Origin of the sequence: Paenibacillus sp. MZ03-122A (genome assembly GCF_024213325.1) — a bacterium.
Classification (GTDB): domain Bacteria; phylum Bacillota; class Bacilli; order Paenibacillales; family Paenibacillaceae; genus Paenibacillus; species Paenibacillus polymyxa_B.
Genome location: NZ_JANAVI010000002.1, coordinates 230686 through 288356, shown reverse-complemented (window position 1 = coordinate 288356; position 57671 = coordinate 230686). Strand labels below are relative to the sequence as shown.

Annotated in this window: 44 protein-coding genes (2 of these 44 only partly in view); 20 read left to right on the top strand and 24 right to left on the bottom strand. The window is 47.2% G+C overall.

Features of this window, described 5'->3' with window-relative positions:
* The 4 genes from NLX74_RS05265 to NLX74_RS05250 form a co-directional block, all read right to left on the bottom strand.
* Nucleotides 1-764, bottom strand: the start of a protein-coding gene (locus NLX74_RS05265; protein WP_254328131.1) for a sensor histidine kinase. The gene continues 1000 nt to the left of window position 1, outside the view; the window shows 764 of its 1764 coding nt (coding positions 1-764); the start codon lies at nucleotides 762-764; its stop codon lies beyond the left edge, outside the window.
* Nucleotides 761-2392: a response regulator transcription factor gene (locus NLX74_RS05260; protein ID WP_254328130.1), complete on the bottom strand. Its 1632-nt coding sequence runs from the start codon at nucleotides 2390-2392 to the stop codon at nucleotides 761-763. Before NLX74_RS05260 ends, NLX74_RS05265 begins: the two co-directional genes overlap by 4 nt.
* Before the next feature lie 269 nt (nucleotides 2393-2661).
* The gene (locus tag NLX74_RS05255; protein ID WP_254328129.1) at nucleotides 2662-3435 is read right to left on the bottom strand and encodes a class I SAM-dependent methyltransferase; all 774 of its coding nucleotides are present in this window, start codon (nucleotides 3433-3435) and stop codon (nucleotides 2662-2664) included.
* 190 nt (nucleotides 3436-3625) lie between these two features.
* Entirely contained in the window at nucleotides 3626-3967 is a 342-nt protein-coding gene (locus tag NLX74_RS05250) for a cupin domain-containing protein (protein WP_103047231.1), read from the bottom strand.
* A 228-nt stretch (nucleotides 3968-4195) separates the two neighbouring features.
* Here NLX74_RS05250 and NLX74_RS05245 point away from each other — a divergent pair, with 228 nt between their 5' ends.
* From NLX74_RS05245 to NLX74_RS05230, 4 genes are all read left to right on the top strand, one after another.
* Complete coding sequence (locus tag NLX74_RS05245; protein WP_061829493.1) at nucleotides 4196-5431, top strand: FprA family A-type flavoprotein; 1236 nt, start codon at nucleotides 4196-4198, stop codon at nucleotides 5429-5431.
* Nucleotides 5432-5467: 36 nt separating this feature from the next.
* Nucleotides 5468-6661 (top strand): NAD(P)/FAD-dependent oxidoreductase, encoded by a 1194-nt coding sequence (locus NLX74_RS05240; protein WP_254328128.1) that lies wholly within the window; start codon nucleotides 5468-5470, stop codon nucleotides 6659-6661.
* A 2-nt stretch (nucleotides 6662-6663) separates the two neighbouring features.
* Nucleotides 6664-6834 carry a rubredoxin gene (rd, locus tag NLX74_RS05235; RefSeq protein ID WP_007432984.1) on the top strand — a complete coding sequence of 57 codons (171 nt, stop codon included), beginning with the start codon at nucleotides 6664-6666 and terminating at the stop codon, nucleotides 6832-6834.
* A gap of 61 nt (nucleotides 6835-6895) precedes the next feature.
* Nucleotides 6896-7600 carry a Crp/Fnr family transcriptional regulator gene (locus NLX74_RS05230; protein ID WP_254328336.1) on the top strand — a complete coding sequence of 235 codons (705 nt, stop codon included), beginning with the start codon at nucleotides 6896-6898 and terminating at the stop codon, nucleotides 7598-7600.
* A gap of 131 nt (nucleotides 7601-7731) precedes the next feature.
* On the opposite strand, the gene NLX74_RS05225 is transcribed toward NLX74_RS05230, so the two are convergent.
* The 4 genes from NLX74_RS05225 to NLX74_RS05210 form a co-directional block, all read right to left on the bottom strand.
* Nucleotides 7732-9537: a glycosyltransferase 87 family protein gene (locus NLX74_RS05225; protein WP_254328127.1), complete on the bottom strand. Its 1806-nt coding sequence runs from the start codon at nucleotides 9535-9537 to the stop codon at nucleotides 7732-7734.
* 99 nt (nucleotides 9538-9636) lie between these two features.
* The gene (locus NLX74_RS05220; protein ID WP_254328126.1) at nucleotides 9637-10347 is read right to left on the bottom strand and encodes an MBL fold metallo-hydrolase; all 711 of its coding nucleotides are present in this window, start codon (nucleotides 10345-10347) and stop codon (nucleotides 9637-9639) included.
* A 552-nt stretch (nucleotides 10348-10899) separates the two neighbouring features.
* Nucleotides 10900-11541, bottom strand: a complete 642-nt coding sequence (locus NLX74_RS05215) for an SDR family oxidoreductase (RefSeq protein WP_254328125.1) — start codon at nucleotides 11539-11541, stop codon at nucleotides 10900-10902.
* Between the two features lie 100 nt (nucleotides 11542-11641).
* Nucleotides 11642-12241 carry a TetR/AcrR family transcriptional regulator gene (locus tag NLX74_RS05210; protein ID WP_254328124.1) on the bottom strand — a complete coding sequence of 200 codons (600 nt, stop codon included), beginning with the start codon at nucleotides 12239-12241 and terminating at the stop codon, nucleotides 11642-11644.
* A 247-nt stretch (nucleotides 12242-12488) separates the two neighbouring features.
* On the opposite strand from NLX74_RS05210, the gene NLX74_RS05205 reads away from it, so the two are divergent.
* The 3 genes from NLX74_RS05205 to NLX74_RS05195 all read left to right on the top strand — a co-directional run bounded on the left by NLX74_RS05205 (nucleotide 12489) and on the right by NLX74_RS05195 (nucleotide 14458).
* Nucleotides 12489-13229 carry an ABC transporter ATP-binding protein gene (locus tag NLX74_RS05205; protein WP_250260124.1) on the top strand — a complete coding sequence of 247 codons (741 nt, stop codon included), beginning with the start codon at nucleotides 12489-12491 and terminating at the stop codon, nucleotides 13227-13229.
* Nucleotides 13226-13987, top strand: coding sequence for an ABC transporter permease (locus tag NLX74_RS05200; protein ID WP_254328123.1), 762 nt, complete (start codon nucleotides 13226-13228; stop codon nucleotides 13985-13987). Before NLX74_RS05205 ends, NLX74_RS05200 begins: the two co-directional genes overlap by 4 nt.
* 123 nt (nucleotides 13988-14110) lie before the next feature.
* A complete protein-coding gene (locus NLX74_RS05195) occupies nucleotides 14111-14458 on the top strand; it encodes a KGG domain-containing protein (RefSeq protein ID WP_061829502.1) in 348 nt (115 codons plus the stop codon).
* Between the two features lie 273 nt (nucleotides 14459-14731).
* Here the strand turns inward: NLX74_RS05195 and NLX74_RS05190 are convergent, their stop codons facing one another.
* Both NLX74_RS05190 and NLX74_RS05185 read right to left on the bottom strand, forming a co-directional pair.
* On the bottom strand, nucleotides 14732-14905 hold the full coding sequence (locus NLX74_RS05190; protein ID WP_172828283.1) for a hypothetical protein: 174 nt from the start codon (nucleotides 14903-14905) through the stop codon (nucleotides 14732-14734).
* A 475-nt stretch (nucleotides 14906-15380) separates the two neighbouring features.
* On the bottom strand, nucleotides 15381-15884 hold the full coding sequence (locus NLX74_RS05185; protein WP_254328122.1) for a hypothetical protein: 504 nt from the start codon (nucleotides 15882-15884) through the stop codon (nucleotides 15381-15383).
* Nucleotides 15885-16141: 257 nt separating this feature from the next.
* Here NLX74_RS05185 and NLX74_RS05180 point away from each other — a divergent pair, with 257 nt between their 5' ends.
* Nucleotides 16142-17323, top strand: coding sequence for a serine hydrolase domain-containing protein (locus NLX74_RS05180; RefSeq protein ID WP_254328121.1), 1182 nt, complete (start codon nucleotides 16142-16144; stop codon nucleotides 17321-17323).
* On the opposite strand, the gene NLX74_RS05175 is transcribed toward NLX74_RS05180, so the two are convergent.
* A complete protein-coding gene (locus tag NLX74_RS05175) occupies nucleotides 17309-17752 on the bottom strand; it encodes an Lrp/AsnC family transcriptional regulator (RefSeq protein WP_023990936.1) in 444 nt (147 codons plus the stop codon). The genes NLX74_RS05180 and NLX74_RS05175 overlap by 15 nt on opposite strands.
* Nucleotides 17753-17908: 156 nt before the next feature.
* On the opposite strand from NLX74_RS05175, the gene NLX74_RS05170 reads away from it, so the two are divergent.
* Complete coding sequence (locus NLX74_RS05170; protein ID WP_069292038.1) at nucleotides 17909-19087, top strand: MFS transporter; 1179 nt, start codon at nucleotides 17909-17911, stop codon at nucleotides 19085-19087.
* 136 nt (nucleotides 19088-19223) lie between these two features.
* On the opposite strand, the gene NLX74_RS05165 is transcribed toward NLX74_RS05170, so the two are convergent.
* Entirely contained in the window at nucleotides 19224-19307 is an 84-nt protein-coding gene (locus NLX74_RS05165) for a hypothetical protein (RefSeq protein ID WP_254328335.1), read from the bottom strand.
* Between the two features lie 60 nt (nucleotides 19308-19367).
* Nucleotides 19368-20312, bottom strand: a complete 945-nt coding sequence (locus NLX74_RS05160) for a helix-turn-helix domain-containing protein (protein WP_254328120.1) — start codon at nucleotides 20310-20312, stop codon at nucleotides 19368-19370.
* Between the two features lie 166 nt (nucleotides 20313-20478).
* Here NLX74_RS05160 and NLX74_RS05155 point away from each other — a divergent pair, with 166 nt between their 5' ends.
* The 3 genes from NLX74_RS05155 to NLX74_RS05145 all read left to right on the top strand — a co-directional run bounded on the left by NLX74_RS05155 (nucleotide 20479) and on the right by NLX74_RS05145 (nucleotide 28779).
* Entirely contained in the window at nucleotides 20479-22677 is a 2199-nt protein-coding gene (locus tag NLX74_RS05155) for a glycoside hydrolase family 52 protein (protein ID WP_254328119.1), read from the top strand.
* A gap of 35 nt (nucleotides 22678-22712) precedes the next feature.
* On the top strand, nucleotides 22713-24881 hold the full coding sequence (locus NLX74_RS05150) for an alpha-glucuronidase family glycosyl hydrolase (protein WP_254328118.1): 2169 nt from the start codon (nucleotides 22713-22715) through the stop codon (nucleotides 24879-24881).
* 307 nt (nucleotides 24882-25188) lie between these two features.
* Entirely contained in the window at nucleotides 25189-28779 is a 3591-nt protein-coding gene (locus tag NLX74_RS05145; RefSeq protein ID WP_254328117.1) for a family 14 glycosylhydrolase, read from the top strand.
* A 120-nt stretch (nucleotides 28780-28899) separates the two neighbouring features.
* Here NLX74_RS05145 and NLX74_RS05140 read toward each other — a convergent pair whose 3' ends face one another.
* The 4 genes from NLX74_RS05140 to NLX74_RS05125 form a co-directional block, all read right to left on the bottom strand.
* Nucleotides 28900-29928 (bottom strand): NADH:flavin oxidoreductase/NADH oxidase, encoded by a 1029-nt coding sequence (locus NLX74_RS05140; RefSeq protein ID WP_254328116.1) that lies wholly within the window; start codon nucleotides 29926-29928, stop codon nucleotides 28900-28902.
* Nucleotides 29929-30247: 319 nt separating this feature from the next.
* Nucleotides 30248-31552, bottom strand: coding sequence for an ABC transporter substrate-binding protein (locus tag NLX74_RS05135; protein ID WP_254328115.1), 1305 nt, complete (start codon nucleotides 31550-31552; stop codon nucleotides 30248-30250).
* A gap of 106 nt (nucleotides 31553-31658) precedes the next feature.
* On the bottom strand, nucleotides 31659-33305 hold the full coding sequence (locus NLX74_RS05130) for a response regulator transcription factor (protein ID WP_254328114.1): 1647 nt from the start codon (nucleotides 33303-33305) through the stop codon (nucleotides 31659-31661).
* Entirely contained in the window at nucleotides 33298-35157 is a 1860-nt protein-coding gene (locus tag NLX74_RS05125) for a cache domain-containing sensor histidine kinase (RefSeq protein WP_254328334.1), read from the bottom strand. Before NLX74_RS05125 ends, NLX74_RS05130 begins: the two co-directional genes overlap by 8 nt.
* 122 nt (nucleotides 35158-35279) lie before the next feature.
* Between NLX74_RS05125 and NLX74_RS05120 the strand changes: the two genes are divergently transcribed.
* Both NLX74_RS05120 and NLX74_RS05115 read left to right on the top strand, forming a co-directional pair.
* Nucleotides 35280-36176: a carbohydrate ABC transporter permease gene (locus NLX74_RS05120; RefSeq protein WP_254328113.1), complete on the top strand. Its 897-nt coding sequence runs from the start codon at nucleotides 35280-35282 to the stop codon at nucleotides 36174-36176.
* A complete protein-coding gene (locus NLX74_RS05115) occupies nucleotides 36176-37006 on the top strand; it encodes a carbohydrate ABC transporter permease (protein WP_039271872.1) in 831 nt (276 codons plus the stop codon). The genes NLX74_RS05120 and NLX74_RS05115 overlap by 1 nt, the downstream gene beginning before the upstream one ends.
* 99 nt (nucleotides 37007-37105) lie before the next feature.
* On the opposite strand, the gene NLX74_RS05110 is transcribed toward NLX74_RS05115, so the two are convergent.
* A complete protein-coding gene (locus NLX74_RS05110) occupies nucleotides 37106-38797 on the bottom strand; it encodes a methyl-accepting chemotaxis protein (protein WP_254328112.1) in 1692 nt (563 codons plus the stop codon).
* A 331-nt stretch (nucleotides 38798-39128) separates the two neighbouring features.
* On the opposite strand from NLX74_RS05110, the gene NLX74_RS05105 reads away from it, so the two are divergent.
* Entirely contained in the window at nucleotides 39129-40331 is a 1203-nt protein-coding gene (locus tag NLX74_RS05105) for a GTP-binding protein (protein ID WP_302058500.1), read from the top strand.
* Between the two features lie 61 nt (nucleotides 40332-40392).
* On the opposite strand, the gene lepB is transcribed toward NLX74_RS05105, so the two are convergent.
* Nucleotides 40393-41013 carry a signal peptidase I gene (lepB, locus tag NLX74_RS05100; RefSeq protein ID WP_254328111.1) on the bottom strand — a complete coding sequence of 207 codons (621 nt, stop codon included), beginning with the start codon at nucleotides 41011-41013 and terminating at the stop codon, nucleotides 40393-40395.
* A gap of 331 nt (nucleotides 41014-41344) precedes the next feature.
* Here lepB and NLX74_RS05095 point away from each other — a divergent pair, with 331 nt between their 5' ends.
* From NLX74_RS05095 to NLX74_RS05085, 3 genes are all read left to right on the top strand, one after another.
* Nucleotides 41345-42697: a right-handed parallel beta-helix repeat-containing protein gene (locus NLX74_RS05095; RefSeq protein ID WP_235306690.1), complete on the top strand. Its 1353-nt coding sequence runs from the start codon at nucleotides 41345-41347 to the stop codon at nucleotides 42695-42697.
* Between the two features lie 112 nt (nucleotides 42698-42809).
* The gene (locus NLX74_RS05090) at nucleotides 42810-44342 is read left to right on the top strand and encodes an MFS transporter (RefSeq protein ID WP_013312587.1); all 1533 of its coding nucleotides are present in this window, start codon (nucleotides 42810-42812) and stop codon (nucleotides 44340-44342) included.
* Nucleotides 44343-44391: 49 nt separating this feature from the next.
* Nucleotides 44392-45519 carry a glycoside hydrolase family 88/105 protein gene (locus NLX74_RS05085; protein ID WP_235306691.1) on the top strand — a complete coding sequence of 376 codons (1128 nt, stop codon included), beginning with the start codon at nucleotides 44392-44394 and terminating at the stop codon, nucleotides 45517-45519.
* 80 nt (nucleotides 45520-45599) lie between these two features.
* On the opposite strand, the gene NLX74_RS05080 is transcribed toward NLX74_RS05085, so the two are convergent.
* The 4 genes from NLX74_RS05080 to NLX74_RS05065 all read right to left on the bottom strand — a co-directional run bounded on the left by NLX74_RS05080 (nucleotide 45600) and on the right by NLX74_RS05065 (nucleotide 53039).
* On the bottom strand, nucleotides 45600-46547 hold the full coding sequence (locus NLX74_RS05080; protein WP_254328110.1) for a polysaccharide deacetylase family protein: 948 nt from the start codon (nucleotides 46545-46547) through the stop codon (nucleotides 45600-45602).
* Nucleotides 46548-46742: 195 nt separating this feature from the next.
* Complete coding sequence (locus tag NLX74_RS05075) at nucleotides 46743-48701, bottom strand: acyltransferase family protein (RefSeq protein WP_254328109.1); 1959 nt, start codon at nucleotides 48699-48701, stop codon at nucleotides 46743-46745.
* A gap of 274 nt (nucleotides 48702-48975) precedes the next feature.
* Nucleotides 48976-50325 carry a sodium-dependent transporter gene (locus NLX74_RS05070; RefSeq protein WP_235306694.1) on the bottom strand — a complete coding sequence of 450 codons (1350 nt, stop codon included), beginning with the start codon at nucleotides 50323-50325 and terminating at the stop codon, nucleotides 48976-48978.
* Between the two features lie 161 nt (nucleotides 50326-50486).
* The gene (locus tag NLX74_RS05065; RefSeq protein WP_254328108.1) at nucleotides 50487-53039 is read right to left on the bottom strand and encodes a DUF2339 domain-containing protein; all 2553 of its coding nucleotides are present in this window, start codon (nucleotides 53037-53039) and stop codon (nucleotides 50487-50489) included.
* A gap of 590 nt (nucleotides 53040-53629) precedes the next feature.
* Here NLX74_RS05065 and serS point away from each other — a divergent pair.
* Nucleotides 53630-54919 (top strand): serine--tRNA ligase, encoded by a 1290-nt coding sequence (gene serS / locus NLX74_RS05060; protein ID WP_254328107.1) that lies wholly within the window; start codon nucleotides 53630-53632, stop codon nucleotides 54917-54919.
* 303 nt (nucleotides 54920-55222) lie between these two features.
* Here serS and hmpA read toward each other — a convergent pair whose 3' ends face one another.
* On the bottom strand, nucleotides 55223-56452 hold the full coding sequence (gene hmpA / locus NLX74_RS05055; RefSeq protein ID WP_254328106.1) for an NO-inducible flavohemoprotein: 1230 nt from the start codon (nucleotides 56450-56452) through the stop codon (nucleotides 55223-55225).
* A gap of 405 nt (nucleotides 56453-56857) precedes the next feature.
* Between hmpA and NLX74_RS05050 the strand changes: the two genes are divergently transcribed.
* Nucleotides 56858-57671 carry the 5' portion of a discoidin domain-containing protein gene (locus NLX74_RS05050; protein WP_254328105.1) on the top strand. Its footprint extends 728 nt past the window's final position, so 814 of the gene's 1542 nt are visible here — the first part of the coding sequence; the start codon lies at nucleotides 56858-56860; the stop codon falls past the right edge of the window.

Below are 57671 nucleotides of genomic sequence, written 5' to 3'. Positions count from 1 at the left end.
ATCGTGTCCTCGGGCAGCTTGAGAGTGTTATAGGCCACATTTTTGTGGTTTATATCCACTTTGGGGTCCGTTGTATATTCGATTCCCCCTCGTTCGTTCAGCAGAAAGAGACTTCCCTGCAAATTCAGGTTATTAAAAATCTCCCGAATGGACGACATTCGCAGTTCTATTTTCAGTATTTTTTCACGACCATTTTGGGAATAAAAGTAGTTCATCCGCCGAATCAGGCTAAAAGGGTACGTCTGTTCACCTGTGCTGTCATCGGTACGTACAAATATAGGCTTGGACTGGCGTCCAGGCGAGATTTTGGTATACCAGGGCAAACTTCTGACTCCCTCATCTATAAAGCTGATTCCCCCGGAATTCAGCAGCGTTGAATTATTGGTGTAGATCGTAATTCCACCTACGGAATGGTATGCAGGACTGTAAGTGTTGTTCAAGATATGACGTAAATAAGAGTCATAAGCGGCGATATAGTCAGCAGGGTGGGGATATGTTTCTTCCAATACCTCATTGAGCCGATGATCCGTATAAAAGATAGACGAGATTTCCATCGCATCTTCAAATTCACGGTAAAATTCAATTTTAATCTGTTCCAGTGCGCGCGAAATATCCTGCATACGCTGTTCCTTCACGTTTTGCGAGGTGACATGGTAAAAAATCAGATTGGTCAGCACTACAGGCGTAAAAACACAGAGAAAATAAAGCAGCAGCATTTTATCTCGCAGTCGTACATGATCAAGAGTCATTCTCAGCATCTTCATTCGCCGGCCCTCTCTGACTCGTTGCCAACAATCAGGCTGTTGCGGTATTCGCTTGGTGTGGCATGCGCCATCTTTTCAAACTGGGTAACAAAATAGTCTGAACTGCCGAAGCCTACGCGCTCAGCAATTTCATAAATTCGCAGATCCGTCTGCCGCAACAAGCGTTTCGCCTCCTGAACGCGCAATTTCAGCAGAAATTCGTTAAAGTACACACCATACGTTTTTCTGAACAATTGACCGAGGTATACCGGGTTCATGTAAAAGCGAGCCGCAATACTTTTCAGGCTTATATTCTCGGCGGCATGCTGCTCAATGTAAGCACGGATGTGCTGGATGCCTCCTTGCTGACAATCCTTGCGCAGAACCCCGATATACCTTCCACTTTCCTCGGCAAAAGCTGTAAACAATCGCTGTAGTTCACCCAGGGACAGGTTCATGTCCTGCCAGTTCATCATCGGTTCTAGTGACTGAAGTGAGCGCTCATCTCCCTGCATGTTTTGAATGACCCGAACGATACTAAGTACGCACTGATGCAGACTCATTTTCATAGCCTCAGGAGCATAACACTCCTCCCGAAAGCTGCTAAATACATAATCCACGGCCACACGCAGCTCATCCAACCGCAGTTCCTCAACTTGTTCCGTCAAGCGATCCAGTACGTCCTGAGGGAGGGTCTTATAGTGAAGTGGTGGCATTTCCTCCTGTAGATATACAACAATACCGCCATGGTCATAAATGTATTTATGGAGCACTGCCTCCTTCGCACAGGCATAGGACTGCTGGATATCCTGCAACCGATTCACAGGCTTTCCTGCATAGATGAAAACTCGACTTCCCAGCTGATCTTTTAGTGTCTTCATCCCCTCTATCTCGCGTTGTAGCGCTTTCATAAAAACTTCGACCTTGCCTTCAAAACACTCCAAAAGGAAGTCCGGTACGATAAGACCAATCCGGTTACGATGCTCATGAACATAGAGAGGGCACTTGCCATCCATTAAACGATGAAGCGCTTGCTCTATAAGCTCCCTGAATTGGAAAAGCGATAGCATGATATTATTGTCACCGGAGCGCCAGGGATGTTGGTCATTCAGCTCGACGAGTACATAGTACATATAAGTGGCTTCCCCAAGCCGTAGCTGCTGCTCCCACTGTGCCACCACTACATCATCCACTGGGTTCATCATCACAGTCTCTAACAGCCCACCTGCATGGTGATTCTGATATCGTTGCGCACTCTGCTGTTCACGATGCAGTCTTTCACTCAGCTTGCGCAATGTAGCCGAAAAGTCACCCTCATCAATCGGCTTAAGCATAAAATCATGAACCCCATAGCGGATTGCCTGCTGCGCATAAGCAAAATCACTATAGCCGCTTAAGATAATAAACGCGGGATGTTCTGTACTCTGTTCGAGCACAGACCGAATCAGCTCTAATCCGTCCAGCACAGGCATACGAATATCGGTAATGACCAGGTCCGGGTGAATACGGCTGATTAGCTCCAGCGCATCCTCACCGTTATCAGCTTCTCCTACGACTTCAAAACCACAGGCTTGCCAATCCATGAGTTGAAGCAGCCCTTTACGAGTAAAGGTTTCATCATCCACCACAATGGCTCGATGCAGCTTCATAACACGCTTCCTCCTTTTGAAGTATGCCTATTTTATTATTTTGGTTAACTATTCCAATGATCTCAGTCACTATGGTAATGTAAAACATCAGGAATTGGAAATTTTCGTTACGCCTATTATATGACGAATAGAGGGGTGCAAAGCATGTGCACGCCAGCAGCCAAGCCAAAGCAGCAAATATACAAAAAGGAGACGAATCCCTGAATAGGGGTTCGTCTCCTTTTTTGGTATTGCGTAAAAAGCTTTATTCTCTTATTCGTGAATTCAGGCTATCGCTCAGCGATGATACTGACCGCTTGCAGATGGTCGGCGTACTTTACAAACTGCTTGCGCATACCCATAACCCTTGTCCGGGCAGCATGGTTACGCATAAGGTTAAAGGCAATTTTCCCAAATCTCAACCAGCCCTCGTCCTGAATGATACGTGGCAAATGCAATAAGTGCATGGGAACCGTATAGATTTTAACGACCTTAAAGCCTTCCTCTTTCAGTAACTCTTCCCACTCTGACACCGTCAACGGTGTCGCATTAACTCTCATGGCTACAGCCAAATCCTTGTAAATTTGTTTTCTGAGCGCAGGCTCAATATGGTTACAAGCAAGGCACATCTCATGAATAGCATACTTCCCACCTGCTTTCAAAAGCCGCCTGGCTTCCGAAATAATCTGCGCCTTCTTGGCCCTTGTGTGCATCGTCAGCATGGCTTCCCCATATACCACCGTCGCAGAGGCATCCGGCAACGGAACCTGTTCAGCATCGGCAATAATGATTTCCCGATTTGCTCCGCTTGCATACGTTTTTACGATAGAAGCCGCCTTCTCATTCTGTTCAATCGCAATATAACGACGGGGATTAAGCCGCAGTGTGATTTGGGCAGTTATACCCAATCCGGGGGCAAACTCAATAACCTCATCCTGCCCGGTTACGTCAAGTCCCTCTATCATCCAACGTGTCGTTTTTAACCCTCCGGGCCTAAGCACGCGCTTACCGAGACTTGCTAATATCCAGTGCCCTGGCACCTGTTTGTAATCTACTGTCTGCATTGGCTATTAACACCTCTTCTTAAAATTTGATAATGATATTCATTATCAATAAGAGTGTAAAAAAAATAACCTTTTTCTTTTTTTGATATGAGCATGTTGCATTATTCAATATCTATATTGCCGATTGGAAACCCGCTCTTACGATTTATGCCAATGCTCCATTTATACAATGATAGTGCTGTGTCCTCTTTTATATGTTCTGCGCATAGCTTTCACTTGGCGTTTGGGTCAACACTACATGCAGACTGGAATTTGCCTCTGCACCGCCACGATAGGAAAAGTGCTCATCTCCCGTAACATGAATGATATCCCCTTGGACAACTTCCGTTGCTTCGCCGTTCACAGTTACAATACCGCTGCCTTCAAGAACAAGCAAATATACATTCGCTCCTGGGTGATTATGTGTTGGCAACTCAGCATTAGGAGTAAAGTTGAGAATAAAAATTACATTGTCGGCTTCCTTATGCACAATTCGTTTTGTAAACGCAGCTTCCTTATATTCCTGAAATTGAATGAGGTTTGATTTTTTCATATTGGTTCACGCTCCTGTTTGAAATTAAATTTGCTTAAGATGGATGAATACCTTTATTGTATTGGATTATTTCGCTCGCCTTGTGATTGCAATCACAAAACTAAATTTAAGTAAAAAATACTTTTAATTATTTAAAAATTTGATTTCAATCATCTTTTTCATCGACACATCCAACTAGAATCGGATTATGCAAGATGCTAAAACAATAACAAGCAGGAGGTTATTCCTATGAAGCCCGGATTCAAGCTGGCAAAGGATATTTATTGGGTAGGAAAAATTGATAATCGTGAGGTTCCCTTTCATCGTCTTCTACTATCAAAGGGTACAACTTATAATGCATATCTATTAAAAACCGGAAAACCAACCATTGTAGATACCGTGGATATGGCGTTCGGTAGAGAATTTGCCGAAGCTGTAACCGAATTGATCGATCCATTGGATATTCAATATATCATCGTCAATCACACGGAACCAGATCACTCGGGCGGATTGGCGGCACTTGCTTCCAAGGCAACGAACGCTACAATTGTCTGCACTGAGATTGCCGTTCCGGAAATTCAACAAATGTACAAGCTTCAGCATCGCAACTTCCTCGTAATCAAGGACGGGGATCAACTGGACATTGGAGGCAAAACGCTGCTGTTCAAAGAAACACCTTACCTGCATACAGAAGAAACCATGATTACGTATTGTATAGAAGATAAAATCTTGTTCCCTTGCGATATTTTCAGTACACACGTGGCTGTAGAGCATCTATTTGCCGATGAGGCTGGTTTTGATATCACCGAGGACTTTATCGGATACTATCAGGCTATTATTCATCCACATCGCAGATATGTGCGCACATTAATCGAAGCTGTTGCCGATCTGGATATTGAGATGATTGCGCCTTCCCACGGCTTCGCGATCCGACATGATATTGCCAAGTTTATTGATTTGTACGCCTCTATGAGTACCGAAACCAAGGAAGATAAAAAAGTAGCGATTGTCTATGCCACCCTAAAAAATAATACTAAAAAAATGGCAAACATCCTGAAGGACTGCTTTTTGGAGAACCAAATCAAGGTGGAGCTATGGGACGTGGATAAAGCGGATGAAACAGAAATATTGAATAGTATTGCCTCAGCAGATGCTGTGTTCGTTGGTAGCTCTACTAAATATGCCGATATGACGGGCAAATTGGAAGACCTATTGCAACAAATGCAAAAGATGAATCTGGAAGGCAAGCTGGCTGCTGCCTTTGGTTCCTACGGCTGGAGCGGGGAAGCCATTGAAGTTGTACAGGACTACTTGAACGGTACCAATATGAAGGTGCAAAGCACTTCAGATGTAATCAAGTCAACGGGTATGACCCATGTGGAATTCCCGGTACGTGTTCGTTTCTCTCCTACAGAAGTTGAAAAAGTGAAAAAAATTAAAAATGCCGCTGAATTTGTCTCAGATCTACTGCTTAGTGTTATTTAAAACACAGTAGCGTATAGCGAATAGGAGAGATACTGAATGGGTAACCAACATTACGTTATTATCGGAGGCAGTGTCGCCGCCGTCAACGCGGCAAAAGCGATTAGAGATCATGATGAGCTGGCCGAAATTTCTATTTACGGGGAGGAAGCATCCTTTCCGTATAACAGAGTCAAACTTTCCAAGGGACTATTTACTGATTTGCACAGTGACAAAATCCTGATCAAAAAGGAAAAATGGTTTGCCAATCAACGAATTCATGTGTATTCCGGCATCAAGATAACCGAGATACATCCAGAGGATTGTACTATCAAAACAATAGATGGACAAACCGTTGCTTATGACAAGCTGCTGCTGTGTACAGGAGCTCACAACCGTAAGCTTGTGCTAGATGGGGCTTCTCTAAGGAACGTTCACAATATCCGTTTTCGACAAGATGCAGATAGCCTTAAAGCGGAATTGCGACAGGGAGACCGGATATGTATCATCGGGGGCGGTATTCAAGGCGTAGAAACCGCCTGGTCCTTCCAGCAAGCCGGGTATGCTGTAACCATACTGGAAGCTTCGCATCGGCTTATGCCCCGCCAGCTAGATGAAAAGGCCTCCGCTATTTTGACCGATCAAATGACCGAACGGGGTACTCAGATCCACCTTGGGCAAGGCGTAAAACGTATTACAGGCACAGATCACGTAGAAGGTGTGGAACTACAGGACGGCTCTGTTATCCCTTGCGAGCATGTCGTGTACTCTATCGGAATTGTACCGAATACGGAGCTTGCTCGCCAAATCGGCCTTGATATTGGACAAGGCATTCTGGTGAATGCACAGATGGAGACCAGCTCCGCCAATATCTATGCAGCAGGTGATGCAGCCGAATTTCAAAGTAGAGTAGATGGGTTATGGGAAAGCGCAATGGAGCAGGGAAAAATAGCAGGCGCTAATATGGCGGGCGCATCCGTCAGCTATCAGCGTCCCCTCCCTGTAACCCTTTCAAACTGCTATGAATCTCCTCTCTTTTCCATCGGTCTGGTAGATGAACAAGTCTGCGACACCAGCCTGATTATTAAAAATCGAGCTTCTTATACACGTATGTTCATACAAAACGGCTCTATCTGCGGCGTGATTGGCTTTGGAGATGCCCTTGCTTCACTACCATACAAAACAGCCATCATGCAGGGACTCAAACCGGACGCACCAGAGCTTACAAAAATTTTGAATGACAAGGAGAATTAGAGATGAAAAAATATGTTTGTCAGCCCTGTGGATACATTTATGATCCTGCTATCGGTGACCCCGATGAAGACGTTATGCCTGGTACAGCGTTTGAGGATCTTCCAGAAGACTGGGTTTGTCCCGTCTGCGGTGAGGATCAAAGTCATTTTGCCCCAATAGATGATACAGAATAACAACCATGCGCTATAACCTGTAGTTTCCGGTTTATGAATGGAGTGAATGAATGTGAATGAGATGTCCTGTCCCTGCCAGTGCGAAAAGGAGCCCTGTGCCCGCAAAGTGCCTATCTTTTCCTCTTTGTCCTGCGAAGATTTGTGTAAGGTCAGCTCCATGATCCGACACCGAAAATATCAGAAGGGTGAAGCCCTGATTATCGAGGAACAAGCATCCGATACGCTGTACATTATTAAAAGCGGGCATGTCAAGCTGCTGAAGATGACGCCTCAGGGCAAGGAGCAAATTCTGCACATTCTGACAACTGGCGATTTTTTTGGCGAGTTGAACATATTTAACAGCGATGAGCTGAGTAACTTTAGTGCGTATGCCTTAAAAGATACTGATATTTGTATGCTCACCAAGGATGATATGGAGCAGTTGATCCGCAACAATCCCGATATCTCTTTGAAGCTGCTCAAAACCATTACTAAACGCTTGGCACATACCGAAAACCTGGCTCAAAGCCTAGCTACCAAAGACCCGGAAATCCGCATCGCCTATATGATTCTTGAGCTTGGATATAAATACGGCAAGCCGGACGGCCCCTACATTAAAATAAATCTCCCCCTTTCACGCGAGGAACTGGCTAATTATGTGGGTGTCACCCGCGAAACCATCAGTCGCAAGTTCGGAAAATTTGAACAGCTGGGGATTATTCATAGCAAGGGTACAAGAGAGATTACCATCTGCGATGTACAGAAACTAAACCAATATATGGATTGAGACACATAGATACAATGTTACTCTAACATGAGGACAACAAAAAACCGCTTCTTTAACTTATGGATTGCAGTTGATCTATCAACCACTTCCATTTCGTTAAAAGGCGGTTTTTTAGCATATTTTATACTCCACTAACTATCAATTGTCGTGTTTACACTTTGGGAAGACGCTCCCCATGCAAGCTGCGCTGAAGGAAGTTCTGGCGAAACTCTGTCTGTGGAAGGGGCAGTCTCAATCGTGGTCGATTTGGAGCAATCCCACACTACTTTGACCAAATACCCAAACAACAACACATTCAACACTGATGTCACACACAAAATAATACCGTATTGATCCCGAGAGTTGGAGCTATAGAAGATATCAAAGGTATTCAGGAAAATCGTAAGACTAAATCCACCCGCAAGCCACAAGAATCTGCGGTCTCGTAAATACAGATACGCCAGTACAGCTAACGCGGCCGCAGGGAACAAGTACCGTTCATGCATGCTGGAAGCGAAGGTAAATACACCTGCAATGAGCACCAGTGCAGCTGCTGCTGCAAATTGTGGTTTGCGACTGCGGATATACATCCACCATGTAAATAGAGTCACCAACACAATGCAGATCATACCCCATGTATGGTAACTGAACAGGAACAGCGTTGTAGTGTCCTGCGTATAATTGCCACCGATCAATGCAAAAAAGTTATACGCGTTCACCGAAGCATACGGATACTCGCCGACCGTTCCCTTGTATAGGTCAAGTAGCCATAACGGCTCTTGCCCCCACGAAAATGGCAATATGACCAGAATGGTCGTCACAACGGCACCGCCAATGGACAACAGCCAAGGCTGTATTTTACGTTGTCTCAACAGCTCAAAGAACAGAACAGGCCCATAAATAATTCCCTGCGGCTTCATCAATACGGCTACCGTAAACAATACGGCGGACCAGCCGACCCGGTTTTCCACAAGCAGCACAATCATGCCCACAATCAGCATAGTAAAGAAAGAATCTACCTGCCCCCAGAAGGTCGAATTGATAAATACAGCCGGGTTAAACACGTAGAATATAGCCAATCCAAGGCTTATTCCATAGTTGACCCGTTTGCTCGCCAACCGGTACAGCATGTACGCTGTCACGATATCGGCTAATATATTGGGAAGCCGCAGCAGCACGGACATATAGGGACTGAAAGCATCCGTAGAGCCGATTTGACCGATCACATATAAAATATAAATATAGAACGGCGGATAATCACTTGATCCGTTCGTGTAAAAGCCCGATAAGCTATCCGCTGCTGTCGTAGCCCAGTTCCGGAATAGCATTAAATCCATGTGACCCGAAATCCATGGGGCGATCGCCATTCTTAAAAAGAAACCCACACCCAGCACAGTCCACAACATCAGTCCTCGATTACGTTCCCCGAGCTTCCATTCACGAGCCCGAAACCGATACGCAATAAACACGAACGCACCGAAGAACAAAGCGGCGAAAATCGCCAGCGGAGTAGCATAAGCAGATGAGGAGTTCCCACTTCTTCCACCACCCATACCACCGCCAGGACCGCCCATGCCAGATCCGTTACCAGACATGCCACCGGGGCCTCTGTGCTGTCCGTCTCTGGCAACACCACTGCCGCCCGATACAGACGTATCATTCCCGGTCGTTGTACCTTTGTCACCCGATGTCGATGTCCCCTCAGTGGAGGAGTTGGTAGTTTGGTCTGTCGTCCCCTGATTCTTGCTGTCAGCGCTATTCGCCGAATCCGTCCCCCTCATACCTCCGCCAGGTCCGCCTCCTCCCCCAAACCCGCCGGATGGTCCCTGCCTAACAGCCGCAGACTGGGACGCAGAACTACCTGAATAACTCCATAACGAAACGACACTAGCGACAGCACACAATATGAGACTACATAGAAGTATATATTTCAGACCGTTCGCTTTCCAAACGTTCAAACCCGATGCACCTCTCTCTGTTTCTATTTTCCCATATTGTATCTGTCTTAGCTTAGGACTTTGTGAGTTCTGGCTGAATGTTGGCTGAATACGGAATCATCACACTAAAGCTTGTCGTTCCATCTCCATAATCGCCCTTTCCAGCTGAGATTGTGGATGCTTCAGCATGTTGCCGTGACCGACAGCTAATAAAGATGGATTGAAACTCGCCAGCTTTTTGGCGCTTTTCAGCGAAATTTCCTTGTTCCAGGTAGCCAGTGCCGGAAAAGGAAACAGCGGCTTAAGCCTTCCCGATACCGCTATACCACCTCGGGTCTGAAAGGTGTCGCCTGCAATTAGCGCTCGGGTGCGAGTATCTAAAAATGCCATCGAGCCCGGCGTATGTCCTGGTGCACTGATCGCCAACAGCGAACCTACATGATCCCCATCCTCCAGTAAAACGTCAGGCTGGGTAAGGATATGCTTCGGTACATCGCCTCGAATAGGAGTATCCGGTTCTCCTGCCTCCAACGATACATCGCCCTGTAGCAGCGGTGCGTCCCGCCTTGAAATGAACACTTGCGCGTCAGGATACCTTGCCTTGAGCTTATCCAACGCACCCACATGATCCCCATGGGCATGGGTAAGTACAATTCGAATAATCGGCTGCCCGATCCGCGCCGCAGCCTGCGCTATACCACGGGTACTGTATGGCAATCCGGCATCTACCAAGGTGAGCCCCTCTTTCTCCTCCACCAAATAACAGTTCACTGGGAACAGCCGGGGCATAAACGTCAATTGATACACATGCTGCACCTGAACAATACGCATTTATCTCATCTCCTTGACTTAATTACAAACTAATTATATTAGTATTATAAATAATATAATTAGTTTTAAGCAAATACTTTTGCTGCTATTCAGCTGGAGTTGGAGCTTGGAACTGCTACGGGGACGGCCGTACTGAGAAAACAGCAAAAAGCATCCCCGGGACTCTGCCCCGGGGATGCCTCTCAAAACAAGAATTAATCTTTTCCTCCTGTTATTAATAACGAAGCCTTCTTGGCTATTTCCTCTTTATCAAACGGAGTAATTCCAGATGCCCATAAATAACCAGCCTCATGTATGATGTTGGCATGAATAGGTAGGACATCTTTCAATCGGCACTTTCATACAAGCAGGTACGGCAGGAGATCCAGATATCATTGCAGAAACTTGGTACAACTTATACGAGAAAAAAGACAACTTTGAAGAAACATTCCCAAAAGAAATAGATCCAACCAAGCTGTAAAAATTATTAAAGCGAGAAGATGACCATTGTGGCCGTCTTCTCGCTTTTTTTGTCATTTATAAGCGTCCTTTGGGCAACAACTTCATCCGTAATTACAGCCGGATTGCCTCAGCAATAGGCGTACTGCCAGACACCAGATTAATTGCACGATGATACGTCTGCTGTTCCTCCAGCGCTGCTACCACCGCTGCCGCCACATCTTCACGAGAAATGGTGTGGCTGGTGAGCTCCTCACCGGTAGCAACTTTGCCGGTGCCCACATCATCCGTCAGACCACCCGGACGAAGAATCGTGTAATCCAGGTTGCTCGCTTCCAACAGGCGGTCAGCGTAATGCTTCGCCACATAATACGGTTTAATGGATTCAGGCCACTGCTCCCGATTCTCCGCATGTAAGGCGCTGACCATAACGAAGCGCTGGATACCCGCTTGTTCGGCGGCTTCCATCGCCTTGACCGCTCCATCCAGGTCGATAAGCAGCGTTTTATCCGCTCCTGTTTTTCCACCGGAGCCTGCTGTGAATACGACAGCATCGCTGCCTTTTATAGCTGCGGCAATATCACCAACCGTCCCTTCGAGGTCAGCTACCACCGTTTCTGCTCCCAAACGTTCAAGCGCTTCGGCCTGATCCGAATGGCGGATCAACGCCTTTACGCGATGCGATTTATTCTGCCCCAGTAGGCGAACAAGATGTCTGCCTACTTTTCCATTTGCGCCAATCACCAGTACGTTCACTCATACCCCTCCTGTATTCGCAGTCTCTCATCTACATTATACAGATGTATTTTACCCTTCGGGTCTGCGACGCAATCATGTTAGCTGCATCAGGTTGAAATCAGACTTCTTTGGTAAGCTCGGCATCTCGCTTTTGCCGCACACCCAGACCTGCCAAAAAGGTAGCCATCATCACCTCAATACTCCGATCCACTTCCACAGGTAAACCAAAGCCGCCCTTTTGTTCAAGCGAGGCGAATCCATGAAGCAGACTACGGAATCCCCTCGCTGCATGAATGCAATCTTCTTCCTTAAAGCCATAACCACTGGACAGGACGGTAATGACCAGCTCAGCCACGCGATCCGCAGCCTGCCTCATTTCGGTATCATTTCGGTCAGTTGCATACAGCATCGCTTCATACAAACCTGGTCGCTCGCGAGCATACCGCATATACGCCTTCCCCATAGCGGTCAGCGCATCTTCGCCCGCTCTACCAACCGCTGCGCTCATCAAAGCTTCCTCCAACTGTTCGAGGCTGTGCAATGCCAGTACTTGGCGCAGTCCGTTCAATCCGTTCACGTGGTTATACAAGGACGGAGGGCGAATGTGCAGCTTTTGCGCTAGCGTGGTGAGCGTGACATCCCCCATCCCTTGTTCATTGGCAATATCCTCGGCAGCCCGCAGGATATCTTGCAGTTTTACTCCGTTTCTAGGCGACATCATCCTGTCTCCTTCCATCGAATTTCTATGTAATCCGGTTCCTTATGCATATACTGAGTCGATCCAGATTCTATTTTAACTAATCCTGTTAGTTTATACAAAGAAAATGCCTTTTACAACAGCCGACCTGCATCGAACCTTTATAGAAGAGCATAGCGGGCATTACTGATATAATAAAAAAATAAGATCATAAACGGAACGGATCTGATCCCTTTCTCGATCCCTTACAAAGGAGCTAGCTATATCTATGGAACCCAAGCCACTTCCAGCTATTGAATTCAATCACATTATCAAATATTTCACCGGGTCAGGACAGCAACGTGCTGTCCTGAACGGGATTACGGCAAAAGTCTCTCCCGGCAAAATCACCACGTTGGTCGGTCCATCGGGGTCTGGTAAAAGCACGTTGCTTTCACTGTGCAACCTCCTAATGACACCGGATGAAGGGGATATCCGTGTCCTCGGCAAACCTATATCGGAGTGGGAGATCCCTGAACTGAGACGGAAAGTAGCATTGGTTTTTCAGGATGCCCCCATGCTTCAGGGAACGGTCCTATACAATCTCCAAACCGTAGAACGGCTGCACGGTACAGTGCTGGATGATCCTGCCGGCCTGTTGGAACGCGTAGGACTTACTCGCGACCTGTTGGAACAGAAGGCGCAGGAACTGTCCGGCGGACAAAGACAGCGCTTGGCCTTGGCGCGGACACTCGCGAACCGCCCGGATATTTTACTGCTGGATGAGATTACTTCTGCGCTGGACCCTGCCTCGGTCAAAGAGGTTGAGGAACTGTTGCTGCAAATGAACAAAGAAGAAGGAACAACGATGATCTGGATTACGCATCATATGGAACAAGCCCGCAGGGTAGGCCACGAAACATGGCTGATGATCGACGGAAGACTGATAGAACAAGAGGATACGGAGACGTTTTTTGATGCTCCACAGCATAGTGAGACCCGCAGGTTTGTAGCAGGGGAATGGGTATGACGATTGTTGCCTTGATTCTCTCTCTCGGTTTTGTATTTATCGCCATCGTCATGTCCAAATCCTTCAAACTCGGTCTGGACCGAGACATGATCATCGCCACAATCAGAGCGTCGGTTCAACTGCTGGCGATTGGATATGTATTGCATTTGATTTTTGGCATGCAAAGCTACGGATTTATCGTATTATTCATTCTGCTCATGATTACCGTAGCCTCACAAAATGTTGCGCGCAAAGGACGATTTATCCCCGGTCTCATGTGGAAATCATTCCTGACGCTGCTGTGTGTGGAAATCGTTACACAGACATTCCTCATTGGCCTGCATATCATTCCTGCGACAGCCCGGTATATGATTCCGATTAGCGGCATGATCATTGGCAGTTCCATGATTTTGTCCAGCCTGCTGGTGTCCCGGCTCAAGTCGGAAGTCCTGCTACGCAAGCCTGAAATCATGCTCATTCTGGCGTTAGGCGGCACGCCTAGACAAGCCATCTTCCCTATACTCAAGGATTGCATACGTTCCAGTATGATTCCAACCATTGAGGGGCAGAAAACGCTGGGGCTTGTCCAGCTTCCCGGCATGATGACCGGACAAATCATCGCAGGTGCCAATCCGATTGCCGCCGTGCGTTTGCAATTGCTCATCGTATTTACCACCATGACCTCTGCTATTTTGACCAGCGTGCTGCTCAGCCTGTTCATTTATCCGGCATTATTTAACCGCCAGCAACAATTGCACACAAAAGCATGGGAACGCTAATCAGGTGAATATCCCCAGTTATCTATGATTTCGCAAAATAAAACAGACATGTTTAATTCCTGACACAGGGGTTAATAGATACACGTACCCGCTTTACTAAAATTCGATGAGGAGTGATTGAACATGGCTAACAACAACCAAAATGGCAAAATGAGTCGCGAAGAGGCAGGACGTTTAGGTGGAGAAGCTACTGCTAAAAATCACGACAAAGAATTTTATCAAGAGATTGGCGAAAAAGGTGGCGAAGCCACTTCCAAAAGTCATGGCAAGGACTTCTACCAGGAAATTGGTGAAAAAGGCGGCGAAGCCACTTCCAAAAACCATGACAAGGAATTCTATCAAGAAATCGGACGCAAGGGCGGCGAAGCCCGTGGCAACTCAGACCAAAGTGATAGCGACGGGAAAATGAGCAGGGAAGAAGCTGGCCGTAAAGGCGGCGAAGCCCGCGCACGTCAGCGTAGAGATAACTGACAATAGGGAGTATGTGGTCGGTGCAATTGCAATGTAGAGGCACAGACTGCATATAAACATGAAGTATAGTGGACGTTTATGTTATAAAAGCCTATCTGCCGGAACAACGGCAGATAGGCTTTTTGTGTGAAAGTTACTTTCGTCAACCGATCATACGCCTTACAATATACATAAACAGGTTAATTAACCAATCATACATATTTTATTACAAATGAAAGAATGGATTATAGGAGGTTTGCGCGAATGTTGATTACAAAGAATAAAACGGCTCACTCATGATAAAATATCCTGCTCTTTAATTCGTTCGACTTGACCATTACTGTACTCTTTAACAAATTGACCATCCGACGTTTTGTAGACAATATATGTGCCATTTGCTTTAGCGTCCAGTTTTGCTCTATCTCCAGTTAGTTTGATTAACTTGCCTAGGTCGTGTGTACGATTCATTCAGCCATCACCATCCCATCCAAATCATATATCGAGAGTATATCATAAATCGAAAAGTCTGAAAGAATCCAGCGTCACTCAAATCCATACGAATACCGCACGGCTAAAAATCGTGACAAGTAAATAGGATCGAAATATTGTCTTTTTAATACATTTTAATAAATAAATTTGGCTACCTTCAGTTTTTTTATTCGTCTATAACAACAAATACAATTGCGGAGGTACAGGCAATGAAACCTTTTCGTTTTTGGCTAGTCCTAATCTCATGTCTAGTTATTACTGTTAATATTACGGGGTACGACGACTATAATATACTATTGGCTATCATTAGCCCGCTAGTTTGGATGTATGAATCATTTCGATTTGTGCGAGAGGCAAACATCCCCATAACCATTGTTTACTTTACTACACTAGTTTTCTGGTATCTCATTGGATACGCTTTGGACTGTTTGATTAGAAAATTGAAAAATTAAAATCACTTGAAATTACCTTCTAAATTGTCGTCTACTTTGTCAGGCTCGTACTCGACCGTTCTGTAGTCAGGTGATGAAGGAATCATATTGATCACAACATTTCTCATTTGTAGCTTGTACTTTCCTTCCTCAAAAGCAAGAATATGCTTAATGGTAGGTAACTCCATATCCTCATACTTCGTTATCGACGAAACAACAATCTTGGAAGGGTTAGAATCATCCACAGACACGATACGATAATCAATCGGTGTTCCCTGGGCTTTTAGAAAGTTAAGCCGTGCCCGTTCTGTTTTAAAGCGATAATCATCAGACAGTGAAAGCATCTTATCGTAATCGCGACTCATTGAAGCGTTCATATATTCTGAAAATGTCGAGACAGCAGCCTCTTTGGGCTTATCGGGAAGTTTATAAGATTCTTTACCTCCTCCAAAACCTGTAGCAATTACGATCAAAATCCCTCCTAAGACAACCAAGCAAGCCAACTTATTACGCGATACAATCCTCAATAAATAAAACCCCCTTTGTTGTAAATTTTACCACCTATTTTCAACGTATCTCAACTTAAAAAGGCACTGTAAAACGCAGCATAACTTCTTGTAAAATCCCATTCATTTAAATCCAAGGCCATTCTTTTAATATAATTTTATTTTAACGTAAATACTCACTGAATACCTTTGTTACCTTATGTAATGTCGTCTTCCCATCCTGTAAACTAAGTTCCATCAAGCGGTAACCGCTGGATCATAGAGAGGATGAGATATTTATGGGTTTGGATAATAGAGTTTTTGCGATACAAGCTGGTCTGGACGGACGTGTAAATGCAGTTATAGATCAAACCCTTGCCGAGAAGCGCCTGGTCGGCGCAGTCGTCATGATATATATGGACGGTTCACCCGTGTATGTCCGAGCGGCGGGGCTGGCTGATCGAGAAGAACAACGTCCTATGCATGAGGATGCTTTATTTCGGCTTTCTTCTGTATCCAAACCGATTGTATCTACTGCGGCTTTGGTTTTGGCAGCCCAAGGATTGATTAAGCTCGATGAATCTATTGAACGCTGGTTGCCCGACTTTCGTCCCCGATTAATCAGTGGTGAGCAGCCCTCCATTACAGTACGCCAATTGCTGACACATACTGCCGGGTTGACCTATGGCTTTTTAGAGGAAGAAGGCGGCGGCCCCTATCATCGTGCAGGCGTATCAGATGGCATGGATTTCTCAAATCTTACGCTGGAAGAGAACTTGCAACGTTTGGCTTCTGTGCCACTGTTATATACACCGGGTAAAGCGTGGGGATATTCGATTGCTACTGATGTGCTCGGCGCTATCATTAGCCGTGTATGTGGCACAACCCTTGATGCAGCTGTTAAAAAGCTCGTTACAGAACCTCTCGGTATGCACGACACCAGTTTCGCGGTCGCCGATGCTGGACGGCTTGCGGCTCCTTATGTCAACGATATATCAGAACCCCGGCGGATGAGTGAGCTTGAGGTTGCGCAGGTTTTTGAAGGCACCGCAGGACTTCGTTTTCAGCCTGCACGAGCCTTTGATCCCACGGCTTTCCACTCTGGTGGCTCGGGTATGATTGGCAGCGCAAAAGATTTCATGCGGCTGCTGGAAACACTGCGAAACGGCGGCGATCCGTTACTTTCAGAGGAATGGGTTCGTGAAATGGGCACCATCCAGACCGGAAACCTCCCCTTGGCAGGCTGGCCGGGGCGGGGCTTTGGACTAGGATTCACCGTACTCCAAAATCCCGACGAAAGTGGAACAGCAGAATCACCCGGAACGTGGCGTCTCGGAGGAGCTTACGGTCATTCGTGGTTCGTTGATCCCGCACTAAGACTTAGTGTTGTCGCCTTTACCAATACAGCATTCGAAGGGATGTCAGGTCCGTTTACAACCGAGCTTTGCCAAGCCATTTACGGTAGCTCAAATAGGGTCTAATAAAGTGGGGGTTACATGTTTATGGTCTACCGGCGAGGACAGGACAATTAACGTGGTAGAGTGCCCGTGCTTTCCACACTCATCCCCGAACTGCTCCAGCTTGAGCATAGACTCAACCATGACTTTCAGTAAGTAATTTTGCTCGCCGCTGATTCTATGGCACTCAATGACTTCAGGTGCAGATTGGCAAAACTCAACAAATGAATTGCATTGATTCGTGTGCACGAGCACGTGAGCCATGATCGGCTTTCCGACTTTCTCATGTGAAACTATGGCACGATACCCGGTGATAATACCTTTATCCTCCATGCGCCGCACTCTTTCCGTTACGGCAGGCTGGGAAAGCCCAACCTCCTTACCCAGCTCGGTCATGGAGATACGTGCCTGGTTTTGTAGACACAACAAAATTTTATGATCCACTTGATCCATCAAACCAGCCTCCTTAAGTTCAAGGTAATATTACAAAAACACAATTATTATTATGTACTATTTCGAATATTGCCTTATTATTTTATGATTTAATGAAATATTAGCATGCAAAATCAAGGACGTAAAGCAGGAAGACGTGGAAAGGGAATGAAACCAATGAAATATAGTAAGCCCCTGCTTTTCATTGCGCTTGGCCTATTTGGTGTATACACGATTGAGTTCGGTGTGGTTGGCATTTTGCCGGTCATCATTGAACGTTTTCATATTACGGCAGCTCAGGCCGGGTTTCTTGTCAGTTCATTTGCATTGATCATCGCGCTGTTCGGTCCCTTCATGGTGCTATTGATGTCCAGGTTTAACCGCAAGCGAATCATGACAATGTCGTTGTTTGTTTTTGCCATAACAAGCTTGCTGTCAGCCTATACATCCAACTTTTATCTACTAGTGATTTTACGTATCATTCCGGCTCTGTTTCACCCGGTGTATTTCTCGCTTGCCTTTGTCGCTGCCACTGCGTTGTATCCCCCGGAAAAAGCAACGCAAGCTTCCGCCAAGGCCTTTCTCGGCACGAGCATGGGAATGGTACTCGGTATTCCAATTACAGCCTATATCGCCAATCAATTTTCATACGAGGCCTCCTTCTGGTTTACTGCGGTAGCGAATGGGCTTGCAGGGATCGGTATTTTATTTATGCTGCCGGATACACCGCAAGCCGAAATGTTCTCCTATCGGAAGCAGCTTGGCATTTTGCGTAAAGTATCGCTGTGGCTCAATATCGGGGCGGCTACTTTTATTTTTGCAGCCATGTTCTCGGTGTATAGCTATTCTGCCGAATATTTGGGACAAAATACAGGGATGAGCAGCAAGGTTATCAGTTTTCTGCTTATTATTTTCGGCATCGGCGGAATGCTCGGCAATCTGTTGGCTGGCAAGCTCATGGGCTTGCATAAGGTACGGACCGCTCTTTTTCATCCAGTAGTCTTGGGGGGCACCTATTTGCTGTTGTACGGGATCAGTTCTTCATTTATCCCTACGCTCTTCATCATTATCGTGTGGGGGGCCGTTCATACCAGTGGACTGATTGTCGCCCAGATTTGGGTGATTGATGAGGCCAAAGAAGCTCCCGCGTTTGCCAACAGTCTTTATATCTCGTTTATTAACTTAGGGGTATCACTGGGCTCGCTGGCAGGGGGGTGGTTTATTGCCAGAGCGGGGATCCATGGGACGCTGTGGAGCGGTTTGCTGTTCGCCATGCTGGCGATGGTATGCATCGGGTCTAAGTTGATTTATCCACGTATTTTGCGAAAATATAAAGGATTAGATGTGCAAAGCTAAAGAGTTGCAAGAGGGCCAAGCCTGTTTTCATAAAAAATCGGTTCAACACTTTGTATGGTGTTGAACCGATTTTTGTTTAAAGATTGATTCCTGCCTGTCGGATTGGATCATGCCCAGCGATCACGATGCTTGCCCCTTACTGTGCTGCTTCTATGGCTGTTGCCAGCCCTATACCTGCACTGCCGCCAATCACGACGACACGTTGATTATGTAAATTCATATTATTCTCAGCTCCTTTATAAGGATTATATCGTAACTATTTTTTTAGACATACTCATTTTTATTCGTATGGGCTTTCCTGTACCGTGCTTTTGCGATAGGATGTCGGCGATTGGCCCGACCAGCGCTTGAACTGTCTGCTAAAATGCGCAATATCCCCATAGCCGAGCATATCGGCAATTTGTTGCACCGACCATTGCGGATCAGCCAACAGCAACTTGGCCTCATGCAGTACAAGCCCGGATAGGTATACACGGGGAGATACGCCGAAAACGCTACGGAATACACGATTACAATGGGACACGCTAATACCTAGCTCGGATGAAATCCCCTCAATCCCATCCTGTTTTTCCACCGATCCAGCCTGTCCATAAGGCTGATTTACTCTGCCCTGAAGACGACTGGCAATCTGATGGGCAAGCTCTGCCTGCACATATCCACGCCCCGGCAGATGGGCCGCTTTACTGGATACAGCCTCCCACAACGTTGCGAACAGTTCAAACACAGCAGATTGAATTCGCATACGCTTTGCCACCGAATCACTACCTATTTCTATGTCTTCTGGCGTTGAAAGATCGAGCAGCTTGCTCAACGCTGGTCCCATCTGACCTGCCACGGTGCCTTCAGCTGGAAACAGCACCTGCTCCAGACGACTCAGGAGCGAGAGAAACAGCTTATCATCAATGTCGAAATGCATACAAAAATACGTAAATCCCTCTCCGTTACTATGGCTGGAGTGGACAATCCCCGGGCGCAGCAGCACCAGATCACCCTGTCGCTGGGTATAGCTGCAACCATCCACAACCATGATCTGTTCTCCCGCAAGCACGATGTTAATTTCATATTGAGGATGCTCGTGTGGCGGATAGCTCCACTCTCTTCCGACACTTCGTGTATGAATGGCAAACAAATTGACCGTGGTCCGTACATCGGGAAAAAAGAATTCCTCTCCGGCAGTTGCAAGGTCTGGATGATGGGGATGCTTCGGTAAACGTGGTGACGACATGTTTTCCCTCCTGACTTACTTACATGGATATACTCCAGTATATCGCTTTCCGCGCGATTTGGATAAATAGTTGCGCGATTTGACAATGGTTCCCCGCCACATGACATGCTAGGCTCTAAGTGAAGTTAGTCAAAGTTAAACCTTACTATGAAAGGGGTTTCATTATATGTCGAAAAATATATTTTATAACACACAGCATGCACCGATCGGTTCTTTTTCCAGCTTTACGCTTGGGTTTAAGGGCAATCGCGGCGGACTTGGTTTGGAACTGGGCAAGCCTGCCGATGAAAATGTATATATCGGGCTGCAATCCAGAGATGGCGAAGCATACGAGGCGCTTCCCTTTTTTACATCCACACAGGATGAAAGCGCCCGCTACGACGTGGAGAAAAAGGGTAAACGAACGGAACCACAGCTTATGGCCTTTGCCGATTCAGACATTACCCGTGATCTAAAAGCAGGAACGGATACATGGCAAGCTGGTGATTTGACGTTCCGGCTGTACTCTCCTGTTCGCCCGGTGCCCGAGCCGGGAACCGCGGGTATGGATGAGCTGCGAGCAGCGTTGGTTCCGGCGGTATTCGCTGAGCTAACCGTCGATAACACGCAAGGAACTGCAGCACGAAAAGCTTTTTTCGGCTATCAGGGCAGTGATCCGTATAGCGGCATACGCATTATTGGAGAAGATCCGCGCAGGGACGCTACGGATTCTACCCCATTGGAGGGAAGACTCACAGGCATCGGCCAAGGGCGCAGCACAGCCATTGTGACCAACAGCAGTGAAGCAGTACCTGCCAGCGGATTTGCAATGGAGAAGCTGCTTGGGGAGACCATGGCTGAGAATTTATCCTTTGGCCTGGGCGTGACGGGTGCGCTTCTGATGGACGTTCCCGCAGGTGAGAAGCGCACGTATACCTTCGCCATATGCTTCTATCGCGGCGGCGTCGTAACGACAGGCATCGAAGCATCGTATTACTATACCCGGCTGTTCAAGGATATTGAAGACGTGGGGAGCTATGCGTTGAAGCATTTTACAGACCTGACCGCAGCCTGTGTTCAGGCTAATCGCTGGATGGAGTCGGCCGACCTGAGCCCGGATCAGGAATTTATGCTCGCTCAGGCGATCCACAGCTACTACGGCAGCACCCAACTGCTTAGTCACCAAGCGGATGGAGAACCGATCTGGGTTGTGAACGAAGGCGAGTATCGGATGATGAATACACTCGATTTGACAGCAGATCAGCTCTACTATGAATTGATTTTAAATCCATGGACGGTGCGCAACGAGCTGGAGTGGTTTGTCCAAAGGTACAGTTATCGGGATGAGGTACGCTTTCCAGGAGAGGAACAGACCTATCCGGGTGGTATCACGTTTACGCATGATATGGGCGTGGCCAACGTGTTCTCCCGGCAGGGATACTCCTGTTATGAGCTGGCAGGGATTGACGACTGCTTCTCTTACATGAGCCATGAGGAGCTGGTGAACTGGCTTTGCTGCGCAACGGTATATATCGAGCAGACACAGGATCAGTCATTTACAACACGCATGCTGCCTGTCTTGTGTGACTGCTTCGAAAGCATGCTGCGGCGGGATCACCCCGACCCGGCACAACGAAACGGCTTGATGGGCTTGGACAGCTCTAGAACCCGGGGAGGCGCAGAAATTACGACCTACGACAGTCTGGACGTATCTCTGGGTCAGTCCCGCAACAACATTTATCTAGGCAGCAAATGCTGGGCGGTATATGTTGCACTGGAAAAAATATTTGCCTCAAAAGGGCTTAACTCCCTCTCACAGGAGGCTGGCTTACAGGCGGACAAATGCGCAGCCGCAATCACAGCACATATGACAGACAAGGGCTATATTCCTGCAGTTATTAAGGAAGGCAATGACTCGCAGATTATTCCTGCCATTGAGGGGCTGATCTTCCCTTACTTTACAGGATGTGAGGCTGCGCTTAAGCCTGATGGACGGTTCGGTGGATATATCCAAGCACTGCGGCGCCATTTGGAAACTGTACTGGTACCGGGAGTTTGTCTGTTTGAAGACGGAGGCTGGAAGCTGTCCTCGACCAGTAACAACTCCTGGCTGAGCAAAATCTATCTGTCACAGTTTATTGCCCGCGAGCTGCTGGAACTGCCTTGGGAAGAAGCTGGGCAGGCCGCAGACGCTGCCCACGTCTCATGGCTCCTTCACCCTGAAGAATCCTATTGGTGCTGGAGTGATCAGATACTGTCCGGTATTGCTCACGGCAGCAAATACTATCCACGCGGAGTTACCGCCATTTTGTGGCTATATGAAGGCAACGGCAACCGTCTGACTCTCCCTGAACATATGAGTCAGGATCAGGAACAGCATGTCTGAGGATCATTTTCACCTGCCCAAAAGGAGGCTCCAATATGAGCAAGCTTATGGATATGTCAAAAGAGAGCGGCTATGCTGCTTGGCTGCATTACAGCCGCAATAGTAAGGTAGAAAAGCTGCCCGCTTGGTGCAGGGTCATCGTGGTCCATGAGACAGATGAAGTGCTTCAATCGGCTGCGAGTGAGCTTCAGCACGGATTGACCTCCATGTTTGGACAGCAGCCGAAGATCAGCGCCGTTCCTGTGAATGCGCCATTCATTGCGCTGGGTACGTTCCCAGCGCATCCTTTGGTCGCAGAACGATTCAGCGCAGAGGAACAGGCAGAAGTGGGTGCAGAAGGCTACCGAATTCGCGGGATAGAGATGCCAGATCCGGCATATTCAGCTTCGCATGGTAACGATGAGTTCAAAGGACAATACGTTACAGTCGCAGGGCAGACCTCCAAAGGCGTATTGTACGGAGTCTTTCATCTGCTGCGCTACCTGCAGGGAGGACTAGATGGGAAGTTGAAGCCCACCACCGAATCATTGCACGCCCCCATTCTAGACCAATTATCCAACCCTGTTAATCCCATCCGCATGATCAACCACTGGGATAACATGGATGGTAGTGTTGAACGTGGATATGCGGGCGGATCTATTTTCTACGACAATAATGCCTTTACTACAAATATGGAGCGCCTGCGTGACTATGCCCGTCTGCTCGCTTCTATAGGCATTCAAGCACTATCCATCAACAATGTGAATGTCCATCAGGTAGAGACCGAGCTGATTACAGATAAATTCCTACCGGATGTGGCTAAAGTAGCTGCGGTGTTTCGCGCCTATGGCATACAGATCTACTTGAGCATTAACTATGCCAGTCCTATTCAGCTCGGCGGGTTAACCACGGCCGATCCCTTAGAACCTGCTGTAGCTAAATGGTGGCAGGCCAAAGCCCAGGAAGTTTACGCCGCCGTTCCCGATTTGGGTGGTTTTGTGGTCAAAGCCGATTCCGAAAATCGGCCTGGACCGTTCAGCTACGGGCGCCATCACGCCGATGGAGCCAATATGCTGGCAGATGCGTTGCAGTCCTATGGCGGACGTGTGATTTGGCGCTGCTTTGTCTACAACTGCAAGCAGGACTGGCGCGATCGCAAGACGGATCGGGCTCGCGCAGCCTTTGACCATTTTAAACCGCTGGATGGACTGTTTCGAGAAAATGTCATTTTACAGATCAAAAATGGTCCCATGGATTTTCAGGTACGGGAGCCTGTCTCCCCCCTATTCGGTGCGCTGGAATCCACTCAGGTACTGCTGGAATTTCAAATTGCGCAAGAGTACACCGGCCAACAGAAACATCTATGTTACCTTGTTCCGCAATGGAAGGAGGTATTGGATTTTGACACCTACGCCCGAGGAAAAGGCTCCACCATCAAGCGTATCGTGAGTGGCGCTTTGCATTCTCCCAAGCATACCAACTATGGAATAGCCGCTGTATCCAATATCGGTGCAGACACCAATTGGACCGGACATTTGCTCGCCCAATCCAATCTTTATGGCTATGGTCGGTTGGCTTGGGACCCGGACCTGTCCGCAGACGAAATCGCTGATGAGTGGGTTCGGCTGACGTTTGGCAGACAAGGGAATAGCGACGGCGACACAGATTTAATTTCTAGCATTAAGCAGATGCTGCTCGATTCATGGAATATCTACGAATCCTACACCGCCCCTCTCGGGGTCGGCTGGATGGTCAGTCCCGATCATCACTATGGGCCGGATGTAGACGGGTACGAATATTCTATGTGGGGCACCTACCATTTTGCTGATTGCCGGGGGATCGGGGTAGATCGCACGTCCGCAACCGGAACGGGCTATGCAGGACAATATTTTTCTCCCAATACTAATATCTACGAATCTACGGACACCTGCCCGGATGAGCTGCTTTTATTCTTTCACCATGTTCCTTATACACACTTGCTCCACTCCGGCCAAACTGTCATACAGCACATTTATGATACCCATTTTGAAGGTGCAGAACGTGCAGCCCATCTCCGAGACACATGGGTTAGTCTACGAGGACAACTGAATGATGCCATGTATGAACAGGTGCTGGAGCGGCTGGAGCATCAGACTGAGCATGCCAAAGAATGGCGGGATCGGATCAATACGTATTTCTACCGTAAAAGCGGCATTGCCGACCAGAAGGATCGCCCTATTTATTAAGCAAGCTGCCTCGGCAATACTTTCATACAGACTGGAACAAGGCTTCTCTACGCCTAGATTCGCTTTCTCCTATACTGGCATTGTCTATCCACACATCATTAAAAGGCATGCGTCTTACTCAGACCTATGCCTTATTTTTTTGCCTGGAAACTTTTAAGCACACGGTTGCTTACGTAAAATGTCATATTTGTCCACTCTGAGTGTGCAATAAATTCTTCTTTTTATGCAACCGCTTGCTTTATACTATTTTTGTAGACGTTTACAAAATGTTGTCGAATTAGACTATGCTTTGGGGAGGATGATCGGTTTGACCTTGTATCGAAGTCTATGGAAAAAAGGGTGTATGCTTCTACTAAGCCTTGTGCTGTCTCTGACCGCCTTCATTGGCTCACCCTCTAATACGGCGAGCGCTGCGGTTGCAGATGATTTTCAGGCTTCCGTTATGGGACCGCTGGCGAAAATTAATGACTGGGGTTCCTTTAAAAAGCAACTGCAAACGTTGAAAAACAATGGCGTGCATGCCATCACTACCGACGTCTGGTGGGGCTATGTGGAGAGCGCAGGAGACAACCAGTTCGATTGGAGCTACTACAAGACCTATGCAGATGCCGTGAAAGAAGCGGGACTGAAGTGGGTTCCTATCATCTCAACGCATAAGTGTGGAGGAAATGTGGGAGATGACTGCAACATCCCACTGCCAAGCTGGCTGTCGAGCAAGGGCAGTGCAGATGAAATGCAGTTCAAGGACGAAAGCGGTTTTGCCAATAACGAAGCCCTCTCTCCATTATGGAGCGGGACTGGTAAACAATATGACGAGCTATATGCCTCATTTGCTCAAACCTTTGCTAGCTACAAAAGCATCATTCCCAAAATTTATTTAAGCGGTGGGCCCTCTGGAGAATTGCGATATCCTTCATACTATCCGGCAGCGGGATGGAGTTATCCTGCACGGGGCAAATTCCAAGCCTACACTGAAACAGCCAAAAGTGCGTTCCGCACGGCCATGAATGAAAAGTACGGATCAATGGACAAGATTAATGCAGCATGGGGTACCAAGCTGAGTAGCCTTAGCCAAATCAATCCGCCGACCGATGGGGACGGATTTTACACGAATGGGGGATATAATTCCACGTATGGAAAGGATTTTCTGTCGTGGTACCAAAGTGTGCTTGAGAAGCATTTGGGCGTCATCGGAGCAGCTGCACACAAAAACTTCGATTCTGTGTTCGGTGTCCGTATCGGAGCCAAGATTTCCGGTCTGCACTGGCAGATGAACAATCCTGCCATGCCGCACAGCACAGAACAAGCGGGTGGATATTATGATTACAACCGTCTCATTCAGAAATTCAAGGATGCCGATCTAGACTTGACATTTACTTGCCTGGAGATGAGTGACAGTGGCACAGCACCGAATTATTCGTTGCCGTCCACCCTGGTTGACACCGTCTCCTCCATCGCGAATGCCAAGGGTGTTCGCCTGAATGGTGAAAATGCACTCCCGACAGGCGGCAGCGGCTTCCAAAAAATCGAGGAGAAAATCACGAAGTTCGGTTATCACGGGTTTACGTTATTACGCATCAACAATCTCGTCAACAATGATGGCTCACCAACCGGTGAGTTGAGTGGATTCAAACAATATATCATCAGCAAAGCCAAGCCTGACAATAATGGCGGTACAGGCAACAAAGTAACGATATACTACAAAAAAGGCTTCAATTCGCCTTATATTCACTACCGTCCGGCTGGCGGAAGCTGGACTGCTGCGCCTGGTGTGAAAATGCAGGATGCCGAAATTAGCGGCTATGCCAAAATTACCGTCGATATCGGGTCTGCCTCCCAATTGGAAGCCGCTTTTAATGATGGCAATAACAGCTGGGACAGCAACAACACCAAAAACTACTCCTTCAGCACGGGTACTTCTACGTACACGCCCGGTAACAGCGGCAATGCGGGAACGATCACATCTGGCGCTCCAGCGGGTACGATTCCCGGGGATGGCGGCGGTACAACTAACAAGGTAACGGTATACTACAAAAAAGGCTTTAATTCGCCTTACATTCACTATCGCCCTGCCGGCGGAAGCTGGACTGCTGCGCCTGGTGTGAAAATGCAGGATGCCGAAATTAGCGGCTATGCCAAAATTACCGTCGATATCGGGTCTGCCTCCCAATTGGAAGCCGCTTTTAACGACGGCAATAACAGCTGGGACAGCAACAACACCAAAAACTACCTTTTCAGCACGGGAATTTCTACCTACACACCCGGCTTGAACGGAGCTGCAGGATCTATCCGAACGGGGGCACCTTCAGGAAGTGCCGTCAGCGTAGTGACTTCCACCTACGCAACCGACCTCAACGAAGTGGCAGGGCCTATCCAAACAGAAAAACTTTCGGGTGTATCCTTAAACGTAAGCACTTCTACCTACACACCCCATGTTAACGGAGTTGAAGTAACTGCTCAAACGGAGGCGCTTTCGAGCGCCTTCACTCCTATAGATCTGAATACCCTCTCCAAGCCCACTCCCCTTGGCACAGACTGGAGCAAACAGAGCATTTATTTTATCATGACAGACCGTTTCAGCAACGGAGATACATCCAACGATAACTACGGTGGCTTCAATTCCAACAACAGCGATCAGCGCAAGTGGCACGGTGGCGATTTTCAAGGTATTATTAACCAACTCGACTACATTAAAAATATGGGGTTTACCGCCATCTGGATTACTCCAGTAACGATGCAAAAGAGCGAATACGCTTACCACGGCTATCATACGTATGATTTTTATGCGGTAGACGGACATCTCGGTACCATGGACAAGTTCAAAGAGCTGGTTGGTAAGGCACACGACAAAAATATCGCTGTTATGCTGGACGTAGTTCCCAATCACACCGGCGATTTTCAACCTGGGAACGGCATCGCCAAGGCTCCCTTTGACAAAGCAGATTGGTATCATCACAATGGCGACATTACAGGGGGAGACTACAACTCCAACAACCAATGGAAAATTGAAAACGGTGATGTGGCTGGACTGGATGACCTAAATCATGAAAACCCCGCTACCGCAAATGAGCTTAAAAACTGGATCAAATGGCTGCTTAATGAGACAGGCATTGACGGACTGCGGTTGGATACCGCCAAGCATGTACCGAAGGGTTTTCTAAAGGATTTTGACCAAGCCGCCAATACCTTCACCATGGGTGAAATTTTCCATGGCGACCCTGCTTATGTGGGGGATTACACCCGATATCTCGATGCCGCATTAGATTTTCCGATGTATTATACAATCAAGGACGTGTTCGGACACGATCAATCCATGAGAAAAATCAAGGAGCGCTACTCCGATGATCGTTACTATCGCGATGCCCAGACCAACGGTGTATTTATCGACAATCATGATGTAAAACGTTTCCTGAATGACGCCTCCGGCAAGCCGGGTGCTAACTATGACAAATGGCCACAGCTCAAAACTGCCTTAGGCTTTACTTTGACCTCACGCGGGATTCCTATCATCTATCAAGGCACCGAGCAAGGCTTTAGTGGCGGAGATGATCCTGCTAACCGGGAAAACGTTGTGTTTAACGCCAATCATGATCTGTATCAGTACATCGCTAAGCTGAACTCTGTGCGCAACAGCCACCCTGCCCTGCAAAACGGGAGCCAAAAGGAAAAATGGGTAGACGACTCCTTTTACAGCTTCCAGCGCTCTAAAAACGGCGACGAGGCCATCGTACTTATCAACAACTCATGGAGCAGTCAAACTCGCACGATTGGCAACTTCGACAATCTGTCCAACGGTACCCGTCTGACCAACCAGCTGAGCAACGACTCCATTCAGATTAACAACGGTTCGATCACCGTGACTCTCGCTCCAAAGGAAGTTAAAGTTTTCACCAAATAAGTTACACCGAATATTCAACACTGTACCATCTGTCCATAAAACAAAACAGGCACCTGACGAAGCGTACACTTCGTTGCAGGTGCCTTGTTTATATATAAACAACGTGGGGTTACTTAGGCCTCAGTAGCCACGTTGATATTGTTCAGGTATGGAAGGCTCCTCGCCGTGCAGCGTCACTGCTGCATGAATCGCCCAATATGGATCGCGCAGCAATCCGCGTCCCACAGCGACCAGATCGGCATCCTCGTTGCCGATAACGGACTGCGCCAAGGCTGGGTCATCCAACGAGCCTACAGCGATCACCGGGATGTTCAGTGCCTCGCGAATTTGGCGTGCGAACGGCACTTGATAGCCCGGATAGTTGCCCGGCTTTCTGGCGCCAGCAGGGCCTTCCCCGCCCGAGCTAACATGGATCACATCTACGCCTGCAGCCTGATATGCACGGCTCAGCTCAATGGCATGATCCACATCGTACCCACCATCTACGTATTCCACCGCGCTGATGCGTAAGATTAACGGCATACCCGCTGGCATTTGCTTGCGTACAGCCTGAATGACTTCAACGCCAAAACGGGATAAATCCTTACCGTACTCGTCGTCCCGCTTGTTTGTAACTGGCGAATGGAATTGGTGAATCAAGTAACCATGTGCCCCGTGCAGTTCAATCGTATCCACGCCCGCTTGAACTGCACGCCGGGTAGCGTCTGCAAATTTCTGCACCATGCCACGGACTTCCTCCGTCGTAAGCGCGCGTGGCTGTTTATAATTCGCATCCGGGTATGCAATCGCGGAAGGAGCAACTGGCTCAGCTGCATCCTCAGCTTTACGGCCCGCGTGAGCAATCTGGATACCTACCTTGGACCCGTGCGCATGAATGCCGTCAACCAGCTTCTTATAAGCTGGGACATGCTCGTCTGACCAAAGACCCAGATCATAATCTGTAATCCGTCCATCCGGTTCCACGTCCGTCATTTCTATAATAATCAGGCCCGTGCCTCCAATAGCCCGGCTCAGGTAATGGACATGATGCCAATCATTCGGAATCCCGTCCTTGGCTGTCACCGAGTATTGGCACATCGGGGGCATCACCACACGATTCTTTAATTCCAAATCTTTCAGTGTATACGGTGTAAACAACGAATTCGTCAAAACGTTCATCTCCTTTTTATCTTCGTCACATAAACGAAAAATACCCTTCAAATTACACGGTCTATTAAAAACATAATCGGCATAGTCCAAACGGAATAAAAGAGATTCCCTCAACGGGGGATCTCTCACATTTGCAACTTGCAGTCATTATGTATGTCGTATGGTGTAGATATATTGCACACAACCTATTATCCACAACTCAATAACTTTTTGCAAGTAAATATTTAAATATTATTAAATATTTTTTTATCCATCCCCTCTCCGCCTCCTAGCTATAACACAAAAAGACGCCCTTACGGACGCCTCTGCGGAACCAATCTTATTGTGCTGAACCTAATTGCACCCATGCCTTCTCAATCTCTGCAACCGCCTGATCCTTGTTCATGTTACCGCTGATATATGCCTGCATCAGCTCACCAAATTTTTGGTGGAACGTATCCAGCGAGTAGTTAACAGACAGATCACCGGACTTCGACGTTTTCAAAATACTTTCCATTTCCTTAGGCATTTCCAGATCAGGAAGCGGTGCATCCTTAATTGGAGGAATCACCTTCGCTACCTGGGAGAACCAGTTCTTACCGTATTCCGAAGTGTACAGCCAGTTGAAAAATTCAATCGTTTCCTTCGATACTTCTGAATCCTTGTTGATACGTAGCGCCTGATCTGCACCGGTAATGATGACCGATTGATCCGCTTTGTCACTCACCGGATATCCCATGATGCCAATCTTGAGATCAGGGTTAATTTTCTTGATTGCTTCCTCATCCCACGCACCTTTACCGGTCATAAATGCAGCTTTTCCGGATGCAAAATCACTTACTTCCGCATTGCTGTCTCTTTCCAGTGGCTTATCTGTGCCATGTTTCACCGTCAAATCAATGAAGTTAAAGAAGTTGTTGTACAGCACGGGGTAGTCCTTGATCTTTGCTTTGCCTGCGATAAAATCACTAACGAGCTGTTTCGGTTCCACGCCCGCATCCTGCGCGGCAGCATCTACATAGTGTTGGAAGATATGTTTCCATACCCACCACTCTTTATATGCGTTGGCAAATGGAGTAATGCCCTTCGCCTCTAGCTTGGTGACCGCATCCTGCATTTCTGCAATCGTCTTCGGCGGGGAGGTTACCCCAGCCTTGGTAAGCAAATCCTTATTGTAAATCAGCGTAAACAGGTTCCCTTTTACCGGGAGTCCTAATACTTTGCCGTCACTGGAGCTCATATTCGCTCGAACAGCATCCGTCATGGCTGCTGCCAGCGGCTCATTGGTCAGATCAGCGCTATAATCCGCATACGTGTCGATGTCGCCTCCTGCCGTCGTTTGGAATACATCCGGTGTACTACCTGAGGCTATTTTCGACTTCAGAATCGTGTTGTAGTCTGCCTGCATGATCTCCAGATTGATCTTCACGTTAGGTTTGACCTTCTTATACTCCTCGATATACGCGTTAAAAGCATCGGTATACTCTGGTGAAGCTGTGAACATGTTTATTGTAACCGTTTTCAAATCTTCTTTGCCGCCAGCACTTTCCTTCGACGCATCCGTGCCGCCGTTGCTTCCACATCCGCTCAACAAACCGACCGTCAAAAGCAAACTGCCGGATAACGCCATCATCTTCTTTAACATGGATACTCCCCCATTTGTTTGTGATCAACGTCCATGCGATCATTCTAAAAAATATACTCCAATTTAAAAAGGCAGATTAGTGAAGCGTTAAGGGTAAAAAAGTGGTTTATTGCAGGCTCACGCGATACTCAGACGGTGACACCTGATAATAATTACGGAAAGCCTTACTGAAATAATTTTTATCTTTGTAGCCGAGCATATCCGAGATTTCCTGTATTTTCAGGTTAGAATCACCCAGCAGCTCCTTCGCCTTGTCCATTCTAACCTTCTGTACATATTCGTGAATACCGTAACCAAACTGCTGTTTGAACAGCTTCATCAGGTATTCCCGACTCAAAAAATAGGTTTCGGCAAAAAACGAAATTTTGATATCCTCAAAATAATAACGGTCGATGTGTCTTTTGATGTCCGTGATGTCAAAGGGCTGGTTCCCTGATTGAGTATGTTGGACCCCAGCAATGTAAAGCTCCAGCATCCGATTCAATCTCTGACCGTAGTGGACAAAGCTCGTAAAATCAGCAGACAAATCCTCTTCACCCACGTACTCCGGTTCTTCCAAAGCTCTATCTTGATTCAACACTGACGTAGACGCACCTAACTCAACCGCAGCTTCTCTCAGTAAAAAATGGAACTCCTTCATCATTCGATCCGCATCCTGTAAACGAAAAATAGGGCCTGATGCCAATTGTTTCAGCAGATCGCCCAGCAGTACTTTTGCCCGGTTCGCCTGACCTGTCTGAGCATCCTTTTGGATCGACAGCAGTCGCTCCGTCCATGACATTTCCTCTAACGTAACTATTTGCCGTGGCACTGTATGAAGAATGGATTCCCCCTCCAGCTTCAACACATCCGTGCTGTGAATGAGCGTCTTGGCATCCATATAAGCAGACGCTAGCTCCAATACATCTGTGCAGAGCTTACCCAATCCGGCAACTACCACCATGCTGAACAGCCCATGCAGGTTCGCCACCGCCTTCTGTGTCACTTGTGCCAATAGTAAGGCCATATGTTCTTCTTGTCCTGGGGCCAAGGTACAGATCGAAACGACCTCCCGCTCCCGTCGCGGATGGGAGAAGCTAAAACAACTCAACCGTTCATCTGACGTCTGAGCTAACACATTGGTCAGGGCAAAATCCATCAGATCGGCATCGCCATGAAAACGCGTCCTGCGAATCTCATCCCTGTTCAGCAGCCGCAGCACAATCACCCCAAAGCGATTCCCCGGCTGATCCGCTCCGATCAATGGGAGCAACGCTGTATTGGCCTGCCTTTTAAAGCTACCGTCCAAAATGGACAAATATAGCTTCTCTTTCAGCTTCGGCAGTGACATATTCAGTGTAATGTTCTGGCTAATGAACTTGTTTTTGCTTTGCTCTCGACTTTCCAGAATGTCCACTGCTTTGCGCAGTGCCTGGTTCAGATCGTGACGATTAATAGGTTTGAGCAGATAGTCCACCACCCGGGATTGAATCGCCTGCCGTGTAAATTCAAAGTCATTGTAGCCACTAATGACAATCGTCAGCAGGTGGGGATATGCCTTTTCGATGGCACGAAGAAATTCGATACCGTTCAGCTCAGGCATTTTCATATCGACCATCACCACATCTATATGGTGCTGACCCAACAGCTCCAGTCCCAACCTTCCATTCGTCGCCTCATAAATATTTTCGATGCCCAGACCGTCCCAATCCCCGATAATACGAATGGCTTCGCGCAACGGCTCCTCATCGTCAATAATCAATACGTTATACATGACTACTTCCTCCCCGGGGAATTTGCATTCTCATTTCCGTTCCCGTTTCATCCGTAAGTATGAATAATCCTGCCTGATCTCCATACAAAAGCTTCAACCGTGTGTTCAGATTTTTTAAACCAATATGCTCGCTCTCCCGTTCTTCCCATTTTTCATGGAATGAATCCAGCACCATTTTCAGCTTGTCCTCTGAAATTCCAGGTCCGTTGTCCCTGACTGTAATTGTGGCATTTGTAGAACTCGATTCGGCTGAAATGACGATCAGAATATCGCTTGATACTTTTTCCAACGCATGCTTGATAGCGTTTTCCACCAACGTCTGCACAGATAATCTCGGAATCGGCAGCTCCATCAGCGTTTCTTCCCATACCACTTCGACCCGCAGTCTCGCTCCGAACCTTGCTTTTTGCAGACCTATATACCGTTCAATGTGCTTGAGCTCTTCGCGGGCAGCTACGATATCCTTGCCGTTGATGGAATACCGCAACGTTTGGGCCAACGCATCCACCATATCCGCCATGTCGAACATCTCCCGCTTTAATGCCTGCGTGGATATGGCTTGCAGGGCATTGTACAGAAAATGAGGATTAATTTCAGCCTCCAACGCCTTGAGTATGGCGTTCTTTTCGACCAGCTTCATGCGATAGCGCTCATTAATAAGTTCTTCGGTTCTTTGGACCATTTCGTTAAAATGCAGCGACAAATATGCAATCTCGTCATGTCCCTTCACAGGAGCTGTTGCTCCAAAATCCCCGGTGCTAAACCGCTTCATCTGGGTAGACAGCTTATGTAAGGGTCGGGTAATGGCGTTCGAGGTCAGTGTCACTAATATAATAGACACTCCTAAAAATAAAGCCCCGATGGCATAGCTCCAATTCCGTGTTGTCGTAGCTGCTTCATAAATCTGGCGGTATGGGATGGGCTTAATGAGCTGCCACCCATCTTTTTCACCAGCATCATAGACGACCAAATACTCCTGATTCCCACTGCTATCTGACCACGTTACTCGCCCGCTTCCTCCCTTGCCGATCTGTGTCAACACTCCAGAATCACGCATCCGCTCATATAGCGGAAAGCTGTTCACATAAAAGGGAACCCCTTTAGGGCTCATTAGCATCAATTGGTCCCCTTTGCCCAGTGGAATGTTCTGCATGATTTCATCCACGGCGCTCGTATTGTAATAAAAAGACAGCACCGCCTGCGGATGGCGGGATGCAATCGACCTCAACACTCGATGGTATGCCATAAAGCTCGCTTGTGGCGCCACATAGCCCATATCAGAGCGGGACCCTACAAAGGATTGAAATGATTCGTTCGTGGTACTAGCCATCGCCTCTTTATACCAAGGAAGCTTGGGAATATCTGTGTTTATTCCTTTGCGCACCGTAATGTTGTACGTCTCCCTGGTAACCACATAGTATTGATGTCGGTCCGCCACGTACAGATAGATCGCTTCCAGATCATTACGTGAATAAAACATGCTGCGCAAGTAATTTTCAATGACCATTCTCGAAGCATAGTCCTGATTCTCATTGGCAATGGCGTTCATGATATCGTTATAACGAAGCTGCGGAAGAGCCAACTGCTGCATTCCCTCCAAATAATCCTCCAAATTCTGATTGACCAGCAACAGATTATTGGTCGTGCTGGCGATGCTATGGTTAACCGACTCCTTTTCAATCATCTGATAGGAAATAATTGTGAGTGAGCCCACCACCAGAATAATCACCGAGGTAAAAAGTAGAATGAGCTTGTTCACTAATTTTTGCGTGATTCTCCTCCACGTGGAGCGAAGAAACGTTCCTACACGCTCTGACATCATGATAATCGCCCCTTTTGAAAGCGTACACATTTTTACCCTCAACTGTTTTCTTAAATCCATTGGTCCGGCCCTAGGGGCTATCCTATACTTTCATTATATCTTAAACAGCTTGGAGCGAAAGAGCGGAAAATGTTGAGAAAAAGAGGTGCGTTATGCTGAAAAAAAGGGGAACTCGGGGCGACAAGGGCAGTAAACTGGAATTCGGTTTATTCACACTGCCCGTAATCCTGTGCATTACGATTGCATTTTACATTCCGTTTTTGATGACGATACGCTATTCCCTGACGAAGTGGAACGGCATATCCAAACATCCGAAATTTGTAGGTCTGGATAACTTCAAGCAAATCCTACTTGGAGACGCCAATTTTGCACATGCAGCCTGGTTTACCGTCAAGTATGCCATTCTGTACATTGTATTGGTGAATGTGCTGGCCATTTTGCTGGCGCTCGTTCTCGATATGAAGCTGAAAAGCTCGGCTTGGCTGCGGGCGGCTTTCTTTATCCCGTATATCCTCAGTCTCGTGATTGTCGGCTTTATATGGAAATTCATCTTCATGCAAGGCTTTGAGTCACTGGGACACAGTACAGGCTGGGGCATCTTCCAGCTAAGCTGGCTGGGTGAGGAAGGGCTCGCGTTTATTTCCATTTTGGCGGTATCGATCTGGCAATCCATTGGCTTTTACATGGTCATTTATATTGCAGGCTTGCAATCTGTGCCAGAGGATTTAAAAGAAGCTGCCATTGTCGATGGCGCGGGGCCGATTCGGAGATTTTTCAGTATTATTCTACCGATGCTCGCACCTTCCATTACGATCTCAGTCTTCATGGCACTGACCAACTCGATCAAAGTGTTTGACGTCATTTTATCCCTGACCGGCGGTGGGCCCGGTGGTACAACATACAGCATTGCGTATGATATTTACCGGGACACGTTCCAGAACAATCTGTATGGCTACGGAACAGCCAAAGCATTGATTTTATTCGTTGCAGTCCTGATCATTACGATTATTCAATTGTCTATTTTCAAACGCAGGGAGGTTGAAGCCTGATGCAACGCAGCCGTACGGGACGTATTTTGCTAGAAGCGGGCATGATTGTATTATCATTGTTATTTTTGTACCCGCTGTTTCTCGCCATTAACAATTCGTTCAAAAGCTTCGCTGAGGTCATGACCGACGTCATTGCGCTGCCCAAGCAGCTTTCGCTAGATAACTACGTATATGTATGGAAATTCATTGACTATCCACGCCTATTTCTGAATAACACCATTATCACCGTCGTCGGACTGGCAGGTATCGTACTGATATCTTCCATCGCGGCCTACAAGCTGGCAAGAACCAAAAGCAAATGGAGCTCCGTGATTTACATGCTGTGCATTATGCCGATGCTGATCCCGTTTCAGTCCATCATGCTCACTGTCTTGCGACTGGCAAAAGACTTAAATCTGGCAGATAGCACTTGGGGACTTGGCTTGCTGTATTGGGGCTTCGGCGCACCGCTGGCAGTGTTTATCTATCACGGCTTCGTGAAAGGTATTCCGGTCGAGATTGATGAAAGTGCCAAGATCGATGGGGCCTCGGGCTTCCGGCTTTTCTTTTCCGTGATTTTCCCCTTGCTGAAATCAGTCACTGCTACCATTGTCATTATCGACGTGATGTGGATTTGGAACGATTTTCTGCTTCCGCTACTCATGGTCAACGGCTCACCCAGCACCAAAACGCTGACGCTGGCCGCCTACACCTTTGTCGGACAGTATACGTCAGACTGGCAATATGCCATGACCGCGATGGTAATGGCTGTGCTGCCTTCGATCATCGTATTTATTTTTCTGCAAAAATACATTGTCAAAGGCGTCGTTGCTGGAGCCGTCAAAGGCTGAGTCAAGGAATCGAAGCCAGATGCAAAAAAGAGGACTTGCGTGTTGTTCGCGCAAGTCCTCTTGTCTTCGTGATATCCATCATGGGCTTCTGTACAGTATTCATTGAGCCTTAAACTGGCCTAGCGCTTTCAGCATCTCTTCCATAGCAAGCTGTAGGTCAGCAGAGCAGGCATTCAGACGGTTAATCTCTTCCATCTGGTCGGAAGCTGCAACCGACACTTCCTGTGAGCCGCCGCTCGTCCTGCGGGCGATGACAATAATTTCAGTAGCAGAAGCGGTAACTTCCTGCACACCTGCTGACATTTGTTCTGCGATTGCTGCCATGCTTTCGATCCGTTCTGCAATGTGAGTGCTTCTTTCTACGATCTGTTCGAAGCTGTCATGTGTCTCGTTCATCATCCGCAGCCCGCTGTCCACATGCGCTACCACATGTCCAATCGCTTCCGCCGAGCGCTGTACATCTCCATCAATGTTTTGGATGAGCTGCGCCACTTGACGGGAGGCTATTCCCGATTGATCTGCTAGCTTCCGCACCTCGGATGCTACAACCTCGAATCCTCGTCCCTGCTCACCTGCGCGAGCAGCTTCAATAGAAGCATTCAGCGCCAGCAGTCCCGTCTGTTCAGATATTCCCTGAATAACCTGCATGATTCCGGTAATTTCACCTGATTGACGGTGCAGCGCTTGAATCAGAGCATCCGTATGCTGAATGGACGAATGCAGCTCTCCCATCTGTTCCACCGTGAGGCGCGCGGTTTCCGCGCCTGCCTCCGCCTGCTGCTTGGAGTAGATAGCAGCTTCGGCAATCTCTGAGGCGTTTTCCGCGACATTCTGAATGCCCTGAGCCATCTCTTCCATCGCCGTCTGATTTTCCAATACGCTTCGGGTCTGCGCTTCGGCTCCGTCTGCAACCTGCCGTATGGTGTCTGCAATTCTATTTGCCTCTCTCGTCGATGCTTCAGCAATGACGGCAAGCCGTCCCGTTGAATCGGCTACCGCTCCACAAGCATGCATGCCCTCGGAAATCAAAATGCCCAAATTTCCCCGCATTTCATTATAGTTGGTACTCAGCCGCCCGAGCTCATCTTTGCTTTGATCATGCAGAACAGAAGTGAAATCCCCCTGACCTGCCTTGGCGAGCGCCTGGCCTACACGGCCCAGCCTGCGGTTTACCCTGCTCATGTACCAGAGAATCACGGCTAGCGACACTGCAATAGCAATCACAATCACAATCATAAATTGGCGGATAAACCCGCTAATGATCCCGTCAATGATCGATTGCGATGCACCTACATACAGAATGCCAATCACAGCACCGTCTGCACTACGAATGGGTGTGTACGCAGCTTGATACGTTTTACCAACTACTACCGCTTGACCATAATAGGGTTGACCCTGCTTTAAGACAACGGTAGCCACCTTCTCGGATACTTTCGTGCCTACAGCGCGTTTGCCCTCCAGCATGACATTCGTCGCTACCCGTTGCTCCCCTTGAAAGAAAGTCACCGTATCGCCTGTTGCCCCGCCAATTTCATCGACGATTTCTTCATTATTGTTAATCCGTTGGCTTCCCTTATATAATTGCCCGTCCTTGATCTGCCATGCCCCGCTATATTTGTAGTCCAGCAGGCGGGTTGCCATATTCAAGTCATTTTTAGCCTTTTCGGTAGCAAAAGCCTCAATTCCCTCCTGCATTCGGCTAGTAACAACATAAGCAATTACGACAGACAACACAACCAAAATACCGATCACCATACCACTAATTTTAGTGCCTATCCCTATTGTCCGCATGTATTGGATACGTCCTCTCTAATCTGACGCCATGCCGCCACAACTCTATACAACTTAAGCTCAATCTGTTCCATCATGGATACTTATTTTATCGTACAAATTACCTAAAATTTTAATTATTTATCGATTTGAAAATTAATTCAGTTCTTATCAGGTGTATTGGTGTTGCCTTCCTTGACAATTCCTCTTAATAATGATTTACTAATTTTACTATTCGTAATTATTACGATTAAGTAAAACAAAGAAAGCACCTCTGCTTTCCTATCTCGCATGATAACCACTACAGCACATTCGACATTTCATGATACTTTCGAAGGGAAGAGTGATTACGTTGGCAAACGCTATGGAATTGGAAAAGAAAATACCGGTCACGGTACTAAGCGGGTACCTCGGCTCCGGCAAAACCACCCTGCTGAACCATGTGCTGAACAACCGGGAAGGCTTGCGGGTAGCAGTCATCGTCAATGATATGAGTGAGGTAAATATTGATGCTGATCTCGTTCGTGAAGGTGGAGGATTATCTCGTGTGGATGAGAAGCTGGTGGAAATGTCCAACGGTTGTATCTGCTGCACCTTGCGGGAAGATTTATTAAAAGAGGTAGAACGACTGGCACTCGACAAAAGGTTTGACTATATTCTTATCGAGTCCACGGGTATAGGTGAGCCCATTCCGGTAGCCCAGACCTTCAGTTATGTAGACGAGGAAAATGGAATTGATTTGACCAAGCTGACCCGACTGGATACTATGGTCACCGTCGTGAATGCACCGGAATTTTGGAAGGACTTCTACTCCAGAGACTTCCTCAAGGATCGCGGACAGGAAGCGGCAGAGGAGGATGCACGCGGCATCGTTGATCTGCTCATAGAGCAGGTGGAATTTTGTGATGTGCTGATCATTAACAAATGCGATCTGGTATCCCCTGAGGAGCTAGAACGACTGGAAAAAGCGTTACGCGGCATTCAACCAAACGCCAAAATCATCCGTTCCGAGTACGGTAAAGTGGACCCAAAAGAGATTTTGAACACGTATCGCTTCGATTTTGAAACAGCTAGTCAGGCGGCAGGCTGGATACAGGAAATGAACAAAGAAGAGCATGTACCCGAGACAGAAGAATATGGCATTGCTTCGTTTGTGTACAAGCGCAAAATCCCATTTCATCCCGAACGTTTGTTGAAATGGCTGGCTCAATGGCCTGCTGAGGTTGTACGCTCCAAGGGATTGGTGTGGCTCGCCACGCAGAACCGCACTGCTTTTACATTCAGCCAGGCGGGTAGCTCCAAACAATTCGCACGCGCAGGACTGTGGGTATCTGCTTTGACTGAAGAAGAACGCCAATACTATCTCGGTGAAGATTTTGAAAAAACACCTGACTGGGACGAAGAGTATGGTGATCGGGTTACCAAACTCGTATTTATTGGCATCGACATGAACCGGGAAGAAATCGAGCGCACCCTGGATGAGACACTGCTGACCCCTGAAGAAATGGAGCAGGATTGGCGCAAGCTTCCTGACCCGTTTACGAAAAAAGTATAATGAGATTATAAAATAAAAAGCGCCTTAAGTGAGGAATCCCCCCCTCTTAGGCGCTCTTATATTATTTATGCTTAACCCATTGTGCGCTATCAACCGGCCAAAAAATCACATCCGCACGGCCAACAATATCTTTAATAGAGACAAAGCCAATAGCACGACTATCCCTACTATTATTGCGGTGGTCACCCATCACAAAAATATACCCCTCAGGTACCTTGGAATCGGTTATGGTTCCATTTGGAAAATCAACATTGTTATATAGTTCTCCCTTGGCGTGCGCATCCTGAATAGCTCCCTGAATGTATGACTCCTCTACTTTCTTACCGTTCACATAAAGATTGTCACCTTGATACTGAATTGTATCTCCAGCCACTCCAATAACACGCTTAATAAAGTCTTTTTGTTCCTTTCTCACATGGAATACAACAACCTCACTCGGCTTGGGATCACGAAAATCGTAAATCACCTTGTTCACGACCACTCGTTCATCTGTCTTGAAATTCGGTTCCATGGACGCTCCCTCAACAATAAATGGCGCAAATAATAGCCAACGTATAATGAACACGAACACAATGGCTACAATAATGGCCTTGAGCCAATCGATCATCTCATTTTTCACTCGTGGCTGCTTTTCCTGCAATTGTTCGACAGTTGAATCCGTCAAATGATTTCCACTCTCCATGCGCTACACCCACCCTTTCCCACAGTTTTCATTCCTATTATATGTATAATGTTTAAGTATAATCAAATTTTCCCAGTGTGGCAAAACTACAACTATAGTTGAAACAAAAGTGTGAACTTTTTTTCACAATATCATAAAAACAGTAAAAAACTGTTGATGCAAACGTTAACATATATTACACTGTGCATATACTTCTTAGAGCGTTTTGGACTAATGGTAGATCAATCTGTTCCCCCAGGAGGTGTCCTGTTTTTAGTGGAAAGACAGCATGAGTCACTTTTATAGATGCTATCTTCTTTTAAAATATGAGCTCAAATAAGGAGGAAATTAAATGTTTAAACGAAATGATCGTCCAAAAACCGGCTTTAACGCTCTAAGACTCGGTGTTTCTTTTGTTTTTGCTTCTTCTTGCCTTATTGGAACCGCTTACGCAGATACGTTATCCAACGACACCCCTTCTTCCGCACTTACAGAAGAGGCAGTTAGTACAACCGACTCAACCACCGTCTCCACAACATTAGCGGCAGGAGATTTGTATGTGGCGCCAAATGGTAACGTGTCCAATCCGGGTACAATATCCAGTCCTACCACGCTCGAAGCAGCACTTACACAAATTGCTCCTGGTAAAACCATTTACCTGCGCGGTGGTAACTACACCTACTCCTCAACGATTACAATTCAGCGTGAAAATAGCGGCAATAACGGCTCACTCAAAGGGTTGGTCGCTTACGGTAGTGAAAAGCCAGTACTTGATTTCTCTGCTCAAGCCTTTGGTTCAGCCAATCGTGGACTTCAGCTTAACGGAGACTTTTGGCTGGTAAAGGGCCTTGAAGTAAAGGGGGCCGGAGATAATGGTATCTATATCGGCGGCAGCAATAACCGAATCGAAAACGTGGAAACCCACCACAACCGGGATACTGGACTTCAGCTTGGACGTTACTCCCCTAACGCTTCCAATAGTGAGTGGCCATCGAACAATTTGATTTTGAATTCTTACTCTCACGATAACGCTGATCCCGATAATGGTGAGGATGCCGATGGCTTCGCTGCCAAATTGACTGTGGGATCAGGCAATGTGTTTGATAACTGCTTGGCTGCGTACAACGTAGACGATGGCTGGGATTTGTATAGCAAAACCGAAACGGGTCCTATCGGCGAAGTAACCATTTTGAACAGTGTGGCCCACCACAACGGGCAGACCGCAGATGGAACGTCTACCGCGAACAGCGACGGCAACGGCTTTAAGCTGGGTGGAGACAAAATCAAAGTCAACCATATTGTGAAAAACAGTATTGCTTTCCAGAACAAAAAACACGGCTTCACCTACAATAGCAACCCCGGCAGCATTACGTTGACCAATAATACTTCGTGGGACAATGGACAAAGTAATTTTGCTTTTGACAAGGGTGATCACGTGTTCATTAACAATCTTTCCTTTGAGGGAAGCGCCAGTGACAAAACAAGCGGTACAGATCAAGACAACTCTAGCGTTTGGTGGAAAAACAAAAAATCGACAAATGCCAAAGGTCTGGTAGTCAGTGCAGACGACTTTGTTAGTCTCACGCCTTCCATCACTCGAAGTGCAGACGGTTCCATCCAGCTAGGTGATTTCCTTAAGCTGGCCAAAGGAAGCGATCTGATCGGCTCGGGTACTCCGAGCGGAAAAAATATAGGGGCACGTTAAAAGCCCCGCCTAATCAGGACGCCCTGGCCCATCTACCAACTCAGACAATTTTGCATAATATAGCGACCGGTGATTGTCCTCATAACCAGACAAAATATGAGGTGAACAGATCATGGAACGAAGAATCACACTGAAACATACACTCGCCTATGGAAGCGGTAACATGCTAGGAAGTGGCGCACTTGCTATTAGTGGTGCATGGTTAATGTACTTTTATACAACCTTTTGCGGACTGTCTCCCGTTCAGGCCGCGGCCATTTTCTCTGTTGCCAGCATCATAGATGCAGTCAGCAATCCGATCATGGGCTTTATCAGCGATAACTTTCACCGGACCCGCTTGGGCCGTAAATTCGGCAGACGACGCTTTTTCATCATGATGGGTATCCCGCTGATGCTCGTGTATCCGATGCTTTGGGTAGATGGGTTGGGCTTCTGGTATTACCTGAGCACGTACGTGCTGTTTGAACTAGTGTATACCTCTGTCATGGTGCCGTATGAAGCACTAGCGTCAGAGATGACCCGAGACTTCGGCGCACGCTCCAGATTGACTGGATGGAAGGCCATGTTTGGCAAAATTGCCAATTTCGCTGCCGCTTTTATCCCTGGTCGCTTTATTGCCGAGTATGGCAAAGACTCTCCATTGCCTTTCTTTTATACCGGTCTCGTTTTTGCAGCTATTCTGCTGATTGCGATGGCATTCTTGTACAAAAACTCCTGGGAACGTCCAAGTGAGGAACTGCAAAAGGAACTGGAAGGTGAAGCTCCGCTATCCTTTATAGATTCGATGAAAAAGTTGTTTGTCGACATTTCCTCTACCTTCCGAGTCAAAACGTTCCGTCATCATCTCGGGATGTACCTGGGCGGCTTTTCAGCTGAGTGGCTGTTTACTTCTGCTTTTACGTACTTTATTGTCTTCTCCTTGTTCCAAAGCTCGGAGATGGTATCCAATTTGAACAGCTTTAACTCTGTCATTCAATTGATTTCTACCTATTTCTTCATCCAATTCTGCGTGCGTAAAGGGTTCCGTATGCCTTTCATCGCCGCACTCGTTGTCGTTTGCTTTAGCGTAGCAGGTTATGGCCTGCTCTATATAACGGGAGCCTCGAATACGATGGTATGGCTATATGTCATCACCCTGTTCATGGGGCTTGGTACTGGGGGCGTCTACTACATTCCTTGGAATCAATACACGTTCCTTGCCGATGTGGATGAAGCGTTGACCGGCCGTCGCCGGGAAGGTATTTATGCAGGTATGATGACCTTTGCCGGAAAAATGGTGCGGGCCGTTGTCGTCTTCATTCTCGGCTGGGTGTTACAGCATTTTGGTTTTGTATCCGGGGCTGATAGTCAGCCCGTCGCTGCTCAGCACGCCATCTTTTATGTACTTGTGGTTGGTACTATCGTTCTCGCGATCATCGGTATGATTGCTTCTGTCGTGATGAAGCTGGATATTGACAGCCACAAGAAGCTAATCGCCGAAATTGACCGCCTCAAAAACGGTGGCTCCATGAAATCAGCTAAACCGGAAGCCCGGAAGGTATTCGAGGAACTGACAGGTTTCCATTACGATCGGTGCTGGGGTAACAATAATGTGGGCTTCAAGAACAAACCCGTTGACCCTAAGACACACACTCCATCTATGTAACAACAATAACAATTACAGATTAAACATTTACTAAAGAGGTGACTGTATCATGGCAAATCCAACATCACAACCAACCACCAGTCCTACAAAAACAGATTCTTGGGCTGTACGTATGAGCGATTCCGTTCTACAACGGAGCCCGGAATTTTACGAAAAATGGGAATATGACCATGGCGTGATTTACAGAGGTCTGGAATGGGTTGGCGAACTGACAGGCGATCCCAAGTACATGGAATTTATAAAAAAACATATGGATCATTTTGTTGACGAAAATGGCGTAATTCAGCGCTATAAAGTAGATGAGTACAATATTGACCACGTGAATAACGGCAAGCTGCTCTTCTCTCTGTATCGTGCCACAGGAGATGAACGATACAAAAAGGCAGCCTACCAATTACGAAGTCAGTTGGAAAAACACCCACGCACAAGCGAGGGCGCATTCTGGCATAAGCAAATTTATCCGTATCAAATTTGGCTCGACGGCTTGTACATGGGTGCCCCGTTCTACGCTGAATTTATCCGCGAATTCGGAGATCCGTCAGAGTTTGACGATGTGACCCTACAATTCAAGCTTTGCTACAAGCATACGCGTGATCCTGAAACGGGTCTGCTCTACCATGCTTGGGATGAGAAGGGTGAGCAGCATTGGTGCAACCCGGAAACAGGCTGTTCCAAAAATTTCTGGGGACGCTCGATGGGTTGGTTCGTTATGGCACTCGTTGACGTGCTGGACTATATTCCAGAGGATCATGCAGACCGTCCTGTCCTGATCGATATGCTGACGGAAACACTGGAAGCCCTGCTGAAAGTGCGTGATAAAGAAAGTGGAGTCTTTTATCAAGTGCTCAACCTGGGCCATGTGAAAGGCAACTATCTGGAAGCCTCTGCTTCCTGCATGATTCTTTATGCTATTGCCAAGGGCGTTCGCAAAGGCTATCTGCCAGAGCAATATCGTCAAGAGGCAGAAATCATCCGTAAGGGAATTATCGATGAATTTATCACGATTACTGAAGAAGGACTCGTAAATCTGAACAAAACGGTGCAAGTAAGCGGTTTGGGTGGTAAAGATCGTCGGGATGGTACCTTCGCTTACTATATCAGCGAGCCGATTATAACCAACGATCCCAAAGGTATCGGAGCTTTCATTCAGGCGATGGGTGAAGCAGAACGCATCTAAAATACGCGAACGATATACCTTAATAGCAAAAAGGACGGTGGCCATCAGCCCCGTCCTTTCCTCATTTATGCCTATCTTACTTACTTCATAACTTTAAATTCATATCCCTGTTTCTTCAGATATTCTATGATTTGCGGCAATGCTTTGGCTGTTTCTTCTTTACCATAGGTGTCATGCATGAGTATAATTGCTTTTTCTCGACCTTTGACTGACCTTATAAACTGGTTGATTAGTGCCGGTGCTTTCTTGGATCTTCCCTCTGCATCCTTCGTTAATACATTCCAGTCCACCTGATGGTAATCCTTTTGACGCAAAACCTTATCCAGAGCAGCCATTCCCTGTGGATCTCTTCTGTTCCATGTCATGTGCCCCCCAGGGAAGCGGATCATTCTGGTGGAGAATTCCGGCCCCAGAATACTTTTTAGAACCTGATTGTTCTTCTCGATCTCCTGCATAACATGGTCTGTGCTTACCCGCCTGTTAGGATATAAATACTTATAATTATGAGAGTACGTGTGGTTTCCTATCGCATGACCCTCTTTAACAATTCTTTTGATAATGTTCCTGGTATGTTCATTTTCATCGGCTTCTTTTCCTACGATAAAAAAGGTTGCCTTGACCTTCTGCTTTTTCAGAATATCCAATATCTGAGGTGTGACCGTCACGGATGGTCCGTCATCAAAGGATAAGTAGGCCACTTTTTTACCATCAGCTCCATCGGGCATTTGTCCTAACATTTGCTGATTTAAATATTTTTCAACAAAGGCACCGTCTTCTACATCGGGATCGTTTTTTGGAGAGGCCGCTTTACCCTTTGCCCCTGCGCTGGATTTAACGTTTGATGATCCGGAATCCGTTTTTTTAGCAAGCTCCTGGGTCGGCGCGTGTGGCTTGCTATCCGAAACCTTTATCGCAATGAAAGTAATGCAGCCTGCCACAAATAATATAATAGCAATCAGTATCAGCCTTCTTCTGTTCCTCTTCAAGCGGTGCTCACTCGTTCTACTATGTGAATAGCCCTTTTCCATTAGCTTATGTACCTCCATACTAAAATAAGAAAAACCACCGGATCAGGGTTGGTGTACACACCTTAGAATAGACATTGGAAAAACCCTTAGGTTTAGCCGATGAAAATTTAGGGATGCGCTTCAACCAGAGGACAACCTACTCCCGGTGGCTTTCTTGTCTTGCATTTACATAATTATGAGTATCATTGCAGTTTATTACGATTGCTTCGTGAGGGCCTGAGCCAACAAGGACGCATAAGCTTTAGCACCTTTAGGTTTTAAATGTACTCCGTCATGCTCGAAATAGGAGTTTTTACCAGAGCTGGCTCCATACCAGTCAATCATTGTAATTCGCGGGTCCTGGGACGCTGCTTCGGCAAGATGCTTGTTCACAATACTCTCCCACGGCCGAGGCACACGGGTATTCACAAGTATAATACGCTTCGCATCCTTCAGGCTAGCCAACAGATCGGATAACTGGTCCTTGGTGAAAGCGCCGTTCGTGCCCAGCTCAATAATAACCGTCTTACCGAGCTGTCCGTTCTGTCTTAGCTGCTCCAGTACGGCAGGCGCCTCCGCCATCTGACGGCCGATCCGCCCATCTACAACAGCTCCCGGGAAGGATTCCTGAATGTACGACTGTACATCCAACATGACAGAGTCTCCAATGGCGGTAACACTCGAGCCATCACGTGTCATAGGCGTAGCTTCTTTGGGTTTGTCCGAAGGTTCCGTCGGTTTCGTAACATCGTCCGTAGTACCAGCCTGGACCGCCGTATTCTTAGGCGTCTGGGTTTGAGACGGGACTGGGGTCTGCGCCTTGCTGCCCTCGGACCCTTGCAGCTTGATGGCTTGGGGCTCCTTGGAAGCCACGGATACCGTTCCGTGAAGCGGCGGCATCGCCTTTGCCTTTGCGACTGGATTCTCATCGCTTGATGCCGCCTGAATAGTTGCATCAGGAGAAGCCACGTACAGGTGGACGGTACCCACGAGAATACCTACAAACAGCACAGCCGCTGTAGTTGTAGGCATCCATCTCCACCGCGCCTGTCTACGAACCGCAGAACGGATTCCTGTGATCCAGTGGCGGAATCCTTCATGGCGGATCGGCTCCTCGATATATTTAAACGAGAGAGACGCCAGCAATACGGTAGCTAGCAATTGTAAAATGATGCGCAGCACATGCACGCCATCGGTATCTACCTGAGGCGTCGTTAGCGTGATAACCGGAACATGCCACAGATACAGTCCGTAGGAACGGGCCCCAATCCAACGTAGCGGCTTGATTCCAAGCAGACGACCAAGGTGGCTTACCGGATGTGCTAACGCTGCGACCACAATAGCAGTGACTAAAGCTATGCCCAGCAGGCCGCCCCGGTACAGAGATGGGTCATATTCATTCGAGGCCCACGCCCAGTGACAAAGCAACAGCAAGCTTATTGCACCGATGCTATCCAAGAGCATACGCGCCTTAGCAGAAGCTTTCTCTTTCAGTTTGCCGCTTGGCCATACCAATGCCAGCGCCGCACCAATTAGTAAAGCAAATCCACGCGTATCCGTGCCGTAATACACCCGGCTCGGGTCGCTTCCCGGTACGTAAATCACGGCCATCAGGAGCGCAGATATTAATGCCAGACAAGTCACCCAGCCTGCGAGCACAATACGCTTGGGCATGAATTTTAGCCCGAGCGCCAGCAGTAAAGGCCACAGGATATAAAACTGCTCCTCCACCGCCAGCGACCACAGATGCCCAAGCGGAGAAGGGGGGCCGAAACTTTCAAAATACGAAACCTGATGGAAAATAAACCACCAATTACTCATATACACCAATGCGGCAGGAACATCTCCACGCAAGGCCGTTAGCCGTGACGGATCGAAGAGCAACGAGCACAGGACGATGACAGCCACAACCGTCAACATGGCAGGCAGCAACCTTCTGGCACGACGCAGCCAGAAATCTTTCATTTTAAAACTATGATATGTATCCCACTGACTAACCAAAATATCTGTAATCAGATACCCCGACAAAGTAAAAAACACACCTACACCCAACAAACCACCCGGCAACCAATCCGGATTCAGATGATACACAATGACTGCGATGACCGCCAGCGCTCTTAAACCATCCAAACCTTGCATATAACGACGTTGTGACGACAACCGATTAGACTTCATTTCAGCCGCCGTCCTTCTTGCAAATTCAAGCTCCCTGTCTGTTTCAATGCTCTTCTGCCCTTTCCCTCTCCTGCACATCGTCTGCGATGCCCTGTAGCCTTTTCATTCATTATATAAAACTTCATAATCGTAATGATTTCAATGAAGTTAAAATTAATGACAATGTTTTTATTATATCATTCCTTTCCACAGTTAGGTAACCACTGATAGATATACAAAAAAAGGCATCTCTTCCCTTAGGAAGAAAATGCCTTTTTATTAGTATTCTATTCTCTTAAAATTTGATGATACCTGAGGTATGAAGGAAGACCAACAACATCAGGATCGGTGCAACATACCGAAGACCGAATAACCATACGTTGAACCAGAAGGGTTTGATGTTCGCATGCTCAGCCGCAGTCTTCCAGTAATAACCTGTGAATATAACAATCAACAAACCGCCTAACGGTAAGAAGATGTTGGATGCGGTAAAGTCTACGAAATCAAAGAATGATTTATCCCCTACTTTTAGTTCAGGCACCAGCCCCATGGACAATGCAGAAGGGACGCCCAGCATCAAGCACAGGACCGATACGACGATAACGGAGCGAACCCGGCTCCAACGCATACGCTCCATGACATAGGCTACTGGAACTTCCAGCAAGGATACCATAGAACCTAATGCAGCAACCGCCAGCAGTACGAAGAACAAACCGCCGAAGAATGCACCAAAAGGCATTGCCGAGAAAGCAGCCGGTAAAGCAATGAAAACCAGCGATGGTCCTTGAGCTGGATTAATTCCGAAGGAGAAGGTTGTAGGGAAAATAATCATACCTGCGATAAACGCATAGATTAAATCTCCGCCACCAACGGCCAGCATGGCTCCACCCAGCGATTGACGGCGATCTACGTACGCACCGTACGTGATCATAATTCCCATCCCCAGTGAGAGTGAGAAGAAGGCATGTCCCAAAGCAACCAATGCAGACTCTATACTTAGCTTAGAGAAGTCGGGATTCAGAAAGAAGGATACGCCCGCACCAGAGCCTGGCAGCATAAGAGCGTTAATCATCAACACGAGCAACAGGATGACCTTGGCAGGAATCAAAATTTTATTGAACTTTTCAATCCCGTTCGATACCCCAAGAGTTACCACGACTGCTGTAAATGCAAAAACAACTAACAGCCAAACCAACGGCGCATAGCCGGAGGAAAAAGAAGCGAACTGTCCAGCAAAATCATTATTCGAAAACAGATTTCCGCTAAATGCCTCAACGGCATAATGCAGTGTCCAGCCCCCTACAATGGCATAGAACGACAAGATAACAAACGGCACGATAACAAACATGATGCTCATCTTGCCCCAAATTGGATGACCGCCTACTTTTACCATTGCAGAAGCAGCACTTCCTCGACCTGCACGACCAAGTGCAAGCTCCGCTAAAAGTACAGGCAAACCAACAAGCAACAGGCAGACAATAAACAATAAGAAAAATGCAGCTCCGCCATATTGTCCTGTAATATACGGAAATTTCCAAATGTTACCTAGTCCTGCCGCACTGCCGATCGCCGCCAATATAAATCCAGCAGACGAGAAGCGTTCATTTTTATCAGACAGGCTATTCTGCCCCTTGCTCAAACTCATTATATCCCCCTCATTCTCTCTACTTACGCATAAACTGAGCATGCGTACATAAATAATTTTTACTCATTATAGCGTAAGTAGGATGTAAGGTCATGCATAATTTTTCACTATTACCGGATTTATTTTCATAATGTTCGGTATCTACAAAATACAACAGAAAACTACATATTTTCTTCAACATCCTTCTTTATTATGGTCTCTCCCATGCGATTAGATACTTTTTGATAAATATACGAAATCGCCAACAGTACAACACCAAAAGAGAAGTAGGCTACAATCGTGCTTCCAGTCGTTAACAGATGTAGATCATACAACAGCAGCTTACCTGTCGACAGCAAGGTCAAGCCCAATCCAAATCTGCGAATGTAGACCACTCGCTTGAGGAAGCCGTATACAATATACAAAATGGCTAGTAGCAAATACACCAGACTGAACACAAGACCAGCATCCCCCAGACGGAACTGAACTCCGAGAAAGGCCGTTATGATGCCCAGCAAATATACACCCATAATGACCGGATACAACTCGTTACTTCTATAATGTCGGGTCATCAGTGCGTTCAGGAAATCCCTGCTGCTGAAGAATACCAGCACATTAAAGGCTGCGAGTACCACCAATGCCACATAATCAGCAGCCGTATTTTGCGCATAATTTTCATGCAAGGTCGGAACCGTTACAGTAACCACCAGTGCCAGCGCGTAGCCTATGACGTACAACGCCAAGCTGTAGTATTTAATCACCCGATCATACAGCAACCTCACCTTAGGCAGGAAATAAGCCAACACCAGCGATATGCAGGCATACAACAATACTTTGTACAAGGTGTAATGAGCAAACTCGTCGGATAAGACGATGTTATACCAATGCCCTGCTTCATACAAAAGGTAGAAATATACGTTCACCAAAGCTACATATTTAAATCCTTGCATGATATGCATTTCGTACAACCGATTGTTTTTGAAAGCATTCGGACGGCTAAATTCAATCGCATAGAAGACGGTAACGATCAACATTCCCAGTGTAATGAGCGTATATTTGAGTCCAAAATAATCCGTCTCAAATCCTGACAACAGATATATAGGGAAATCGACGAAAAAGAATGCGCCTAGACACAGTAATAAAATGCCCCAGCCCGCTCGTTCCAATTCCTTCAACCGGTAACGGTGTCCATATAATGTAAGAAGAACTGCTTCGATCAACCACCCCATAGATAACCATCTAACTCCAAACTGGAACGGAATCATGAGGATGGCAAAGGTCAAAGAAGTCGCATAAAATAATATTTTGGTTTGTTTCTCCTCTGGAATATATCGACGGACCCATTGTCCCAGACCTCCGTACACCAAGCAAAAGACCAGAGCCAGCAAGCCTTTATAATCATCCAGGCCTGCATCGCCGAATAGAGAATACAGAACGGAACAGCTCACGACTGTATTCAGAGCCAATAGGGAGAAATCCAGCCATGACAGTTTTGTTTTTAAACGGAAAGGCACCCACAGTGTCATCCCGAGGTACATCGCAAATGTAATGACTGCATACAGCATGCTCGCTACGGTGCTTTCCGATAACCACGCCAGCACAATCATCAAGGGCGTATTAAGCAGAAAGCTGATATATTGCACGACGCCCCACCGTTTGCGGAAGGATACAAGCAGAATCAGCAGGTTTAACAGGAACAAATAGCCCATGGCGATATACACGGCGTTCCCTTCCAGCCCGTTGGCTGCCATATAAGAAAAGAGCGGAAGATACCCCCCTACTAAACCGAAAGAGCATATCGTTCGGGATTCATACCTTAATGACAGTAGCACAGCGGTCACCGTAACGAGTACGGACAAGCCTATGCCTGTATACATTCCTATGATTTCTAACAAAAAGTAACTGTAAAAAATCGATCCGTACAGTACAGAAATACCGCCGCCCAAAATACCGAGCGCAAAGGTCTGCTTCTGCTTGCGGTACAGCCATTCGCCGCCTCCTAGCATCAGCGCTCCTAGCAGAAAGAAGGCCACGCCCTTCATATTTCCTGTGAACCAGTTCGAGTATGAGTATTTAAAAGCGGCTCCCACACCCAATATAATGAGCAAAATCCCCAGCTTGTTGATCCAGTTCAAGCCTAGCTTCATTTCAAACTGATTTTGCTTCATGCGCTTCTGCATCGTTTCCTCGCTGATCTCTTCTTCTCCGAGTTGCTGAAACTCGCTTGCCGTCTGATGAAGCAATTGGCGCTCGGCCTCCTGAAACCGCTCGCGTTGTTCCATGATCCGGTCACGAATCTCCTCTGAGAACAGTCGCAGTCTGGCGACGATCTCGTCCTGATCTTCTTTAAGCTCATGCGTAGTTTGCTGAATAAGTTGGTCCACCCGGTTTTTAGCCCCATATTCAAAGGATGTCAGCCGATTTCTCCCTTCTGCGGTTCTGGAAGCAAAATAGGTCTCCAGCTTTTCACGTGAAATGCGAATCATATTCGCCTTTTCACTCAGCATTTGCTCCGTTAGCGCAGTGCGCAGCTTTCCATTTTCCTGCTCAATATGTCGTACTCGCTCTTCCAAGTGAATGCAGCGAGCCTGATAATCCTCGAACTTTTTTCGCAGAACCTCATTCTCCAAAATGATATCTGAGGCTTCATAGTCCGCGATTAATGTTTGATACTCCTTGAGCAGCTTGTTCTGTTCTTGGCGGATCGTATGTAAACGATCTTTAAAATCCTCCATGTTCTCCTCCATTGCTGTCCATTTTGGTAATCATTACATTTTACATGAAATTAAAAAGTCATTATAGAGACTATAGCCCATTTTGGACGGTAAATTGGGGCTTTTACTTATATATTCTTCCAGTTTCATGATCGCAGATGAAGTAGAATGGATATACATATGAAAAAAAGCCTACCTTTCCCCTTCGCAAACATGAAATCCGCATGGATGTGTTGCAGAGTCTACGCTGTGTATTTATTTTTATTGGAAAGATCACGATGAAAAAAGGAATTAATCCAATGTGCAGACTCATGCCCTTGATTACCCTGCCGAAAATCCGTATACTAACAAAAAAGCAAACGATATTATGCCTGTGAAGAGCATCCAACTCGGAGGCGTTTACGCCAAGGACCATACGTTAGCGTAGGATATGGCGATATGTACCTAAGTAAACCGGACCGCCCGTTACAGCGGAGCAAAGTGGATTGGAGAGTCATGACATCTGTCATGCTGTCCGGTCAATTTGGGTGGCACCGCGAGATCAAAGCGCTCCTCGTCCCATGTGGATGAGGGCGCTTTTTGTATTTTTATCCGAAAAGGAGTGCGGTGTCATGTTGGATATCAAATGGATCAGAGAGCATCAAGAGCAAGTTCAGACGGCAGCAGACGGCAAAGGAATACAGGTATCGGTCGTGGAGCTGTTGACCCTGGATGATCAGAGAAAACAGCTACTTCAGGAAGTCGAACAGCTTCGACAGAAGCGTAATCAGTGTAGTCAGGATATTGGCACGCTAATCCATGACGGCAAGAGTGAACAGGCAGAAGGGGCAAAGCGACAGGTCAAAGAAATTAACGAACGGCTAGATCTTCTGGAAGCCCCGCAACAGGAAGTAGAGGAACAGTTTCAACAGCTTTTGCTTCTGATGCCTAATATCGTATCGCCAGATACGCCACGGGGAAGATCGGATGACGATAATGTAGAACTGGAGCGGATCGGGCCGGTTCCGAACTTCGGATTTGAACCAAAGGATCATATGGTGCTCGGTGAGCTTCATAAGCTAATCGACGTCCCTCGGGGTGTCAAAACAGCCGGTACCCGTAACTACTATCTGACGGGAGCAGGGGTTGCATTGCATCGGGCTGTGCAGCAGCTTGCGGTGGATCTGCTGACTGCACGTGGTTTCCAGTTACTGGACGTTCCACTGATGGTACGTGCAGAGGCGATGCGCAGCACTGGTTTCTTCCCGCTCGGACTGGATCAGACGTACCGCATCACAGGAGAGGATCAGTGGCTTGTAGGCACTTCGGAAGTGCCGCTAGTCTCGTATTACAGCGGTGAGATCGTGGATGTTACCGACCCGATTCGGCTGGCTGCCGTGTCCGTATGCTTCCGTAATGAAGTCGGCTCAGCCGGAAGAGATGTGCACGGACTGTATCGTGTGCACCAGTTTGCCAAGGTTGAGCAGGTCGTCATCTGCGAAGCCAGCCTGGACGCTTCGGAGCAGATGTTTCAAGAAATTACGCGCAATGCGGAAGATTTGCTTCAACAGCTGGAGCTGCCTTATCGCAAGATGGCTGTCTGTACAGGCGACATGGCGCAAAAAACCTACAAGCAGGTGGACATCGAGACATGGATGCCCAGCCGCCAAGCTTACGGCGAGACACATTCGTCGTCCCAGCTGCTTGATTTCCAGGCGCGCCGTTCCAACATCCGGTACCGCAATGCGGATGGCAAGCTGCAATATTGCTACACGCTCAACAACACAGCGGTCGCTTCGCCCCGGATTCTGATTCCGTTGCTGGAGCATCATCAGCAAGAGGACGGTTCGATCCGTATTCCGGAGGCTTTACGCCCATATATGCCGCGAAGTATGGAATTTTTGCGTACTCCCTTGTTATGAAAACAGGAGCGCACTTTGAAAAGTAGTACCCAATGAGTAGGATTTTCGATCGTAATCATCGCAAAAAAGACGAAGGATAAATATCCTTCGTCAGGCTGTCGAGAAACCCCCTGTTTTTTTGCAGGGGGTTTAAAACTGTCTTAGTGGTCTAAAAACTAGGGTGCTCAGATCGTTTTAAATCGATTTTTGTTTTAAAAGATGCGTCTCCCCATATAAAAATAGAAGTGTCGAAAAGTCCTCTGGACTTTCTCGACACTCTGACGAAGGATAAATATCCTTCGTCTTTTTTGATGTTTCATTGTGTCATTGTGCTTCTGCTTCCCATGCGCTGGCAGGACCAAAGAATTCATAGTGGATATCCGAAGTAGGGATATTCCACTCCTTCAACAGGCCGTATACCGATTGCATGAATCCCTCAGGGCCGCAAAAATAATATTGGGCGTTCCGATCCGGTATCACGGATTGTAACCAGGCCAGATCCAAACGGCTTTCCTTGTGAAAAGCCTGTGCCAGCCGATCCTGCTCCGTTGGTCTGCTGTAACACCAGCGAACTACAGCCTGTGCATGTGTGGCGACCAGCTTTTCTACCTCATTACGCAAAGCATGGTTATCCCCATTGACTGCTGCGTGGACAAAAGTGATAGGCCGATGCGGAGCAGATTTCACCAAGAAAGCCAGCATACTAACCATCGGGGTTAGTCCGACCCCTCCGCTGATCAGCACGACAGGTCTGCGATCTGTCCGATCCAGCGTAAAATCACCCGCCGGTGCAGATACTTGAAGCACATCGCCCTCTTGCACCTGCTCATGCAGATACACGGATACTTTACCTGCCGGGCGGGACTCTACAGCATCCTCACGCTTTACAGATATCCGATAGTGAGATTGGCCCGGTGCATCCGAAAGACTGTATTGACGAATGTGGGTATTGTGTTCGCCCGGAATTTCCATCTTTAAGCTGATATATTGTCCAGGCTCGAATTCAGGCAACACCTGCCCATCCTGCGGCACCAAATAAAAGGACGTAATTTGGTCGCTTTCCTTAACCTTTTTCTGCACAACAAAGCTCTTAAAGTCTGACCAGCCTCCCTGCTGCTGTCCAGCCTCCTTGTACATTTCAGCTTCCATGTCTATAAATACGTTAGCGATCACACCGTAGGCTTCGGCCCATGCGGCAATGATCTCGTCTGTAGCCGCATCTCCCAGTACGTCCTTGATCGCAGCGAGCAGATATTTTCCGACGATAGGATAATGCTCGGGCTTAATTCCCAAACTGCGATGCTTATGTGCAATCTGGCGTACCACCGGAAGAATTTCCTCCAGGCGGTCAATGTGCTGTGCAGCCGCATATACAGCATTGGCCAGCGCTCCCTGTTGACGTCCTTGCTTCTGATTCGCGTGATTGAATATATTGAGAAGCTCGGGATGGGCCTCAAACATCATCTGGTAAAAACGCTTGGTGATTGTAGTTCCGTGTACCTCCAAAACAGGTACAGTCGATTTGATCGTTGCAATGGTTTGCTCACTTAGCATCTTTGTATCCCTCTTCTCTCCAAAATAAGATAACAAAGGGTATTTCAACATATGTCCCATTTGTTAATCCTCAATTTAAAACCCAGTATACCCACATAAAGTAACCGTTTATGTGATTCCAGTCACTTTAAATTTGAAACAATGTGAACGTGTCAATGACAAAACGCACAATTAAAACACACTTCCCACATAACTGACGAGCTTTCCCCAAAGTTTCAAATATCTATATACCTATTTTGTATGTAATGATCAGATTTGTCCTTTCTCGTAACAACAGTTTCACCATGCTAAAGACTTCAATTCATTCCACTTGTAAACGCTCCCAATTAGGATAAAATTGAAGATGAGGTGCCGGACAAGCCGTTTCGGCCCATCCTATCCGTGTTAAAGGAGGCAGACGATATCGTGAAGTGGATCAACAGTAGCAAATGGTTAGCCGCATGGATTTGTATCCTATTCGCAGTGGCCAGTGCGGGTCTTCAACCCGATACAGCACATGCCCATACAACAGGCGTTATGCAAGCAACCTACGGGACCGAGGTGAACCAAGCGCTGAATGGTTTGGACGTCGCCAATGCTGAACTATCCCTGAGCGCAACAGCAAGCACAGCCATTACGAACGGAACGGATTGGAAAGACACCGCAGGTAACCCGATTCAGGCGAACAGCGGTAATATTCTAAAAGTAGGTTCTATTTATTATTGGTACGGCGAGCACGCCGAAAACTGGAAATTTGAAAAAGTGAACGTATATACCTCAACCGATTTGAAAAATTGGTCCTTCCGCAGCAGTATTCTCACCAAAGATTCCGCCCCTGAGCTGAATTCCAGCAAAATCGAGCGTCCCAAAGTCATCTACAACAAAACCACCGGAAAATATGTACTATGGGCGCACTATGAAAATGGCACGGACTACTCACTCGGTCGTGTAGCCGTCGCTACCAGCGATACACCCGACGGAAATTTTGCCTACCAAGGCAGCTTCCGCCCGCTGAATTACGAGTCTCGGGATATGACGGTGTTCACGGATACTGACGGTAGCGGCTACCTTATTACGGCTTCCCGTAAAAATGGCGGCGCCAACGATACGATGGCGATCTTCAAGCTGACAGCCGATTATACAGGCGTACAGTCGTTCGTTGGCTGGATTTTTGAAAATGGCTATCGCGAAGCTCCTGCTGTTGTGAAAAAGGACAATACCTACTACCTGTTCACCTCGC

Excerpts from the sequence above, each read along its gene's own strand:
- NLX74_RS05150 (WP_254328118.1), top strand. The coding sequence starts at position 22,713 with ATGAGCAAGCTTATGGATATGTCAAAAGAGAGCGGCTATGCTGCTTGG.
- NLX74_RS05090 (WP_013312587.1), top strand. The coding sequence starts at position 42,810 with ATGGAACGAAGAATCACACTGAAACATACACTCGCCTATGGAAGCGGT.
- serS (WP_254328107.1), top strand. The coding sequence starts at position 53,630 with ATGTTGGATATCAAATGGATCAGAGAGCATCAAGAGCAAGTTCAGACG.
- NLX74_RS05220 (WP_254328126.1), bottom strand. The coding sequence starts at position 10,347 with ATGCGTATTGTTCAGGTGCAGCATGTGTATCAATTGACGTTTATGCCC.
- NLX74_RS05135 (WP_254328115.1), bottom strand. The coding sequence starts at position 31,552 with ATGTTAAAGAAGATGATGGCGTTATCCGGCAGTTTGCTTTTGACGGTC.
- NLX74_RS05210 (WP_254328124.1), bottom strand. The coding sequence starts at position 12,241 with ATGTCGCCTAGAAACGGAGTAAAACTGCAAGATATCCTGCGGGCTGCC.
- NLX74_RS05130 (WP_254328114.1), bottom strand. The coding sequence starts at position 33,305 with ATGTATAACGTATTGATTATTGACGATGAGGAGCCGTTGCGCGAAGCC.
- NLX74_RS05255 (WP_254328129.1), bottom strand. The coding sequence starts at position 3,435 with ATGCAGACAGTAGATTACAAACAGGTGCCAGGGCACTGGATATTAGCA.
- NLX74_RS05170 (WP_069292038.1), top strand. The coding sequence starts at position 17,909 with ATGAAATATAGTAAGCCCCTGCTTTTCATTGCGCTTGGCCTATTTGGT.
- lepB (WP_254328111.1), bottom strand. The coding sequence starts at position 41,013 with ATGGAGAGTGGAAATCATTTGACGGATTCAACTGTCGAACAATTGCAG.
- NLX74_RS05205 (WP_250260124.1), top strand. The coding sequence starts at position 12,489 with ATGGAACCCAAGCCACTTCCAGCTATTGAATTCAATCACATTATCAAA.
- NLX74_RS05065 (WP_254328108.1), bottom strand. The coding sequence starts at position 53,039 with ATGGAGGATTTTAAAGATCGTTTACATACGATCCGCCAAGAACAGAAC.
- NLX74_RS05180 (WP_254328121.1), top strand. The coding sequence starts at position 16,142 with ATGGGTTTGGATAATAGAGTTTTTGCGATACAAGCTGGTCTGGACGGA.
- NLX74_RS05250 (WP_103047231.1), bottom strand. The coding sequence starts at position 3,967 with ATGAAAAAATCAAACCTCATTCAATTTCAGGAATATAAGGAAGCTGCG.
- NLX74_RS05175 (WP_023990936.1), bottom strand. The coding sequence starts at position 17,752 with ATGGATCAAGTGGATCATAAAATTTTGTTGTGTCTACAAAACCAGGCA.
- NLX74_RS05160 (WP_254328120.1), bottom strand. The coding sequence starts at position 20,312 with ATGTCGTCACCACGTTTACCGAAGCATCCCCATCATCCAGACCTTGCA.
- NLX74_RS05190 (WP_172828283.1), bottom strand. The coding sequence starts at position 14,905 with ATGAATCGTACACACGACCTAGGCAAGTTAATCAAACTAACTGGAGAT.
- NLX74_RS05245 (WP_061829493.1), top strand. The coding sequence starts at position 4,196 with ATGAAGCCCGGATTCAAGCTGGCAAAGGATATTTATTGGGTAGGAAAA.
- NLX74_RS05240 (WP_254328128.1), top strand. The coding sequence starts at position 5,468 with ATGGGTAACCAACATTACGTTATTATCGGAGGCAGTGTCGCCGCCGTC.
- NLX74_RS05095 (WP_235306690.1), top strand. The coding sequence starts at position 41,345 with ATGTTTAAACGAAATGATCGTCCAAAAACCGGCTTTAACGCTCTAAGA.
- NLX74_RS05115 (WP_039271872.1), top strand. The coding sequence starts at position 36,176 with ATGCAACGCAGCCGTACGGGACGTATTTTGCTAGAAGCGGGCATGATT.
- NLX74_RS05085 (WP_235306691.1), top strand. The coding sequence starts at position 44,392 with ATGGCAAATCCAACATCACAACCAACCACCAGTCCTACAAAAACAGAT.
- rd (WP_007432984.1), top strand. The coding sequence starts at position 6,664 with ATGAAAAAATATGTTTGTCAGCCCTGTGGATACATTTATGATCCTGCT.
- NLX74_RS05165 (WP_254328335.1), bottom strand. The coding sequence starts at position 19,307 with ATGAATTTACATAATCAACGTGTCGTCGTGATTGGCGGCAGTGCAGGT.
- NLX74_RS05195 (WP_061829502.1), top strand. The coding sequence starts at position 14,111 with ATGGCTAACAACAACCAAAATGGCAAAATGAGTCGCGAAGAGGCAGGA.
- NLX74_RS05070 (WP_235306694.1), bottom strand. The coding sequence starts at position 50,325 with ATGAGTTTGAGCAAGGGGCAGAATAGCCTGTCTGATAAAAATGAACGC.
- NLX74_RS05125 (WP_254328334.1), bottom strand. The coding sequence starts at position 35,157 with ATGTGTACGCTTTCAAAAGGGGCGATTATCATGATGTCAGAGCGTGTA.
- NLX74_RS05260 (WP_254328130.1), bottom strand. The coding sequence starts at position 2,392 with ATGAAGCTGCATCGAGCCATTGTGGTGGATGATGAAACCTTTACTCGT.
- NLX74_RS05230 (WP_254328336.1), top strand. The coding sequence starts at position 6,896 with ATGTCCTGTCCCTGCCAGTGCGAAAAGGAGCCCTGTGCCCGCAAAGTG.
- hmpA (WP_254328106.1), bottom strand. The coding sequence starts at position 56,452 with ATGCTAAGTGAGCAAACCATTGCAACGATCAAATCGACTGTACCTGTT.
- NLX74_RS05080 (WP_254328110.1), bottom strand. The coding sequence starts at position 46,547 with ATGGAAAAGGGCTATTCACATAGTAGAACGAGTGAGCACCGCTTGAAG.
- NLX74_RS05200 (WP_254328123.1), top strand. The coding sequence starts at position 13,226 with ATGACGATTGTTGCCTTGATTCTCTCTCTCGGTTTTGTATTTATCGCC.
- NLX74_RS05110 (WP_254328112.1), bottom strand. The coding sequence starts at position 38,797 with ATGCGGACAATAGGGATAGGCACTAAAATTAGTGGTATGGTGATCGGT.
- NLX74_RS05155 (WP_254328119.1), top strand. The coding sequence starts at position 20,479 with ATGTCGAAAAATATATTTTATAACACACAGCATGCACCGATCGGTTCT.
- NLX74_RS05120 (WP_254328113.1), top strand. The coding sequence starts at position 35,280 with ATGCTGAAAAAAAGGGGAACTCGGGGCGACAAGGGCAGTAAACTGGAA.
- NLX74_RS05075 (WP_254328109.1), bottom strand. The coding sequence starts at position 48,701 with ATGAAGTCTAATCGGTTGTCGTCACAACGTCGTTATATGCAAGGTTTG.